This is a genomic window from Limibacter armeniacum (assembly GCF_036880985.1).
Classification (GTDB): Bacteria; Bacteroidota; Bacteroidia; order Cytophagales; family Flammeovirgaceae; genus Limibacter; species Limibacter armeniacum.
The window spans coordinates 288358-346028 of the sequence record NZ_JBAJNO010000008.1; the positions used below are offsets into that span (position 1 = coordinate 288358).

47 protein-coding genes (2 of these 47 only partly in view) are annotated in these 57671 nt (G+C 40.5%); 22 read left to right on the forward strand and 25 right to left on the reverse strand.

The features are described from left to right. The 3 genes from V6R21_RS07100 to V6R21_RS07110 all read right to left on the reverse strand — a co-directional run. Positions 1–1983 carry the 5' portion of a 7TM diverse intracellular signaling domain-containing protein gene (locus tag V6R21_RS07100; RefSeq protein ID WP_334242153.1) on the reverse strand. Its footprint begins 186 nt before the window's first position, so the window shows 1983 of its 2169 coding nt (coding positions 1–1983); it begins with the start codon at positions 1981–1983; its stop codon lies off the left edge, out of view. Positions 1984–2158: 175 nt separating this feature from the next. Further along, positions 2159–2983, reverse strand: coding sequence for a hypothetical protein (locus tag V6R21_RS07105; protein ID WP_334242155.1), 825 nt, complete (start codon positions 2981–2983; stop codon positions 2159–2161). A gap of 136 nt (positions 2984–3119) precedes the next feature. Next, the gene (locus V6R21_RS07110) at positions 3120–7304 is read right to left on the reverse strand and encodes an AAA family ATPase (protein WP_334242157.1); all 4185 of its coding nucleotides are present in this window, start codon (positions 7302–7304) and stop codon (positions 3120–3122) included. A 180-nt stretch (positions 7305–7484) separates the two neighbouring features. Here V6R21_RS07110 and V6R21_RS07115 point away from each other — a divergent pair, with 180 nt between their 5' ends. Then, the gene (locus tag V6R21_RS07115) at positions 7485–8624 is read left to right on the forward strand and encodes a site-2 protease family protein (RefSeq protein ID WP_334242159.1); all 1140 of its coding nucleotides are present in this window, start codon (positions 7485–7487) and stop codon (positions 8622–8624) included. 188 nt (positions 8625–8812) lie between these two features. On the opposite strand, the gene cas6 is transcribed toward V6R21_RS07115, so the two are convergent. The 3 genes from cas6 to ispF all read right to left on the reverse strand — a co-directional run bounded on the left by cas6 (position 8813) and on the right by ispF (position 12880). After that, positions 8813–9616, reverse strand: a complete 804-nt coding sequence (cas6, locus tag V6R21_RS07120; protein ID WP_334242161.1) for a CRISPR-associated endoribonuclease Cas6 — start codon at positions 9614–9616, stop codon at positions 8813–8815. A gap of 371 nt (positions 9617–9987) precedes the next feature. Further along, positions 9988–11880 (reverse strand): asparagine synthase (glutamine-hydrolyzing), encoded by a 1893-nt coding sequence (gene asnB, locus V6R21_RS07125; RefSeq protein WP_334242163.1) that lies wholly within the window; start codon positions 11878–11880, stop codon positions 9988–9990. Positions 11881–12394: 514 nt separating this feature from the next. Then, positions 12395–12880, reverse strand: a complete 486-nt coding sequence (ispF, locus tag V6R21_RS07130; RefSeq protein ID WP_334242165.1) for a 2-C-methyl-D-erythritol 2,4-cyclodiphosphate synthase — start codon at positions 12878–12880, stop codon at positions 12395–12397. Between the two features lie 404 nt (positions 12881–13284). Here ispF and V6R21_RS07135 point away from each other — a divergent pair, with 404 nt between their 5' ends. Both V6R21_RS07135 and V6R21_RS07140 read left to right on the forward strand, forming a co-directional pair. After that, positions 13285–15975, forward strand: a complete 2691-nt coding sequence (locus tag V6R21_RS07135) for a D-alanine--D-alanine ligase family protein (RefSeq protein ID WP_334242167.1) — start codon at positions 13285–13287, stop codon at positions 15973–15975. A gap of 65 nt (positions 15976–16040) precedes the next feature. After that, complete coding sequence (locus V6R21_RS07140) at positions 16041–16874, forward strand: PASTA domain-containing protein (protein WP_334242169.1); 834 nt, start codon at positions 16041–16043, stop codon at positions 16872–16874. A gap of 67 nt (positions 16875–16941) precedes the next feature. On the opposite strand, the gene V6R21_RS07145 is transcribed toward V6R21_RS07140, so the two are convergent. Beyond that, positions 16942–19233 carry a choice-of-anchor Q domain-containing protein gene (locus V6R21_RS07145; protein ID WP_334242171.1) on the reverse strand — a complete coding sequence of 764 codons (2292 nt, stop codon included), beginning with the start codon at positions 19231–19233 and terminating at the stop codon, positions 16942–16944. Positions 19234–19560: 327 nt separating this feature from the next. On the opposite strand from V6R21_RS07145, the gene V6R21_RS07150 reads away from it, so the two are divergent. Together V6R21_RS07150 and V6R21_RS07155 are read left to right on the forward strand one after the other, a co-directional pair. Continuing rightward, positions 19561–21615 carry a transketolase family protein gene (locus V6R21_RS07150; protein ID WP_334242173.1) on the forward strand — a complete coding sequence of 685 codons (2055 nt, stop codon included), beginning with the start codon at positions 19561–19563 and terminating at the stop codon, positions 21613–21615. Positions 21616–22045: 430 nt separating this feature from the next. Beyond that, complete coding sequence (locus tag V6R21_RS07155; RefSeq protein ID WP_334242176.1) at positions 22046–22348, forward strand: hypothetical protein; 303 nt, start codon at positions 22046–22048, stop codon at positions 22346–22348. 99 nt (positions 22349–22447) lie between these two features. On the opposite strand, the gene V6R21_RS07160 is transcribed toward V6R21_RS07155, so the two are convergent. Beyond that, positions 22448–23029 carry a hypothetical protein gene (locus V6R21_RS07160; RefSeq protein WP_334242178.1) on the reverse strand — a complete coding sequence of 194 codons (582 nt, stop codon included), beginning with the start codon at positions 23027–23029 and terminating at the stop codon, positions 22448–22450. 190 nt (positions 23030–23219) lie between these two features. Here V6R21_RS07160 and V6R21_RS07165 point away from each other — a divergent pair, with 190 nt between their 5' ends. Both V6R21_RS07165 and V6R21_RS07170 read left to right on the forward strand, forming a co-directional pair. Then, complete coding sequence (locus V6R21_RS07165) at positions 23220–23603, forward strand: c-type cytochrome (protein WP_334242180.1); 384 nt, start codon at positions 23220–23222, stop codon at positions 23601–23603. Positions 23604–23609: 6 nt separating this feature from the next. Next, entirely contained in the window at positions 23610–24647 is a 1038-nt protein-coding gene (locus tag V6R21_RS07170) for a PQQ-dependent sugar dehydrogenase (protein WP_334242181.1), read from the forward strand. 40 nt (positions 24648–24687) lie between these two features. Here V6R21_RS07170 and V6R21_RS07175 read toward each other — a convergent pair whose 3' ends face one another. Then, entirely contained in the window at positions 24688–25173 is a 486-nt protein-coding gene (locus V6R21_RS07175) for an NUDIX hydrolase (protein WP_334242183.1), read from the reverse strand. A gap of 130 nt (positions 25174–25303) precedes the next feature. Here V6R21_RS07175 and V6R21_RS07180 point away from each other — a divergent pair, with 130 nt between their 5' ends. Then, positions 25304–26062 carry a DUF1223 domain-containing protein gene (locus V6R21_RS07180; protein WP_334242185.1) on the forward strand — a complete coding sequence of 253 codons (759 nt, stop codon included), beginning with the start codon at positions 25304–25306 and terminating at the stop codon, positions 26060–26062. Between the two features lie 47 nt (positions 26063–26109). On the opposite strand, the gene V6R21_RS07185 is transcribed toward V6R21_RS07180, so the two are convergent. Beyond that, positions 26110–26442, reverse strand: coding sequence for a hypothetical protein (locus V6R21_RS07185; protein WP_334242187.1), 333 nt, complete (start codon positions 26440–26442; stop codon positions 26110–26112). A gap of 552 nt (positions 26443–26994) precedes the next feature. Beyond that, a complete protein-coding gene (locus tag V6R21_RS07190) occupies positions 26995–27408 on the reverse strand; it encodes a hypothetical protein (protein ID WP_334242189.1) in 414 nt (137 codons plus the stop codon). A gap of 244 nt (positions 27409–27652) precedes the next feature. Between V6R21_RS07190 and V6R21_RS07195 the strand changes: the two genes are divergently transcribed. From V6R21_RS07195 to V6R21_RS07205, 3 genes are all read left to right on the forward strand, one after another. Next, a complete protein-coding gene (locus V6R21_RS07195) occupies positions 27653–27955 on the forward strand; it encodes a hypothetical protein (protein WP_334242191.1) in 303 nt (100 codons plus the stop codon). Between the two features lie 149 nt (positions 27956–28104). Further along, the gene (locus V6R21_RS07200) at positions 28105–28818 is read left to right on the forward strand and encodes a dioxygenase family protein (RefSeq protein WP_334242193.1); all 714 of its coding nucleotides are present in this window, start codon (positions 28105–28107) and stop codon (positions 28816–28818) included. Next, the gene (locus V6R21_RS07205) at positions 28811–29446 is read left to right on the forward strand and encodes a pirin family protein (RefSeq protein ID WP_334242194.1); all 636 of its coding nucleotides are present in this window, start codon (positions 28811–28813) and stop codon (positions 29444–29446) included. Before V6R21_RS07200 ends, V6R21_RS07205 begins: the two co-directional genes overlap by 8 nt. A gap of 2 nt (positions 29447–29448) precedes the next feature. Here V6R21_RS07205 and V6R21_RS07210 read toward each other — a convergent pair whose 3' ends face one another. The 5 genes from V6R21_RS07210 to V6R21_RS07230 form a co-directional block, all read right to left on the reverse strand. Further along, positions 29449–30135 carry a LytR/AlgR family response regulator transcription factor gene (locus tag V6R21_RS07210; RefSeq protein WP_334242196.1) on the reverse strand — a complete coding sequence of 229 codons (687 nt, stop codon included), beginning with the start codon at positions 30133–30135 and terminating at the stop codon, positions 29449–29451. Next, positions 30132–31190: a sensor histidine kinase gene (locus V6R21_RS07215; protein WP_334242198.1), complete on the reverse strand. Its 1059-nt coding sequence runs from the start codon at positions 31188–31190 to the stop codon at positions 30132–30134. The genes V6R21_RS07210 and V6R21_RS07215 overlap by 4 nt, the downstream gene beginning before the upstream one ends. Positions 31191–31457: 267 nt before the next feature. Continuing rightward, the gene (locus V6R21_RS07220) at positions 31458–31949 is read right to left on the reverse strand and encodes a hypothetical protein (RefSeq protein WP_334242200.1); all 492 of its coding nucleotides are present in this window, start codon (positions 31947–31949) and stop codon (positions 31458–31460) included. A gap of 90 nt (positions 31950–32039) precedes the next feature. After that, positions 32040–32621, reverse strand: coding sequence for a DUF3885 domain-containing protein (locus V6R21_RS07225; protein WP_334242202.1), 582 nt, complete (start codon positions 32619–32621; stop codon positions 32040–32042). Positions 32622–33136: 515 nt separating this feature from the next. Then, a complete protein-coding gene (locus tag V6R21_RS07230; RefSeq protein WP_334242203.1) occupies positions 33137–33637 on the reverse strand; it encodes a hypothetical protein in 501 nt (166 codons plus the stop codon). A gap of 781 nt (positions 33638–34418) precedes the next feature. On the opposite strand from V6R21_RS07230, the gene V6R21_RS07235 reads away from it, so the two are divergent. The 3 genes from V6R21_RS07235 to V6R21_RS07245 all read left to right on the forward strand — a co-directional run bounded on the left by V6R21_RS07235 (position 34419) and on the right by V6R21_RS07245 (position 38770). Further along, a complete protein-coding gene (locus V6R21_RS07235; RefSeq protein WP_334242206.1) occupies positions 34419–35201 on the forward strand; it encodes a helix-turn-helix domain-containing protein in 783 nt (260 codons plus the stop codon). Between the two features lie 450 nt (positions 35202–35651). Next, entirely contained in the window at positions 35652–36092 is a 441-nt protein-coding gene (locus tag V6R21_RS07240) for a GNAT family N-acetyltransferase (RefSeq protein WP_334242208.1), read from the forward strand. A gap of 809 nt (positions 36093–36901) precedes the next feature. Then, positions 36902–38770: a M1 family metallopeptidase gene (locus tag V6R21_RS07245; RefSeq protein WP_334242210.1), complete on the forward strand. Its 1869-nt coding sequence runs from the start codon at positions 36902–36904 to the stop codon at positions 38768–38770. A gap of 183 nt (positions 38771–38953) precedes the next feature. Here the strand turns inward: V6R21_RS07245 and V6R21_RS07250 are convergent, their stop codons facing one another. From V6R21_RS07250 to V6R21_RS07265, 4 genes are all read right to left on the reverse strand, one after another. Then, positions 38954–39409 carry a DinB family protein gene (locus V6R21_RS07250; protein WP_334242211.1) on the reverse strand — a complete coding sequence of 152 codons (456 nt, stop codon included), beginning with the start codon at positions 39407–39409 and terminating at the stop codon, positions 38954–38956. A gap of 45 nt (positions 39410–39454) precedes the next feature. Then, positions 39455–39991: a dCTP deaminase gene (gene dcd, locus V6R21_RS07255; RefSeq protein WP_334242213.1), complete on the reverse strand. Its 537-nt coding sequence runs from the start codon at positions 39989–39991 to the stop codon at positions 39455–39457. A gap of 88 nt (positions 39992–40079) precedes the next feature. Beyond that, the gene (gene ribD / locus V6R21_RS07260) at positions 40080–41111 is read right to left on the reverse strand and encodes a bifunctional diaminohydroxyphosphoribosylaminopyrimidine deaminase/5-amino-6-(5-phosphoribosylamino)uracil reductase RibD (RefSeq protein ID WP_334242216.1); all 1032 of its coding nucleotides are present in this window, start codon (positions 41109–41111) and stop codon (positions 40080–40082) included. 187 nt (positions 41112–41298) lie between these two features. Continuing rightward, the gene (locus V6R21_RS07265; protein WP_334242217.1) at positions 41299–41730 is read right to left on the reverse strand and encodes an FKBP-type peptidyl-prolyl cis-trans isomerase; all 432 of its coding nucleotides are present in this window, start codon (positions 41728–41730) and stop codon (positions 41299–41301) included. 350 nt (positions 41731–42080) lie between these two features. On the opposite strand from V6R21_RS07265, the gene V6R21_RS07270 reads away from it, so the two are divergent. Together V6R21_RS07270 and xerD are read left to right on the forward strand one after the other, a co-directional pair. After that, positions 42081–43301, forward strand: coding sequence for an MFS transporter (locus V6R21_RS07270; protein WP_334242219.1), 1221 nt, complete (start codon positions 42081–42083; stop codon positions 43299–43301). Positions 43302–43340: 39 nt separating this feature from the next. Then, positions 43341–44264: a site-specific tyrosine recombinase XerD gene (xerD, locus tag V6R21_RS07275; protein ID WP_334242221.1), complete on the forward strand. Its 924-nt coding sequence runs from the start codon at positions 43341–43343 to the stop codon at positions 44262–44264. Positions 44265–44336: 72 nt separating this feature from the next. Here the strand turns inward: xerD and V6R21_RS07280 are convergent, their stop codons facing one another. Both V6R21_RS07280 and V6R21_RS07285 read right to left on the reverse strand, forming a co-directional pair. After that, positions 44337–44714, reverse strand: a complete 378-nt coding sequence (locus V6R21_RS07280; RefSeq protein WP_334242222.1) for a DUF1987 domain-containing protein — start codon at positions 44712–44714, stop codon at positions 44337–44339. Positions 44715–44717: 3 nt separating this feature from the next. Beyond that, a complete protein-coding gene (locus V6R21_RS07285; protein WP_334242224.1) occupies positions 44718–45314 on the reverse strand; it encodes a SiaB family protein kinase in 597 nt (198 codons plus the stop codon). A 588-nt stretch (positions 45315–45902) separates the two neighbouring features. On the opposite strand from V6R21_RS07285, the gene V6R21_RS07290 reads away from it, so the two are divergent. The 3 genes from V6R21_RS07290 (at position 45903) to V6R21_RS07300 (ending at position 48096) form a co-directional block, all read left to right on the forward strand. Next, on the forward strand, positions 45903–47006 hold the full coding sequence (locus V6R21_RS07290; protein ID WP_334242227.1) for a DUF1573 domain-containing protein: 1104 nt from the start codon (positions 45903–45905) through the stop codon (positions 47004–47006). An 86-nt stretch (positions 47007–47092) separates the two neighbouring features. Next, the gene (locus tag V6R21_RS07295; RefSeq protein WP_334242229.1) at positions 47093–47386 is read left to right on the forward strand and encodes a helix-turn-helix domain-containing protein; all 294 of its coding nucleotides are present in this window, start codon (positions 47093–47095) and stop codon (positions 47384–47386) included. Between the two features lie 17 nt (positions 47387–47403). Then, entirely contained in the window at positions 47404–48096 is a 693-nt protein-coding gene (locus tag V6R21_RS07300) for an IS630 family transposase (protein ID WP_334242230.1), read from the forward strand. Between the two features lie 50 nt (positions 48097–48146). Here the strand turns inward: V6R21_RS07300 and uvrC are convergent, their stop codons facing one another. The 3 genes from uvrC to V6R21_RS07315 form a co-directional block, all read right to left on the reverse strand. Next, on the reverse strand, positions 48147–49943 hold the full coding sequence (gene uvrC / locus V6R21_RS07305) for an excinuclease ABC subunit UvrC (RefSeq protein ID WP_334242232.1): 1797 nt from the start codon (positions 49941–49943) through the stop codon (positions 48147–48149). Between the two features lie 49 nt (positions 49944–49992). Beyond that, a complete protein-coding gene (gene dnaG / locus V6R21_RS07310; protein WP_334242234.1) occupies positions 49993–52047 on the reverse strand; it encodes a DNA primase in 2055 nt (684 codons plus the stop codon). A gap of 151 nt (positions 52048–52198) precedes the next feature. Continuing rightward, complete coding sequence (locus V6R21_RS07315) at positions 52199–53542, reverse strand: C69 family dipeptidase (RefSeq protein WP_334242236.1); 1344 nt, start codon at positions 53540–53542, stop codon at positions 52199–52201. Positions 53543–53953: 411 nt separating this feature from the next. On the opposite strand from V6R21_RS07315, the gene V6R21_RS07320 reads away from it, so the two are divergent. The 3 genes in view from V6R21_RS07320 to V6R21_RS07330 are tightly spaced (at most 43 nt apart) and all read left to right on the forward strand, a layout consistent with a single transcriptional unit that may run on beyond the window. Next, positions 53954–55477, forward strand: coding sequence for a DUF5723 family protein (locus tag V6R21_RS07320; protein ID WP_334242238.1), 1524 nt, complete (start codon positions 53954–53956; stop codon positions 55475–55477). A 43-nt stretch (positions 55478–55520) separates the two neighbouring features. Then, complete coding sequence (locus V6R21_RS07325; protein WP_334242240.1) at positions 55521–56135, forward strand: NUDIX hydrolase; 615 nt, start codon at positions 55521–55523, stop codon at positions 56133–56135. Further along, on the forward strand, positions 56113–57671 hold the 5' portion of the coding sequence (locus V6R21_RS07330) for a WG repeat-containing protein (protein ID WP_334242242.1). It continues 838 nt past the right edge of the window; only the first 1559 of its 2397 coding nucleotides appear in the window; it begins with the start codon at positions 56113–56115; the stop codon falls past the right edge of the window. Before V6R21_RS07325 ends, V6R21_RS07330 begins: the two co-directional genes overlap by 23 nt.

The following is a 57671-nucleotide window of genomic DNA, read 5'->3' on the forward strand; positions in this document are numbered from 1 at the left end:
ACCATCCGAGAAAATATAGAATGTGGTTGGTGTATCAAGGTCTATTGTGTGCAGGGTAAACTGTGACTGCTGCTTACCATGCATGCGCCCGATTGAAAGCCTGTCTCCTTTGATTTGGTGCAATTCATTGTACTGAATATAAATCAATGGACATTTGGCTCCTGCATAATGTAACTTATTTTCTTTAAGGTCTATGACACAAACAGCAGCATCCAAACCGGCATGGTATGTTGCACTATGCAAAAACTGTTCATTGACACTTTGCTGCAACTGGTACAGGATTTTGTCAGGTGTGTAAGTATGGCGTTCCAATACAATATCATTCAGCATATTGGAGGCACTCATACTCATCAAAGCACCAGAAAGTCCGTGTCCAGTACAGTCAACTGCCGCAATTATCAGCTTGTCTTCTGTCTTTCGGAACCAGTAAAAGTCTCCACTGACAATGTTTCGTGGTTGCCACAGTACAAACGCGTCTTTTACCTCTTCACGGATAACGTCCTCTCTTACCAGCATTGATTGCTGAATATGACTAGCAGCATTGATGCCGGCCGTAATATTGTTGTTCTTGATTTCCATTTCCATCTTCTGCTCATTGAGCAGGGTATTGGTAATGTTCAACTCCTCGGCTTGTTGCTTCAGCTCCTCTGCCAGTGTAGTCATTCCTTCTGCTTGTTTCTGGTTCTCTAGCTTGAGTTTTTCCTCTTCCTTAAATGAGGATGCAAACTGATGTGCCAGAATAAAAGACTGGGACAGTATAAACCCAACCATACTTAACTCAAAGAAATAACTGATAGCCGGAATCACATGGTAATGCACCAGTAAAATATAGAAAGCGGCAGAAAACAGTAATATCATTCCAATGAAAGCATAGAGTGCATTTTGACTCTTTCTGACTATGGCATATATCAGTATAGAAATGATGTACAGGATACTGACTACAGAAATGATATTATGAGCAGTTGTAAAATGTGTATAGGTATTATTATCCGTAAAAGTGGTCACTATTACAAACAGTAACGTGATGGTGCCTAATACACGAATGATAAATGGTGAAAACTTTGTAGGGAAAGCCTCACTGTAAAAGCAGACTGCAAAAAAGACTGCCAAATACATGGCGTTGTATTCCAGTGCAGAGGTCAGTTCAAAGGGTAAGTTCGGAAATACTCCCTTGATCAGGTAGAAGTTACTACCTATCACCCAATAACACTGAACCAAGCAGAACAGCGCAAAGTACAGTACGGATTTATTGTCTTTCCAGAATAAGAACATTCCCAAAAAGAAGAATCCCAACACCATTAGAGAGCCTGCAACAAAGATCTGTACAGCGATCACCTTGTTACGTTGGCCATGCAAATCCTCTGATTTACCGAAGTAGATCTTATCAGAGCCTCCTCCTAGTATATGGTGGAAATTGGAAACATAAATGACGATATCAGAAACTTCTCCTTCGAGATTTACTGAAGTGGTCAAAGGCTGATAAGACGGAATGGTCTGTTTTTTTGACTTGCCAGGTTTTCCGTTATGGCAAATTAGTTTGCCATTGATGTATAAGGCATAGGAAGACAGAAATGAATCAATGGTGAGTCCCATTACGGGAAGGTCATCATTGTGTTTGACACGCAGGTGATAAGTGGCATACCCATGTCCACTCATTAGCTTACCATCGATAAGCAGTTTGTGCCATTTTTTGTCAATAGATGCATAAGTATCAGGTTCTGGTTTTAGATCAGTATCCTGAAACTGTTCATGGGTTATAAACTCATTGGCATAGAATTCCCATTCACCATTCAGTGCAATGGGACCATCTTGGTGGAAATTCCATGAGGTTACATCAACCTCTCCTTTTTTAGCGAGGAGAGATGTCCTTTTGCTTGATGTACTCAAAGAAATCATTGCATAGACAAGAAAGCCAATCAGCAAAAAGAGTACTCCGCCAAAAAGGTAGCCACTGAGTTGTTTCTTACTAAGTGGATTTAACATGATATTTTGTTAGTAGTAGTTTTTAGCTAAAGCTGTACACTTGAAACAGCTATAAAACTTGCTCAGATAAGAATAATGATAAACACCAATTACTTAAAGCAAGTATTGCAATGTTAGTAAATATTATTAAAAGTCAAGGACAAAACTATGAACATTTTAAGATAATTACTGGAACTTACATTTGTCTTATATACTTTCTGGTGGTATTAACATATTCAAAAATGCCTTTCCTTATCTCTCCAATCAGCATTTCAGAGCCTCCAAGCAACTCAGGGGGCAGGTTATGAATATAGTTTAGCGTGTAGTTAACTTGTAATGTCTGGTTGTTGCCATAATCATAAATATTAGTGACAGACACAGACATCTTGTTTGTCTTGTGCATCATGACACGGCTAAAGTCATAGTTGTGCTGTACAACTGATATTTTTGGAGTGCCCAGTTCAGTATCTTGCCCTGCTGTATAGGCGATTAGCTCTTGGATCTGGGGGGATATATCTTGATCAGGACTGCTAAAGGTAAGGTCATAGGTGAAGTCGGGAGCCATAAAGCCACATGCTATTTTAAATGTTTTACCATTGTCAGACTGTACTTTATAATCAGGAAGGGTTTCTTGAATGTAGTTGACATCACTCAGGCGCTTTTCTGTAAAGAAACTCACAGGTGTGTTGACGATATAAGCCGCTTTAGTCAGCAAGACATAATATCTTTCGTCTTGTTTTTTGTCCCAGTAGTTAAGGTAATCCAACGGACGAATATCCTTTTGAAAAGATATTTGCTTGTCCTTACTGTAAACGGGCTTGAGGCTTTTATCAAGTAGCAGCATATAGAGTTGAACATGCTGTTCGGCTAGCTCGGAGCGGCTAATGGAAAAATCAAATGATGATTCTGTAATTACCTTGGCTGGTACAGGTTTGCCGTTATGGGCTAGTAACTGATATTTTGTTACAGGAAAAAGTATAAGTGAAAGCACTGTTGCTAGCAAGGTCAGTGTCTTGAGCATATTGTTCGTTTAGTTACATGAAAGTTGAATTAGAATAATTGCTTATATCCAAGATTCAACCAAATATCTCCATCTTACTACAAATTTTTTAACCAAAAGAGTCATTGCTAACATAGTTGTTAACTATTTGATTGACCTATAACGGGATATCTACTATGACAGAAGTTCCAGATCCTATTTGAGAATCAATACTGTAGTCACCTTTTAGGTAGTCAACTCTGGACGCAAGATTTTCAAGTCCAATACCATGCCTTTGCACTGTAGGGTCAAAGCCTTTTCCATCATCCTCAACAATGATATTTAAGCTGTCTTCATGGCGAATCAACTGCATGTTTAATTGGGACGCTTGAGCGTGCTTGATGACATTCTGAACTAACTCAAGACATATTCTGTAAACTGCAACCTCAATATTTTGTGAAAGACGCTCGTCCAAGCCATAGACACTGAAATCAATTTGTAGGGTAGAAGATGCTTCTACCTGCTGAAGAAAACTTCCCAGTGTCGCTACTAGCCCGAATTTAATGAGTGAGCTTGGTAACATATTATGTGAAATACGTCTGACTTCCTGACATGCATTATCCAATAGGGCAAGTGCTTTCTCATACTCCTGTTGCTTTTCAGGAATCTTTTCCTCAAAGTTTTCCTGAAAATGCGTGAAGTGCAGTTTTACACTTCCCAATAAGGCGCCAAGGCTGTCATGTAAGTCTTCTGCAATACGCTTTCGTTCGCTTTCCTGTGTCTCGACAATGGTATTGATATGGGTGTTTTTTTGCTCTTCAATCAGTTTATGCAACCTTTCTTTTTCAATCATTTCCTGTTTCAGTTCCTTGTTCAAGGCAACCGATTGTTGGTGAATACGTGCTTTTTCAAGATTGATACCACCCTGTCTGGCAATTAGTCCTGTCCAGAATTGTCTACCATGCGTGAATATATCTGTAGCGTAGTTATTCTCCAGATAGACCAGTCCCGTTAGTTCATCATGAATAATGATTGGAATACAAAGCAGGGACTGGATACCTTGCTGTAAGATATAGTCTCTTTCCCTGATGATATCATGATCGGAAGGATGAGAACTCATCAGCGTTTGCTGGCTTCGGATACAGTAACGGAGAACAGAGTGTGAAACCCGTTGAGTATCCTTGATAGGTGTAGGCTTTGAGATTGCTTTCAGGTAATGGTCTGTAGATCGGGCTTCACCCACCAGCATAATATCTTCGCCTTTTCGGAAAAAAAGTAAACACCTAGATGCGGCAGCGGCAGTCAGTAAAAGTGAAAGCATTTTCTTGATCGTACTTTGTTCATCAAGTTCAGCCCCAACTTCCTGTTGTACATGTTCAATTTCCTCCATACGATGCTGAGGTGGCTCAGGCTGGTTTTTCAAGAGGTAGGCATACTTTTCCTGTAACTGAGTAACCTTTGCTTTGGCTCCCCAACTATTGAAGCAGCGAATACTTTTGGTAAGCTTTTGACGGACCTGTTCGATAGGGTACTTCTCCGTTAGCATAAAAGTACTCATCCGCAGGTTTGCAATAGCTTCATGCTGAATATAATTGTATTGAAAAGCTTCTTTGGCTGCGAGCTTGTAGCTATGCAAAGCTTTCGATTTCTCACCTGATATTCTGAAAAGTTCAGCAGAGAGTATATGGTATTTGTGGCTGAAGTTTTCTGGCGCGTTTTCACTCCATCTCCACAACATACTTTTGTAGAAGTACAACTTTTCGAGTGCTTCCTCCCTTTTCTCACTTTCAATATTGATATAGTTGATAGCGGTGGAAAGCCCCATCATAAAAATATTTTCGGCATATCGTGGAGAGCCACGGAGCAAGGCACTGTTGGTATGGGCCGCTTCAAATTCCAGCATGGCTTGTTCATGCATATCAAAGAACAAGTAATAGAGTCCTCTGACATGGTAATAGAAAAACAGTTGCTCCTGAAATGTAAACCTTCCTCCTAATGGTTTGGGAGATACTTTTCTCAGGTTGAAAGAGGTACTTACTCCTGATAGCTTTCTGATCAGTTTACGTTCTGCTTCAATGATGTATGCATTCTTTTCCTGAAATACACTAGGAGATTCAGGGTTTGTATCCAACAGTTCAAAAAGTGGGTACCCAAACTGAAACTTGGTATCAAAGGCTAATTGCGTAAGCATATCTGCCCCAAAACCATCTCCTTGCTGCAAGCTTTTTTGAATACTGTTTTCGAGGTTTGGAATGGTTTTACGCAATGGCGCTTTCCAGCTTTGAACAAAGTAGGCATAGTGTCCCAAAATCTGACTGTATAGCGAACTGTCCTTTACCTGTTTTCCTAGCTTGAAACCAAGTTCGCCAAACGCCAAGGCAATGTCCATGCTTTGCTCTGTGCCAATCAGTGTCTTGCTGAGCGTTACGCATGCCATGGCGGTAATTCCTGTAGGACGTGTTCGGATGGCTAAGTTCAGGATAAACATTGCCTGCCATTTCAACAGGTTGGAAGAGTAATGGTGAATGGCTGTAGTACCTGCATGAAGCAGGTTTAAGATGGCAGACTCTTCCGCATTATTTTCTCTATTGGAACATGCTGCAATAGCATCAACACCATTTTCATCTGTAAAGCGATTCAGTTGTAGTTCTTCAGTTTGAAGTTGGCTAACGATATCCTTTTCACTCAAAGGCAGGGATATATCGAAATCACTTAAAGACTTCTGAAGAATCTCTATGGCATTACGGTAACGGCGTGTGTGAATGTTGATAGTAATCTTCTGTTGGTAAGCCCTTGCTCGAAGCAGTACATTGGTATTTTGCTGAAGAACCCTATCCAAGTGAATTTCAGCAAGGTCAAAGTTTCCATGTCGGTATTCACAGCGGGCTTTTTCGAGCTGAATTTGGGCTTTTAGTTCACTATGTTCTTCAGGCTTGGTAGTCTCTTTCAGCAAGTCAGCAGCCGTATTGTAGTACTTGATTGCAATCTCAAGAGCCTGGTTTCGGCGGGAAGCATTTCCTGCTTTCAGGTTCAGTCGTGCTATGGCTACCGATTCATTTCGCTGCTTGACAACCGGTAAGGCTTCATTGTAATGATTTGTAATGAAAATCAATTCTGAAGGCACAAGTTTATCCGCATGGCGCTTATAATGAAAGTCTGCAATATTGTAGTGAATTTTCACCCGTTGTTCGACCGAAATGGTATTGTAGATAATTTCAGCGTAATAACCTTCAGCAAAAGCAATTTCGCGGTTTCTATAAGCCAATAAACCCTTACTCATGGCTTCCCCTACAAGTTGAGTGACTAGTTTTTCCTTTTTGTCGAGTAGATGACACAACGTGGCTAAGTTGAACTGTCCCATGCATGACATGTACTTCAGCATCATCTTGGTTGGGTGAGCTACACTGACAAGTCGTTCCTGAACAGAACCGAATATATTCATGTCCTTGAAGCGAGATTGGATCGCTTCAGCATTGGTTTGCCAATAACCGTTTTCTACCCAAATGAAATGAGAGTTTTTCAACTCTTTCAGTAGTGCTTTTACATAGAAAGGGTGTCCTTGGGTCAGTTTGAATACAGTTTGTGCAAAGTCTTTCGTACACTTTCCTTCAGGAAAGGCAGACTCAATCAGGTAAATAATGTCTGCGGCATTCAGCGTCTTGACCTCTACCTCAGTGATGTCCATCTTTTCCTCCTTTAAGTCTTTGAGGATAAGCATCACGGGATGACCTTTACTCACTTCGTTTTTTCGGTATGCGCCAATTACAAGCACCTTATGTTCAAGTGAATTAAATGCCAAGTATTTCAGTAGGTTGGTACTGGATGGATCCATCCACTGGAGGTCATCAAATAGAAATACGCAAGGTCGTTCACTGAAATCAAAAAAGACGTCAAGCAATGACTTGATCAGTGGGTAGAGCTGGTTTTCTACACCTGCCATTGTAGAGGGTACTGCAGCGGGTGTATGCTTGATAAGCATAGAAAGTTCAGGAATGTAATCGGTCAATACCTGAAGACTGGAACCAAGCTTTTCCGTAAGTTTGCCTTCTAGCTTTTCCAAGGAGAGATTGTCCTGATGGGTAATCAGTTGATGAATATGGTTAGCCAAAGCTTCCTTGAATCCATAATAGGGAATCCCCTGATGGAGGGTGCTGAATTTCCCTTCAATGATCAAGGCTTCATGAGCAACTTCTTCCTTGAATGTTTTCAGAAGCGTACTTTTACCCATGCCAAGGTATCCTGACACAAATGCCATATGCATATGTCGGGTTTCGGACTTGTTAAGTTGCTGATAGGCTTGTAACAATTCCTGAAGTGCTTGGTCTTTTCCTGTCAGGTTTGTTTGTGTTGTTTCCTGATTCATGCTTATGAAAGGCGTACCTTGGTTCTTTTATTTGATTCTGAATAAATACAAATTTACATTAGGAAAGGATAGTTTTAAAAACGAATAACTGATACCTGAGATGAATTCGGGTTTCAGGCATAAAAACCTTACTATCGGGCTTCACCTGTTTATAATATTTCAACCAATACAGAGATCATTTTGAAAAAACTGAATAACCTTAACCGTTTCCAAACCAACCTGCTTCACCTCTCTTTGTTTATCATAACCATGGTAGGGACTACTTTTGCTGGAGCCGAGTGGATGTTTGGAAAGTCATTCGCTATCACAGGGATTACGACTGATGAGTTTTTGGCAGGATTGTCCTTTTCCATTCCATTTCTAGGAATACTGACGGTTCATGAGTTTGGACATTACTTTACTGCCAAATACTATAAACTGAAAGTCAGCTTACCTTACTTTATTCCTATGTGGTTTTTTGGGTTAGGTCCCAGCATAGGTACAATGGGCGCATTTATCAGTATAAAAAGTAGGTTAAGAACAAGGAAAGAGTTTTTTGATGTAGGTATTTCAGGACCAATGGCGGGCTTTTTGGTGGCATTGGGTGTTTTGTATTACGGGTTTACCCACTTGCCTCCGGCAGCGTATATCTTTAATGTCCACCCAGAGTATGAACAATGGGGCTTGGATTACGCTAAATATGCTTATGAAAATATTCCCGAAGGACAGAACTTTATGATGGGAACAAACCTGTTATTTGAGTTTTTCAAGGCTTTTGTCGTGACGGACCCTTCTTTGATTCCAAACCCGCATGAAATGATTCACTATCCGTTTCTGTTGGCGGGTTATCTGGCCTGTTTCTTTACAGCGTTGAACCTGATTCCTATCGGTCAGTTGGATGGAGGGCATATTCTTTATTCAATGCTAGGCTATAAAACACATAAGAAGATTGTACCAGTGCTGTTTCTGATTTTTCTTTTTTATGCAGGGCTAGGTATGTTTTCGATGCATGATGAGGTTGGTGATTTGTTGATATATGCTCCAGTCTATATATTTTTCCTGTATTGGGTACTGATCAGAACTTATCAGAACCGTATGCAGACATTGGTAATGGCAGTAGGGGTGTTTACAGCTCAGTTTGTCGTGAAATCATTTTTTCCAGAAGTTGAGGGGTATCAGGGATGGTTATTATTTGCATTACTGATAGGTCGGGTGATTGGAGTTTATCATCCACCAGCGATTTATGCAGAGCCGATCGGATGGAAAAGGCAAGTATTGGGCGTAATGGCGTTGGTAGTGTTTATATTATGCTTTTCTCCTATGCCTTTTATCGTTAAATAGGTAACAACAGAAAAAGAACAAAGCCAGTAGCAATAATCCCTTATCGCTGCTGGCTTATATATAGGTATGTGATGGTATGAGTTTCATGCTGCTGATAATGTAAGTAATAGTATAGAAGGTTTGTTAGTTAGGTTGCTTCCCTCTGTAATACAGTTATGGAGAAGCATTTTGAAGCAGCTAGTTCGCAATTACGCATCCGGCTCTTCCTCTCCAGATACAGAGTAAATCACTCTGCGCTCAGGTGGAGTGTCTTGTGGTACGTCCAGCATACCGAATCCATGGTTGGTCAACTCACCAAAGCCATTTTCAAAAATAAAGCGCTGTACTGTCGGGTCTGCATAGAACTCAAAAGGGAAAGTATATCCTCTGATTTCTTTGATGCTGCCATCAATGATCAACGTGTAGATACGCGCAAATTTTTTCTCGCTTTTGGTAATGCGTTCCAAGTATTTGCTGTCTGGAATAATCTGGAAACGGAAGAAAGATGAAATCTCTTCTGCTGAAAACTTCCCGGACTTTTCCATTCTGAACATGGTTGACTCATAGAGCAGGTCAGAAAACTCGTCAGTTGTAGGGAAGATAAACTCCTTGTTTCTCGTATTACTCCTTTCGTTACGGATTACCAATGGCGAAATGCAGAGGAACTTCATGTGCTCCTGATATTCAGGTGCCACTTCTTCTTCCACTTTTTCAGGAATCAACACCAGATTGCCAAGCGTCAGGTGTGGTTGTTCAAAAGTTTTTTGAATTAGAAGGTTGATAAAAACCTTGTCGGCACTACTGAATACAATGGTTACTCGTTTTGAAAAATAGTGTAAGCCCTCACGGCCTACCTTCGTTTGTCCTTTCAGTCCCGAATAACAAAAGCTTTGATCTTCTAGAGGGAAACCAGGGCCTAAAATTTCTTTGGCCAAGTTCCAGATCAGCTTTTGGTGATGGAAGGGGAGGACAGCTCCCTTGTTCTTCAGACTAAAAATTACTCGAATCCTCAAAGCAAAAAATGTTTTTAGATGAAAATTACCGATGAACCTAGCAATGATAAAAAAGCAATTTCCTTATAGAAGGAATTACTTACCAAAATCAATCAAAGTCAAGTAGTATTCTTGTTTAATTGCAAAAGCTGTAACATAAAATTAAGCTACATTTTCAGCTTAATGTAAATATTATAACATTATTCAGAATAGCGCAATAATTATTGCTATAATCTTTGTTCAGTCCAATTTCTCCTTTCATTAAGAATATTCACTAACTTGCTAATATCTCAAAATTAGTTCTAAAAATAATATTCATTTTCCGTGCTAAATGATACGTTTTGTAACCAATTACGGGTAATTGGTTGGGACACAATCTCGAAGTGTACCCATTAGGACGAAAACTTTTTCCACCAATGCTGGAATGCAAGTATTGCCCAAACCTGATTTTGGTCAAAATTGTTAGTATGAAATACCTGTTTCCTCACTTGTTCAATATAGTCAGGTGAGAAAATTTCTTGCTCACGTACAAAATCCAAATCGAGCATTTCTTCGACCCAAGGCTTTAGCTCATTTTTAAATCCTTTAGCCAAAGGCACCTCAAATCCATGCTTAGGACGGTTGTAAATCTCGTCCGGCAAAAGAGGTCTCACAGCATCTTGCAACAGGCGTTTTTTCATATTGCCATTGATCTTGTAAGACGCCGGAAGTGAGAATGCAAACTCTGCAATTCGGTGATCCAAGAATGGAACTCGCACTTCCAAAGCATGTGCCATTGACATTGAGTCCACTTTATGTAACATGTCGTTTGGCAAGAGCATTTTCATATCAGCAAAAAGCATGTCATTGATGCCATTTCCAGTAATATGCTGCGTGAAATATTCTTTTCGAGCTTCATACTCACTGTCTATAATCAGGGATCTGGTTTTACCAGTGAACATGCTGTAAGCTTCCATTTCACTTCTCCAGCTGCTCAGGTACCAGTACCTTTCCTGATCGCTCATGCCCATTCCCTCCGCAAAGCGATGTAGCTGTCTTACTTTATTCCCTAAGTATGAGTTACGGCTTTTGGGAAGTATTTCCAGTACAGGTAATGCAGCACCTAGCATTCTGGCTGCGGTTCCTTTTTCTCTTGCTTTGAATTCCCCTTGGTACTTGTTGTAACCTGCAAAAATTTCATCACCTCCATCTCCAGAGAGTGCCACTGTAACATGCTTTTTGGTCAGTTCACATAACATATAGACAGGGATGGCTGAAGAGTCAGCAAAAGGCTCTCCATAAAAGTCCAGTAACTTGAACAAGTGTTCGTAAAAGTCCTGAGTGGTCAGCTGGAATGCAGTATGGTTGGTCTTGTACTTATTGGCAACCATTTCTGCATACTTGGTTTCATCAAAAAGCGGCTCATTTTTATAGCCTATTGAGAAAGTATTCAGCTGGCTGGTGTATTTGGATGCCAAGGCAACCACTGTAGAGGAGTCGATACCTCCACTGAGGAATGCGCCTAAAGGGACATCTGCGATCATACGTTCCTGAACAGACTCATCCAGCAACTCTAATAACCTTTTTTGTGCTTCCTCATAGCTGCAAGGTGCTTTAGTTGGCTCATCAGGACCTTGCAACTGATAATATTTCTGAATTTGAACTTCCTTGTTTCGGACGGTCATATAGTGTCCTGGCTCCAGCTTGAAAATATTTTTGAAGATGGTATTGGGAGCAGGAATATAACTTAATTGAAAGTATTGAAGTACGGATGTCCAGTCAGTTTCCTGTGGAATATTGTAAGCAAAAAGCGACTTGATTTCAGAGGCAAAGATCAGCTTGTCTTCATCTTTATAATAAACCAAGGGTTTGATGCCAAAGCGGTCTCTGGCAACGAACAGGCTGTCATCTGATTTGTCAAACACGGCAAATGCAAAGAAACCATGCAGTTTGTTGAGACACTTTTCACCTTCATGTATATATAGCTGTAGAAGCACTTCTGTGTCAGACTGTGTCTGAAAAGTGACCCCTTTGGCTTCCAATTGTTGCCTGAGCTCTCTATAGTTGTATATTTCTCCATTGAAAACAATGGTAAACCTTTCGGAAGGGTCAGACATAGGTTGGTTGGCCTCTGTAGACAAGTCAATGATGGAAAGGCGACGATGTCCTAAACCGACATAGTAATCCGTGAAAACATTATCGGCATCAGGGCCTCTGTGTTGAAGCTCCTTGTTGCCTCTGGCGAGGTGAATGGAAAAAAGTCTGCCAATTTCATTGAATGCATAAATGCCTGTGATACCACACATCTGTCTTTCTAATTTGGTGTTGAATTTAGCTTTTGAGCAAGTTTGATGCCTTTCTAGGGTTTGTACAAGTTATGCTAGGGCATTTTTGTTGCTCATTCTTTGTACTTCCTTAATATTGAATATAATAAATAAATGGTTATAACACAGCTTTCAGTATAGTGGGCTGTCTCTTTTTTGGGGATTGACTTTTAATTCGATACCTAAATATGTATTGGTTTATTTAAATGTCGAATTGGATTTTATAAAGGTAAGGTTCTTTTTGACTAAAAGACAATATCATATAAAAACAAAACAGACGCAGGGCAAAGGTCCTGCGTCTGTCAAAGAACTGACATGAAGAACTGTATTTCTGTGCGTAAACAGTTCTCGAAAGATTGTTTTCAATACCCGTACAATCAGCCAATGGGTACCTGTCAGTTTCTCGCTATTATCTCATCTCATAACTTAGTTACAAAGGTATAGGGATAGGTCTTACCAACTTGTGATGGCTATTACCCTAATTTGGAGACTATTATCACTTTTGAGATTTGTAGATCAAGGCAACACTATGTACTGCCATGCCTTCTTCTCTGCCCACAAATCCCATTTTTTCGGAAGTAGTGGCTTTAATAGAAATCTGATCCTCATCTACATTCATCACTTCTGACAAACATTGTTTCATGGCAGGAATGTGAGGATTGATTTTAGGACGTTGGGCTACGATAGTATTGTCTACATTGGATAATTCATACCCATTGTCCCTTAATAGTTTCATCACTTCTTTAAGCAATATCTTGCTATCAATTCCCTTGAACTGTGGGTCTGTATCAGCAAAGTGGTAACCAATGTCACGAAGGTTTGCAGCGCCTAGTATTGCATCACAGATACCGTGGATCAGTACGTCAGCATCCGAATGTCCTACCAGCCCATGTGTATGTTCAATGCGGATTCCTCCAAGCCAGAGCTCTTCATTTTCAGCCAGCTTGTGTACATCATATCCTTGTCCGACTCTTATATTCATTGATATGGTATTTTATTTCTGTAAAAATTTTGTTCAGCAAAAATAATTGTCACAATAAAAGATACCAGCTACTTATTGAAAAAGAAGAATTGTGATAGAATTCAGCGTGATAAAACCTTCATGCTGATAGATGGTTTAAGCAGGATAATGACTTGGGTTGAATAGATTTACTCAAGAAATTTGAATAAACACCATAAAGGAATATGGATGGCAGGGCTTTTGTTTTTTGAAATGAAAATATTAAAAATTAGATAAGTACATTATCTTGCCTGTTTGCGCTAAACTTATGCGTGATTGAGAATCACTGTTTTTAAGGATAGCAGACAGAAAAAAATGACATAACTTGCTGTCAGTAAAGGCACAAAGCAAAATCCAATAACATTTTTTCCTAAATTTGTCCCGTTATGAAAATAGGCATCTTTTTCGGAGGTCAGTCAAGAGAGAGGGAGATATCTTTCGCTGGCGGTAGAACAGTATATGATAACTTGAATAAGGGGCTGTTTGAGCCTGTTCCCATTTTTGTGGACAGTCTGGGCAACTTTATTCATTTGAATTGGGAGTATATATATAAGGGGACAATCAGGGACTTCTATCCACCGATGTCAAAAATTCCTGCAACACTGCATGAATTCCAATTATATATCGAGTCGTTAGGTGCATTAAGCACAGAGGAACAGGAAGCAATCATTGCTGAGGTCGGGACTAAGGTGCAACCGGAGTCATTTGCTTCATTGATGGACTTCGCTTTTTTAACCCTGCATGGACCCTATGGAGAAGATGGGAGCCTTCAGGGTATTTTGGAGTGGTATGGAATTCCATATGCAGGTGCAGGAATCTTATCGGCTTCAATAGGTATTGACAAATCTGTACAGAAGCAGTTGTTCGAGAATTTTGGTATTCCAACACCAAAAAGTACAGTGTTGACTGCTGATGCTTGGCAACAGTCTGATAAAGCAGCACTGTTTGCTGATACCAAAAAATCATTGGACTTTCCGTTTGTAGTGAAAGCACCTCATCAGGGTTCATCTCTTGGTGTGGCAGTAGTGCAGGAAGATACAGTTGAAGCATTTGTAGATGCGGTAGAAAACGCCTTCTTCATAGAGAAAGTGACCCGTACACAGTGGGAACAGTATACTGCTGAAGACAAAAAGAAATTTGTAACTGGTCTGATCGATATCAGACAAGGAATCGGTTTGCCGCTGATTCTTAACAATATACCATCACCGGTTCATAACCCTAAACAGCTGGTCTCAAAACTGGACGAGTTCTTTGCTGTGTCTGATGCTGAAGTAGCTGAGCTGAAAGCGGTGGATTCAGAAGAAATGGTGCTGATCGAACAGTTTGTGGAAGGACGTGAGTTCTCTTGTATCGTCGTACAGGACGAACAAGGTAAACCACTTTCACTGCCTCCTACAGAAATTGTAAAAGGTAAAGACCTGTTTGATTACCGCTCTAAATACCTGCCTGGTATGAGCCGTAAGCTAACACCGATCAATATTGAAACAGAGAAAATCAGACAAATACAGAAGGCTTGTGCCGATTTGTATGCGAAACTGCAATTCAATGTTTATGCACGTATTGATGGTTTTATCATAGCATCAGGTGAGATTTTCCTGAATGACCCGAATACAACATCCGGCATGTTGCCTTCGTCATTCTTTTTCCATCAGGCAGCAGAGATTGGACTGACTCCTTCACAGTTCCTGACGTATATCATTCGTACGTCTTTGGCAGAAAGAGCCAAGAGCGGTAAGAAGTCCTATGCGATCAAAGAGCTGATGCATCAGCTGGATGAGCAGATTGCGTCACAACAGCAGCAGGAAAGTGACAAGACAAGGGTAGCGGTCATTATGGGTGGTTACTCTTCAGAAAGACATATCTCTGTAGAGTCAGGTAGGAACATTTTTGAAAAGCTTTCTTCTTCAGAGAAGTATGAGCCTATTCCGGTATTCCTGACAGGCAGTGGAGAGCATCATGAGCTTTATCAGTTGCCAATCAATATTATGCTGAAAGACAATGCGGACGATATCAAAACCAAGATTCGTGAGGCTTTGGAGCAGCCAAAACATGAGGTGATAGCGGAAACCATTGAAAATGCTTCAGCTATTACCAATAAATATGCGGGAGAAGTGAGTTTTGTTCCGGTTCCACTGACGTACGAGCAGTTGGCAGAGAAAGTCGATGCCGTGTTTATAGCACTTCACGGAAGACCAGGAGAAGACGGTGCTGTTCAGCAAAACCTAGACAAGTTGAGACTGCCTTACAATGGCTCAGGTGTGCAAAGTTCACAGACCACCATTGATAAGTACATGACTAAGGAAATCCTGAAAGAGCATGGCTTTATCGTGGCAGATCATAGAATGGTTTACAAGAATGAATGGCAGGAAAAAGGAGACGCATTGCTGGATGAAATTGAAAGCAAGTTTGAATATCCTTTGATTGCAAAACCATCGGATGATGGCTGTAGCTCAGCGGTGATGAAAATCAAAAGCCGCCAGCAGTTGGCAGATTTTACCCGTACGATGTTCCGAGAGACAGAATTGCCTACGGAAGAGCAACGTAATGCTTTGGGATTGCAAAAGAATGAGGAATTCCCTCAAAAAACATATTACCTGATAGAAGAACTTATTGACCGCAAAGGAGCAGATCATTTCCTGGAAATTACAGGAGGAATGCTTACCAAGTGGGAAAATGGGGAGAAAACCTATGAGGTATTTGAACCTTCAGAAGCTTTGGCTACCAATGAAATTTTATCTTTGGAAGAGAAGTTTTTGGCTGGTGAAGGACAGAATATTACACCTTCTAGGTTTGCACCAAATAAGGAAAGACAAGCAGAAATCTCTGCCATTGTAAGAGAAGACCTTAAAAGGGCTGCCAAAGCGCTGAATGTGGAAGGATATTGCCGTATAGATGCCTTTGTCCGAATTTGGGAAGACAAGGTAGAAACAATTGTTATTGAAGTGAACTCATTGCCAGGAATGACACCTGCAACGTGTATTTTCCATCAAGCAGCGATTAATCACTATAAACCGTATGATTTTATTGATAAGATATTAGATTACGGAATGAGAAAGGCACAATATTTAAGTGTATAAATAAAACTGAAAAGATAGCGATATAGTAAAGCCAAAATGAATGGCGATATGATTATCAAGTAGAAATGGATAAAGTAAAAGAAATAATTGCAGGAAATAACTCCCGCTCATTGCTGATCAACATTGCTTTGATGGTATTGCTGGGAGGACTTTTAGTAATCGGATTTTTTGTACTGTACCTGCCAATGGCTACACAGCATGGAGAAACTATTACAGTGCCTAATGTGACCGGTATGACTTATCAGGAAGCAGGAAAGGTTTTGGCAAAGAAAGGTTTACGCTTTGCTGTATATGATTCAGGTGCAGTAAACTACCGTAGTGATCTGCCTCCGAATACTGTACTTTCGCATACACCAGTTGCTGATGAGAAAGTGAAGGAAAATAGGAAAATCTATTTCCGTATCAACCCTTCAAGACCACCGGCAGTCAATATGCCTGATATTATTGACAGTTCATTGAAGAATGCCTACATCCGCTTGAAGAATATTGGCGTGAAGATAGGAGAGGTTGAGCGAGTACCAGATCCTAAATTCTCACAAGTAGTGAACTCAGTACTTCAAGTGAAGTACAATAACCGTGAAGTAACACGTGAGATGATAGAGCAAGGGTTCAAGATTTTGAAAGGTACAGAGGTGGACCTTGTGGTAAGTGATGGACTGGGTAATGCAACAACAGAAGTTCCTGACCTTGTAGGAATGCCTTTTGATGAGGCTGAATTTACATTGGTTGGTATGGGACTAGGTGTTGGTAGTATTCGTTACGTTAAGTCTGATACGATACCGGGAGTTGTCTTGAGACAGACACCGGATGTTCGTGAAGAAGAAACAGGTAGAAAGTCTATTATTCGTTTGGGTAGAGTCGTTAACCTTTGGGTTTCGGAGCACTCAATTGAAAATTGATTTCCTATATACGATATTGAAAAAGGGGAGCTGAAAAGCTCCCCTTTTTTGTTGATGGCTAATGTTATCATTCTTTGAGCACCTTTTTGTAGATGATCTCATTTCCATAATAGATTTTCATCAGTAACATTCCCTTGCTTAGGTTGTGAACAGGGATTGTTAGTGCTGGTTTTACAGCTTTTCCAACAGCCTCATATACTTTTTGTCCTGCAAGATTGTAGAGTATGACTTGAGTGGGCATTTCGTAGGCATTGAACTTGATTGAAAGTAGGTTGTTGACAGGGTTGGTATAAAGCTCATACCTAGAAGCATCCATTGATTCAGCTATTTCCCCTGTTGCAATTCGTGCATTTTGCCCATAAGTAGAGGACGTAGTGAAAGAATAAGTAGGACCAAATGGACTTCTGAAGCCATTGACGTAATACCTTATTGTTACCTGATAGGTTCTGTTCGGTCTTAGTCTGCCTGGTAGCTCATAAAGCCCAAAAGAGGTTCCCCTTTTCATAAGAGCCCCATAATAACGGAATCCTGATACCCTTATTTCATACATTTCAGCCATGTCTACCTCCTCATAAGTCAGCTCAGTGGAGAGCTGTGCATTTTGGATATTCTGACTTTCGGATGACAGAAATGACATCGGTTCAGAAGCAGTTCTGATGCGACATGCCGTACCATACCTGTTGGCCAATTCATCAGCAATTATCAAACGTACCCTAATCCTGTAAGACCTTCTATACGATAAAGGAAGTCCCTGTACTTCATTAAGCTTGAAGAATGGGTCTGCTGTTTCATGATAGTACCTTACTCGACGGTAAGTCACTTCTACTAAGTAGCGTACATCGCCTTCTAGTGGTTCTATGGCAATGTCCTCTGTAAATGAAATATCAGTGGCGTCACAGTACGCTTCTGTGAGTTGGGTACGAGCAGAAAGCGGTGGATTCTCAACAGGTGGGTCTTCATCTCCTGGATCTGTAGGGGAGTCACTTGCTATATACTCCATAGCTCCGATATCATATGCCTCTCCTTGTGGACGTAAAGTGCCAGTATAGTCATCAGTAATTCCATAGCTGCTGGAGTTGAATCCATTGTCTATGGCAGGAGAACTTTCTAATAAGCTGTAATCACCTGATAAAGGTGCATTGAATCCACCATCTGCTATTTCAGTACCAACATGATTATTGAAATTATCAATTGGTGTTGATACAGCAGAGTTGGTACTGATTCTGATTTGTGGGTCAGCATCTGTATCGCAGACAAGGTTGTTGATCATGGCGTCATTGCCGTTGGTTGAGCTATGGAACCGCAAGATGTAAATACCGTGTCTGCCAGTGTTGACCACTGTATTGTTTATAAACTGGTAAGGTGGTCGATCTGTACTAATGTTCTGGTCATTGCAGTAAATCCCATCACTACCTGTATTGACAATGATATTATTGAATACTTTGAGTCCTCCAATTCCTTTGATTTCCAATCCCAATCCGGAGGTTCCATTTATATAGTTATGATGAATATTTCCACTTGTTTCCAATCCTATATGGATACCAACATTTTGGGGAGAAATATTGGCAGTACCAGCGTTGAATACCTTATTGTGATGGACATCCAAGTTTTGATCAGCCCTGTTGATTTGAATGCCACACCAGCCTGAGTTTCGAATTTCATTGTTGAAAACCTTTAAGTTTTCAAATAAGTGAGGATAAGCAACCTCTTCTCCGCAGTTGATTTGAAAGCCAGTATAGCCTATGTACAGTCCTTCCCCTTCACTTTCGGTTACTTCACAATCATGGATAGAAACATTACGCATATTGAAATTGCGCCGCCACTCATCCGGATAATCGCACTGTGGTGGAGACTGGATCAGCATCCCAGCAAATAAGGAATTGTCAATTTTCAGTCTTTCAATTTCATAGTCAGATGAAAGCCCTGAAATCACTAAGCCACTTGGAGCATTGCTGATGGGGCGGTTGTAAGTGCCTAGTGGCATGACAATGCCGAACCTGTCAGATGAACCACTGCCTGAGAGCGTAAAGTACCGACTATCCAGAATGGTAAAGGCATGGAACCAAGGATCAACGCCAATTCTTACAATACCACCACAATTGATGATACGTATTGGGTTGCTGCTGCTGCCTTCAATGTTGCGGATATTGAATTCAGGATAGTCACCTGCTTCTAGACAAATTACATCACCTGGTTGAGCATTGATGTATACCTCATCTTGTCGGACATCATTGGGGTCGCCACTGATGCCAAGAGTTCCAGAAGTAATGAAATGATCACAGTTGCAGTCTTGTGCTTTGGCTATGGATAGGCAAAACAGCACTGCAACTATGGACATCATAGTAGTTTTCAGTGTCATGATAAAACGGATTATGGGAGTGTGTGAAATTTAATGGTAACCAGTTGTATCACTTAGTAGGTGTAGGGTGCCTTTAAGATGGGATTGTAGTGTGAGTAGCGTGAATACTGGTTGGAAATAATTTGGGTGTGGTAATTAGTTGAGGGTGTGATGATTATCTTATTTATTTTTAAATTATTGTTGTTTCAATGTGTTTATGCATTGTTATTGAGTTTTGCTTTTGCTTGAACACGATAAAATGGAAAAAAATTCTGCACACTCTTGTTATTAGGATAAGTGTCCAAGTCTCTCAATAAATAATAAAAACCAACTTAAAATCCTGTCGCTATGAGTAACAATGCTGCTATAACCAAAACGGCTGATAATATTAGGGTCCTTTCTGCTGCTATGGTGGAGAAAGCCAAGTCAGGTCATCCCGGAGGACCAATGGGAGGTGCTGATTTTATGGCTTTGCTTTATACGGAGTTCTTACGTTATGACCCTGATAATCCAGCGTGGTTTTTTAGGGACCGATTCTTTTTGGATGCAGGACATATGTCTGCCATGATGTATTCAACCCTTCACTTGGTTGGTTGGTACAAAAAAGATGACCTAAAGCATTTTAGGCAGTGGGGAAGTGTCACACCAGGACACCCTGAGGTAGATTTCAACAGGGGTATTGAGAATACTTCCGGACCGTTAGGGCAGGGACATACCAATGCCGTGGGAGCTGCCATAGCAGGGAAGTTCTTTGCAAACAGGTTTGGAGATTGGTGTGACCATATCATCTATGCCTATATCTCTGATGGAGGGGTTCAGGAAGAAGTTTCACAGGGAGCAGGTAGGTTGGCAGGACATCTAGGGTTGGATAATCTGGTTATGTTCTATGATGCTAATGACATTCAGCTTTCAACAGAGACAGCTGTTGTATCTTCAGAAGACACGGCCAAAAAGTATGAGGCATGGGGCTGGAAAACCTTTACGGTAGATGGACACGATATAGATGAAATAAGGAATGCTTTGTTGATGGCAAAGCAGGAAAAAGATAAGCCCACACTGATTATTGGCAAGACAGTAATAGGCAAAGGAGCTATAGATGAAGATGGCAAGCCTGTAGAGCGAACACACAAGGTACATGGTCAGCCACTATCAAAGGCTGGTGCTTCTTTGGAAAAAACCATTACCCAGCTAGGTGGTGACCCGAATGACCCTTTTAAGATATTTGATGAAGTGGAGGCATTTTTTAAGAAGGTAAAGGATCAAAAGAAGAAAGAGGTGGAACAGTTCAGAACTGTGCAGGAGAATTGGGAACGAGCCAATACATCTGGAGCAGCGAAACTGAAAATGTTTGTCAGTAACAAGTTGCCGGAAATAGATTACGAAGCCATAGCACATAAAGTAGATATAGCAACGCGGGATGCTTCAGGGGAGGTGTTAGCTTATTTTGCTGGAAAAATCGAAAACATGATTGTCTGTTCGGCAGACTTGGCAGACAGTGATAAGACCGAAAGGTTTTTGGCGAAGACATCAGCCTTTAAGAAAGGAGACTTCAGCGGTTCATTTTTACAAGTGGGGGTAGCTGAGTTAACGATGGCTGCGGTAGCTAGCGGCATGGCTTTACATGGAGGTGTAATCCCTGTTTGTGCAACTTTCTTTGCCTTTTCTGACTTTATGAAACCAGCCATTCGTTTGGCGGCATTGATGGAGTTACCTGTGAAATATATATGGACACACGATGCCTTTAGGGTAGGTGAGGATGGTCCAACACACCAACCTATTGAACATGAAGCTCAGATACGGCTTTTGGAAAAGCTGAAGAACCATAGTAAAAAGAATAGCATGTTGGTTCTTCGACCTGCCGATGCAGATGAAACAACGGTAGCATGGAAGATGGCATTGGAAAACAAGAATTCTCCTACTGGGTTGATCCTATCAAGACAAAAAGTGAAATCATTGCCTGACCAGAAAGGGAAGTCCCGATATAAGGCTGCTTTAGGAGCTCAGCATGGTGCCTATGAAGTAATCCATGAGAGTAAGCCGGATGTTATTCTGGTAGGGAATGGGTCAGAGGTTTCTACCCTTTATGGTGCTGCAGAAATACTGATGGCGGAGTATAATATCAAGAGTACGTTAATATCGGCAATTTCAGAAGGACTTTTTAGGAGTCAGCTATCAGAGAATCAGCATAAGATTATTCCTAAAGGAGTGCCTGTGTTTGCACTGACAGCAGGATTGCCAGAGACCATGCATGGATTTGTCGGTCCTGAAGATATGGTAGTAGGGATGGAAAGCTTTGGCTTTTCAGCTCCAGCAGAAGTATTGGATGAGCAGTTAGGATTTACAGCCGAAGCTATAGCTGAAAAGATATTAGCATTCTTGGAATTAAGAGGTAATAAGTTTTAGCCCCATCCAAGAAGTTATATTTGAATATTTAATCACATAACATTGAGGTGTTGCTATTAAGGTAAGATAGCAATGCCTTATTTTTTTGTGAAAATGCAGTTTCGTGAAATAGTTATACACAATGTTGAGAGATTGGTTAATTTTATTTCGGTTCAGCTATTTTTATTGGATAAAAATTCTGTATCTATTTGATGTTCAGGGGTGAGTGATTTTGATTAAGGTGATTTTTTTCTAAAAAAAGTTATAAAACGTTAATGAGGTGAACTAAATATTAATATTTTTGTGACAGATAGCTCTCTGAGCAAATAATCCACAATAGCTTTCATATAACTAACAAACTGAAATAGTGCTTTTCAGAGGAGATGCTATGTCTTTACCTGAAAAGAACTATCACGATTACTTATTCAAACAAACTAAAAGCAAATTTTGTATGAACGCATTGATGGGGTTGATACTGGCAATTCCTTCTATCATTTTGCCAGGAACAAGCAATGAGATCGGGAAAGAAGTACTGACAGATGATGGTCAGGTACTTTGCTATTACACGACAGAAGCGCCAAAGCTACTGAAGGTAGACAACGGTAGAATCATTTGGCTGTATACTGAGGAGGAAGCTGTGCTGTATAAGCTGGATGCTTCAGGTGACTACGAACTTTTGGAGACATATAGAAGGAGCGAGGAAGGTTACCAAAAGGCAGAGATGGAAATGGTAGAAGCCAAATGGAAAAAATAATCAATAAAAAAACCGGACTGATCAGCTCCGGTTTTTTTATGCCTACAAGTGTCCCGTCCTAATTTTGGGGTACACTTAGTGGTAACTTCAAGTATCGCGTTAGATCTTTTCTATCTTACCGTTACCGTTGATATAGAAGTTCTCATTGATTTTTTCAACTGAAGCGTTTCCTTCTTCATCTACCACATTTCGTTCTACCTCTTTGATAATACGGTTACGAACAATCTTACAAGCTTCGACATTATGGATGTCTGCTACAGATTCATACTTGGCAAGCCTGCAAAGGTCAACAGGTTTACCCTCCTTATTATAGGTTGCAAAAAACAACAGTTTCAAATCACCATCTACAGCTACTTCTTTTGGAAACTGAGCAAATAAGATTTTTCCTTGCAGTTGCTCTGAAAGTGGCATGGTTTCTACTTCATAAAACTTCAGCTTGGGTTTTACGAGACTGTAAACATCTTCATTTTCTGAAATCTGAAAAGAAAAAGGTTGTGGTACTTCAGCAAATTTTCTGTTTTTGAATCTCTTGATCTGTCTCGCACTGATTTCATATGCTAAATTGACATCAGGAGTTTCTGTGACAACAGCCTGTTCATTTCCTTCTGTTGAGGAAGTGTTTTCAGAAGAGCAGGAAAATGATATGATAGTTACTGATAGTAAGAGTATAAGCTTTTTCATTTGTTAGTGATAATTATTTGAAATGATCTTATTTATAGACAAGACTGTGCGCAAATTTCACTCCAATATACTTAGTGTATGCTAGATGTTTTTTAATTAAATTGTTGAATGATTATACAGTCTGTAAAAGCTTAAAATTAAAGGGATTCTTTTAGGATAAGCAATTCTTTAAACTATAAAATAAAGTGAAATGAGATACAAGGCTTTTATGAATAACCCAAAGGGAGAAATAGTTAGTAGAGCAAGTAGGTTTTTTATGGGATTGTCGCTGCTGGTGGTGGCTAGTTGTACTTCTATGCCGTCACAGAATCAGACGCAATCAACAGAGCAAGTGGCCAACGCAAGGGAGATTTATAATACGAATTGTCGTAGTTGTCATGGAGAAGAAGCAGTGCGTTTAAGAAGTGAGCCTTTGAAGCATGGAACCTCTTTGGAAGAAATTAAAAATAGTATTGTCAATGGTTACCCGGATAAAGGAATGCCAAGCTGGGGGAATGTATTGGAGAATGAAGAAGTTGACCTGTTGGCAACTTACTTGAAGGACTTGTATGATAAACCATTGGAAAAAGAGTAAGAACTGGTGACTTCTGAAATTATTACAGAAACTGTGGTTGATGGTTTGGGCATTATCTGGGGGATGACATTTCTGCCAAATGGAGATATGCTGCTGACGGAGAAAACAGGTAAACTTTATCGACTTTCAGGGGATAATCTCCAAGAAGTTAAAGGCGTTCCTGAGGTGTATGTGAGAGGTCAAGGAGGGCTGTTGGATGTAGCTCTACATCCTGACTATGAAAATAATGGATGGATCTATATCTCTTATGCAAAACCAGCTCTCGAAGGAGAAGGAGGTAATACTGCGATTGTAAGAGCAAAACTTCAGAATGATGAGCTGGTAGAACAAGAAGAGTTGTTTAAAGCCATGCCTAACAGTACAGAAGGGAGACACTTCGGCTCCCGTATAACCTTTGATGAGGATGGTTACCTATACTTTTCAGTGGGAGAGAGAGGTAAGATGGAAAATGCCCAGAACCTGAAGAATGATTGTGGCAAGATTCACCGTTTGCATGATGATGGACGAGTTCCTGATGATAACCCATTTACGCAAGAAGATGGAGAGAAGTCATCTATTTTTGCGTACGGAAACAGGAATCCACAAGGACTGATTTGGCACCCTGAGTTGAAAGAAATTTGGGCACATGAACATGGACCTAAAGGAGGTGATGAGTTGAATGTAATAAAAGCGGGAGCCAATTATGGCTGGCCTGTCATTTCATATGGTATAGACTATGATGGCAGTATTATTACTGAAGACACAACAAAAGTTGGGATGGAGCAACCATTGCACTATTGGACACCATCCATAGCTCCATGCGGTATGGCACTTGTAACATCCGATATCTACCCGGGATGGAAGAATTCACTTTTGGTAGGATCACTGAGCTTTAGATATCTGGAAAGGTTACAGACTGATGGAAGGGCAGTGGTAGGACAAGAAAAATTGCTGGAAGGTATTGGCAGGGTCAGAAATGTGAAACAGGGACCTGACGGATATATTTATATTTCAGTTGAGAGTCCGGGAAGAATTTTAAAGTTGGTTCCAAAAAGCGAAAACTGAAATAGAAGGCAGTAGTTTATGAACTACTGCCTTTTTTATTTTAGTGAATCTTTTTGTTTTCAATTTCTTCTACCATAGTCTGCAGGTTGAGTGCTTCATCATATTTAGCACTAAAAGCAAATACCTTCCCCTCCATAATATATTCATAAATATGCCAGTCTGTAATAGGGGTGGGAACATCCAAGACTGATTCAAAATTAATCCAACTCAAGGAGCCTTCATTGCAGTAAGGAGGTTCTAGCCAGTCTATCTCAGCTAAATAAACATAACTGCACCAATTGTAGCCTGTAGGAGCACTTTCCGTCAACATACCACAAAACTTCATTTCTTCTACCGTAATACCTGTTTCTTCCTTTGTCTCACGGATGGCTGCTTCAAGTGGCGTTTCAAAAGGGTCGAGTTTTCCCCCAACAGGAGTGAACATATCTTTATTGGGTTCTTTAAGCCTTTTAAGAAGTAAGAATTTGGATTGGTGTTTTAGCACACAAAGCACTGCTGTTTTCTTTAGTCCATGTGGTATTTTCATCTCAGGTATAAGTCTGATTTAACAATTTAGCAGGTAGCAATATAAGAGGAGCAAAGTATTTATAAAAAGCATTATTTAAACCGAAAAAGTTTTGGTGATGTTATACAAGCAATCATAAAACTTTATTGTTATGAAAACTTACCTAGTGCTTTTCTTAATACTATCAACTTTTGTAATGAGTGCGTTTATGCACCAAACCTCTACCCCAAAGAAGGACTCCAATACATTTGTTGTGGTAGAGCTATTTACTTCTGAGGGATGTTCAAGTTGCCCTGCAGCTGATAAGCTTTTGTCAAAGCTGGTCAAACAGGCTGAAAATTCAGGTGAGCAGATTTACCCTTTGGCTTTTCATGTAGATTATTGGAATTATTTGGGGTGGAAAGATCCCTTTAGCCAAAAAGAATTTTCAGTTAGGCAGCGAAAGTATGCGAAAGCATTACAATCAAAGGTTTATACACCTCAAATGGTATTCAATGGAAAAGCCGAGACAGTAGGTTCCAATACCTCAAAAGTAAAAACCAAGATGGAAGAGGCCGCAAAACGAATAACAAGCTATACCATTGAGGTGGATCCTGTTCTGGATAAGTCTGAAAGTGAAATAACGGTGGCGTTCAAGGTAAGTGGTGATACTGAAGGGAAAGTAATCAACTTGGCACTTGTAGAAAAAATGCTGAAAGTTGAGGTAAGTAGAGGAGAGAATGGGGGCAAGACATTGGAGCATGATAACGTAGTAAGAGCCTTCAAGACACTGCCACTGTCAGATGGAGATGAGCATAAAGAAACCTTAGCATTGCCCTCAGGTATTAGCCTAGAGAATGCCTCAGTAGTGGCTTATATACAGGATATGGAATCGTTGGAGATCCTTGCAGCCGTTCAGGAAGTATTGTAAATCCAACAGTATTGGTAGGGGAGTACCAATACTGTTGTTGATGGCTACTACAAGTTAGCGACACCCTTGAAGAACTGAACGGCGCCGAAGAGAATAGCTCCCCAGAATATAAAGCCAATATCAGCTACTGTAAGTATCGTACCCCCAATACACCACAAGGCACCGTAGAGCATATCTTTTTGGGCTCGCTCTTTTTTGGCAGCTTCAATTTGTGATTGGAGTTTGTCGACGATAGCACTCGCCAATTCTAGATTGACGCCTTCATCAACTAAAATTTTTTTGACAACAGCAGGTCCTTTGTCTTCTTTTATCAAAAGGTGAGCAGCATAGTCGTATACCTTATTGATAACATTTTGTTGTTCCTGTTGTGTAGCTTCCATGAGAAAAAGGGTTAAAAAGTGAATACAAAAAATTAGGACCTTAAAAAGGTGGAAATCCACATCATAATTATAACTAAAGCACCTTGAATAGTAGATAGTGACAAATTGTAAATAATGGTGTATAAGTTGTTACCTGCCATCTCTGACGTTATTTGTTATTCGTCAGTACTTTACCATTCCAATGAGAAAGAGTAGATGTGGATAGTTATAATTCACTCAGGTGAATTGTTTTTAAATAACAAAAACATGAAGATTATTTCAAATAAAACCTTTGAATAATTCAATAATAAATAAATCCTACGTGTTTGAGCGATCAGCTTTGTTTCTTTAAAAGTAGCCAGCAAGACATAATGTGGGACTGTTTGTAATGTCACAACCTATCCTTTGATTCCTTTTTGCTGTACTGGTGAGCGATGTTCTGCTATATGTAATAATGATACGACTTTTGGGTGAGTGGTTGACATATGGTTAAGTGGGGTTGTGAGAAAATGATAATGGGACTCACAGCTACATCCACATCATGTGCAACGCACTCACTCATTTTGAAAACAGCTAGCCTTTTAGCCATACTTTGGCTTCCTTGATTGTATTGAAAATAGAAAACTTAATCATCGTCCTTTCTGAGGGAGCCACCATTTCAATAAAAAGAGTATTAGCAAAGTCAATTACTGTTTGGTTTTCTTCAATTACATAGGCAACTTTTTTTAACTTAGTGAAATTCAAGGTTGAAAGACCTTGTTTGCTGTCCAGAATTATTTTCTTGGTACTGAATACTGTTTTTAAGTTTAAAAGATTAATCAACCACAACTGTGGGGCGAATTTAAAAAGGCAGTAATTGGTGTACTCAATTTCACGCATCATTTCTATTGAAGAAGGAGGGTAAGTACCTGAAATGTTTTTGCTCACCATCATAGCTGTTTTCTTGTCATACTGGTGAATCGAATAGTCTGTTATTACTTTTTGCATTAGATAGGTGATTGAATTAAAAGTGCTATTTAGATTAAAACATCTTAGGTAAGATATGTAAAAAATGATTAAAAAATACCTTCTGTTTGAGGTGCTAAATTGATGTTGCACGATTGATTTTTTCGTTTTTTTGTCAAATGATAAAAGTGTTTGATTTTTTATTTTGTAAGGATGTGTGAGAGGTGGTTTTAATTATTTAAATTTCAATATATTTCAAACTGTTGCTTTCATATGCTAATTACTTATGAGTTCAGGTAAAACTAATTATAAATGGATGATGAAGGCGGCTTTGAAGCAAGATGCCCAATTGAGCTTTGATGAGATGTTAGAGATCGTAAGAGGCTGTAAGTCTGTGTTTAATTCATATGAAGGGATAGGGAAGATAAAAGGCATGATCGCTTTTTTGGATGAAGGGAATGCAATGACAGTAGTCCGTGGAGAACAAGCGTACTTCATAGACGATAAGTATCAGTTAGCAAGACTTATCATTACAATTGACCCTTATTTGGATATTGTTTCTGATCCCTCTTTTGACGGTTTATATTGAATTGTAAATTTTTATAAAGCGTTTTAATGAGTTGTTAAAATAGTGAAAACGTATGTGAGCTTATCTCATAAATACTTCTGTTCGTCTCAATTAATTTTCTGTGAATAATACTTTCCCTTGTTTTAGACATCACCAAAAAATGTTTTAAAATGGAAAGAAAGGAATTTATCAAAAAAGGTTTCTCTGCATTGGGGCTGGCAGTAGTGTCTCCTATCTTTATAAGATGTGATGATAGTGATGATGATCCGACACAAGAAGTTGTAAGCGGTGGGGATGGTAGCTGTGAGGTAACACCAAGTGAGACAGAAGGTCCTTTCCCTACAAAGAATCCAACCTCGTTGGAGCGTGTAGACATCAGGTCTGACAGGGAAGGTATTGAGATGGCTATTAACATCACAATCCTGAATGGTAACAATGATTGTGCTGTCTTGAAGGAAGCTTATGTAGACATCTGGCATTGTGATAGAGATGGAAACTACTCAGAGTACGGTGGTACAGGAATGCAGATGACGGATTATACCAGTGCCCACTTTTTGAGAGGCAGACAACAGACAGATGTAAGCGGTCTGGTTACCTTTACTTCAATCTTTCCGGGGTGGTATGCTTCTCGAGCCCCCCATATTCACGTTCATATATATGACGCTTCTGGAAAGTCGCTATTGGTTACACAGATAGCCTTTCCTGAGGAACTTTGCAATACCGTATATACAACAGCGACACAGTACTATACCAAAGGAACACAGGACACAAGCAACGAGCGTGACAATGTCTTTGGTGATGGATATGATTTGGAGTTGGCAACAGTAACGGGAAATATTACTGATGGCTTTGTATTAACACATTCAATTGTAGTAAATGCATAAAGTAAGTCAAAATACAGGCTATAGGATATACCCCTCTGCAAGCTGGTGCGTTACGCAGTATCAGAACCAGTATAAGGAGCTATATATGACCTTGCCCGAAGGCACTTTTATAAGTGCCGTTTCCTATCATATACTAAAGTATGGGTATGGAAAGCGGGTAGGTGCCGATAAGCCGGTATTGGTTATGCCAATAGTAGGGGGGCTAGAAGTGAAATCGAGTGCTAAAGGAACCACATTTATTACGGCAGGTAACCTGATCTATCTGGAAGATCCTAGGCACCTGTATAACCCTTATGAGGACAAGTGGGTGAGCTTTTTTCTGTTGGAGCTAGCGTCTCCACTGGAGATGAGATCGGGAAGTGTCGTCGATTTTGATTTGGATAGAAATCTTAACAAGCTTATTACTCCTTTGGAAGGTGTATCCATGGGGCTATTTGAGGGAAGGAAACATGGAAGCTTTGAGAATGAAAAGGAGCAATCAGTTTATGTTTATGTGATAGAGGGCGTATTTGAAGTAGAAGACAGGCTACTCGAAACAGGAGATGGGTTGTTTGTGGAACAAGCAGATTGTCTCACCTTTGAGTCACTGTCTTCTAATGCCATTATTTTATTTACCAGGGGAAGTTAGTGTTATAATTCCCACAATTCATCCAACCTGCTCTTGTAGCCTTTACTGACCGGGATTTCAGTTCCTGAGATTTGAAGGCTACTTTTTTTGACTGATTCTATCTTGTCAATAGAGACAAAGTAACTGCGGTGAACACGCACAAAAGTATCAGAAGGCAGCTTCTCTTCCATATTCTTCATGGTCATACGGGTAACGACAGGCTTGGCATCGGTTAGGTGTATCCGCAGGTAGTCACTCATGGCTTCAATGTAGCAGATATCCTGATACTCTATCTGGTGCAGGCTGTAATCCGCTCTGATGATTAGCTTGTTCCGGGTATTGTTGGTAGCAGGTTGCTGAAGACGCTCTTTGGCTCTAGCAATGGCTTTTTCAAACCTGTCAAACTTGATGGGTTTGAGCAGGTAGTCAATGGCGTTGAGGTCAAAGCCCTCCACTGCATATTCGCTGTAAGCGGTGGTGAAAATAACTGCTGTATATTCGTTGACTGCTTTATAGAAATCAACTCCTGAAATGGCAGGCATGTTGATGTCCAGAAATATCAGGTCAACAGGGTATTTCATCAGGAACTTTTTGGCTTCACTTGATTGGGTGAAGGTTTTTACCAATTCTATATCTTCTACTCTTGAACAGAAGTTTTCAATTACCTGTAAAGCCAATGACTCATCGTCAAGTGCAATTGCTTTAATCATATTTTCAGAAGCGTTAGTGTAATGCTGAAATTGTCTTCGTTTTCGGTGATTCTAAGCTTGTGGGCATCAGGATACAACATGTGTAGCCTTTGTGATGTGTTCTCAATACCAAGTCCGCTATTGCTTTCCAAGCTGTGTTGTACTGCTACCTTTGCATTGGATACTTCCATAACAATTTTATCCTCCTCAATATTGATTAGAATCGTAATGTATGAGTGTTTGCTTTCAGTATTGATTCCATACTTGAAGGCATTCTCAATAAATGGTTGAAGAATCACGGGTGCAATCTGGTGTCCAGCGGCTATTCCCTCAATCCTGAAGTTGATCGGGATGTCCTTTCCCCAACGTAACTTTTGCAAGTAAATGTAGTCTCGGAGATAAGAGAGTTCCTTATCAAGCGGTACAAAGTCCTTGACAGTATCATGTATGGTGTAGCGCATCATATCCGACAGCGTAACGATGGCATTGGCGCTTTCGTCCGCATTTTCACGGATAGCCAAAGAATAGATGCTGTTCAGTGTATTGAACAGGAAGTGAGGGTTGACCTGTGCTTTTAGGTACGAGAGCTCAGTCTTGAGTTTTTCTTTCTCCGTGTTTTTCAGTTTTAAGGTGATCCTGATTGCCATGGAAATAAAGAACACCACAAAAAACAGGAACAGGTTGTGGTTAAATGGACGCAAGAGTGGATTGAAAAATATAAACCTTCTTGGGTTCATCTCCATTGGAGGAGGCCCCATCTTGGAATTGGGAAATGGCATCGGGCCAAACTTAAAGTCATGATGGAATGGTATCAGCCACTCAGGCAGTAGCGTAATGAAAATGTAAGCTGCCAGTACCGTCAAGCCAAAGAGCCAATACTTATTGCTGAAATACAGTTTGGGAATCAGTATATAAAAGTTGAGGTAGAAAAAACCTACCATCAGGATATACCTTATAAAGTTGCGGTAAACTTCATTGGTGAGGTTATCATCAGGAGGACTGAAAATAAAAGGAAAGGAGAGAAACACCGCTATCCCAAGCAGGTGAACCAGTATTTTGATAAATCTACTTTGCATATGAACATAATAAATAATTCTCGCAAAGCACGCCATTATGTATAGGCTAGTCAATATGTTGAGACGAAAATAGACGATTTTGCGGTAAAACAGCCTGTGCTGGTAGGGAGCTGTGGGATTTGATGGAGATGATCTTTGTCGTTATTCTTTTCTTGTAATGTCACGCTCCGTAAAGCAGGTGTAACCCCGAGTGAAAACCCGAGGCTATTCTCACTGAGTGCAGTCGATGTTTTCTAATCCATAACTTGTCGTTCCAACCATTAGAACCTATTGTTTGGTCATTATAGCAACCCAAGTGTTGATTAAATTCTCCCCGTCGTATAAAGCACCATTGGCGTAACACAAATCATGTTCTCTTCTGATGATTTCAAACCCATTTAATTTTGTGTTTTCAATAGTGAATTTTGAGTAGATAATATTTCTATCAATATTGAACTTCCCTTTTTGGATGCCTAATTCTGGATTGAGTGATTCAAAGGTCAGCTCATTTTTTGAAATGACTTTGATAGCGTAATCGTTAACCCTCTTTAACTCTCCAAAAGATGCCCAACTATTGTTTTTGATTTCGTTGGCTTTTACGATGACTGAAGTTTCACCAAAGGCCTTTGAGATTTTACCGTCAGGTGAAATGAATTCTGATGCTGTTTTCCAAATTGCAGATTCTGAAAATAAGTGCATTGTTTCTCTGTTATTATTAGTGCTAAAAAATAAAGATTTAATGGGTTTTAGCTTCCGTGTACCTCCTAGTGCTTCTATCAAAGTTACCTATTACCTTTCCTTTGGTGATTGTATGACCAAGGTATAAAATGATAAGGTAACAGTGAAGTTTCGCTATATTGTAGTGCTTTTTTACATTCCATCTTCTCGGTCAGAAAGCCAGTCCTTATATTTTACTTTGAGTCTATCACGTATTTCAGTTGAGTCGACGATCATATCGACACCGCCATCATAAGGAGCAATGATACATTTCTCTGAAGGACTGATGAACATGGCTCTTATTTCGTCATCAGCTATAGCTTTAAGAAGGTTGTTTCTGCCATCTTTTTTCCATTTTTCGATCCTGACGAAAATATTAAAGTACATTTTATCATCATATTCTTCGGGCCTTTCCTTGTGTAAGTCAATAGTCAAAACTTTTTGAAATTGACCAAAGTCAGGTAGTTCTTTATAGTTGTCATTTGCGATGTCATTCTGATAAAGTCCAAATGATATTGCCACCTCTGCTTCTTTACCAATTAAATCCTCTATCAGTCGGTTTTGACGTGCCATGATCATGTTGTACTCTTCCTCAGAATCAGCATATCTTTTTGCCTCAGGAAGACTATGAATTCGAAACCACCTATCTGGATATACCCATTTCAGTTCGTGGCTGATTGGAAACGTTTCAGGATATGCTGTATTCCAGAAGTCTATAAATTCCTTTTCTGTCATTTTTAATGTGCTATAACATCTAGCTATCGTTTATTCAAGCTTAATCCCTCTCAATATAGTACTAAGCAGAGATATAATTGAAATCGGAAGTTTTAAACTCATCGATGGTTTATAGGTTCAACTCCTTTGGAGTTGGATAAATGTAATTTACTTATACCTCAGGCTTACGCCTAAGGCTACTATTGTTCAATCCCTTCGGGATTATTTTTTCATACAGCAAACACCGTTTCCGAAGGAAACAAACCATATTAGCTCCAGGTGGCAATCTGGATTTTACAGCAATCAATATATCATAACCCTGAAAGGGTTGAACAGGATAACATCATTTAGTAGATCATAATATGTGAAAGGATTAGAGTAGGAAATCTCTATTCCAATTCAATACTTGCTTAAATCCAAGGTTAAATAAACGGATGATGATGGAGGTATGACCCGTGATTTATTGAGCATAAAAAAACATGAGCCATCACCGAATTATGAATTCGAGATGACTCATGCTGCTATGGCGGTAATGGTTAGTTCAAGACCACGGAGCGCTTCAGAAACTTGAAAGTACCTTGAAAGCCAGTACTTCCTGTTTCTAGCCAATCAAGGATGGCATTGCCTCTTTCTTCTGCACTTTCAGCTAAGGCACTGGCAGCAGCAGATGTCAGTTGCTCATGTAGTACCTGCCCTACACTTGCCTTTTCGAGTCTACTTTCCAAAGTCTTGATACGGTCAGTTAGCTTTTTTAGTTCGTCTTTGCGTAACTCAATAACATCAGGGTCTCCATCAGCCTCTGCTTGTGTAACGGCAGACTGGGCACTAGGGAGTTGGCGTAGTTTGAAGTCCAGCTCTTCTGCATCTTTTAGGGCTGTTTGGGAACGACTGAGACGACCTTTTTCATAAGAAGACTCCTTGTCTTGATTTTCATGGTAGAGTATTTCTATGGTGGTTAAACCTTCTGCTACAGCATCCGCATCAGGGAAACGCTGAGCAAACTCTTCATCAGGGAAACTACTTTTGTAGATACTCATGGTTGTTTTAAAGAGATTGAAAATAATTTAACGATATAGGTAAAAGTAGGGGGCAGGAAGTCAATATGTTGTTAGCAGATATATAGGACATTACATGGGTAAGAAATAAGAGGAGGATGAGTGTTGTTGCAGTGCTCCTAAATCAACGTCAGTTAATGGGCATTACCATTTTTTAGCTTCGGGTTTGACTTCGCTCAGGGAACATCAAGCGTATCTTTTAATTTGTTTCAACTATTACAACTCCGTTGCTACCACTTGCTCCATAAATAGCTGTCTGGTTTTATGACTTCGAGCTTAGTAATAACGCTGTTGTTATATTTATTTAAGTCTGAAATATTAGCTGAGGTGTTGTTTGCAAGAATTAATGGGTAATGTTTTTATGAAATCATCGATTGTCTCGCTTTTAGGAATGCTAAGCTGTTTTTTGCCCAAATGAGAAACTGAAAGTATGTACCAGTATTAGGATAGCTATAATTTGTTTCATATGAGTAGTTCGGTTGTGTTGATTATTTTATAAAAAAACTGCTGTGTGAATTCAGTTAAAATATTTGTGTTTTGTTTAGTGATGTCTGTTTAGTGTTTTGTTTATTCGTTTGCTAAGTGGTTAGAAATGGTGCTGTGTTTTAATCTAAATTTGTCATGCTGTTATCAAAAAAATAAAAGCAGCTAGCTTGACCGTGGTTTCAAAATATAGTTAACTGTAAGCTTTGCAGGTCAGAAGCTTCCCATTCTCCCCAATTTTTTGTAAAATCAGTTACCCTATAAGAACACTCTCCAATCTATGCGTCTACATAACGAACACCGCAGACAGATCAGCCTGATGCTAGCTGAGGGTAAATCGCTGGCAGCGATCGCCCGCAAGCTTGGTGTTCACCGTTCTACGGTGAGCCGAGAGGTGGCGCGCAACAGTGAGTCGGATGGTGACTATCTTCCATATCGGGCAAGCCGCAAGGCACACCTACGCAGGGTAAAAGGGGGAGTGAAGTCCTACTGGAACCGTCAGCAACAGTCAATGCCTAAAGGTGGTGTCTCCTACAGGAAGCGGTATTACAGCTTCAGTTCTCGCTACATAGGTTTGGCATGTTGGGGTTGGATGGAGCGTGGCGTACAGCGTCAGCGCAAAAGAATCTGGTGGAGACATGATATACGCACTTATCGGAGTCGTGTCGGGTGGGGCTATAGGCAGCGAAAGGCATGGCTGAATAAGCACCGCAACCGCAATGAGTGGGACATGTATTGCGAAAATTCTTATCGCTACCTGCATGGGCTGCTTAACTTTTCACCTTGTCCTTCTCTTTATGGTGATGGGGCATCTATCAGGCAGAAGCCTTACAGTGAACGTCCTTACGTCAGGTATACCAAGTACTGGTGGTGGTTATATAAGGGTACCAAGGTCGTGGTACAGGAAGTACTTGAACAGGAACCAGACCAGAGGAGGGGTGTACAGGTAAAGCCAGATGGGGGGATGTTGTTAAGTTGGCGTAATACTTTGTCAAGGCAAGCTGTTTCTGATTTATTACCGGTTGGTGTAAGGTGTCGTAGTGGTCCTGATTGGGCTGCCTGATACATTAGCACTGTCTAGTAACTGTGCTTCGACTGCTTCGATAGACTCGGCATAAGTACGCTCAGCATCAGGTTTAGATTTCTGGGCGAAGACAAATGACTTTTTGAGCTGCCTTTTTCATTCACTTCTCTTTTCCAATCCAAAAATCAAGCTGGCTCTCGTTGCTTCCTGTTGGGGGTGTTGCGTTTACTCCTGAATGGGCTAGGGTCTCCGTAGTAAGCTTTGCTGATTTGCTTCTTCTCTAATTAAGGATGACTTTCTTTCCGTAACGTGAATTAGGGTCATGCTAATCCATCACTTGCGTTCCGTAGGTAAATGGTTGAAATAAATCAGCAAATGACGTTGAGTTGTTGTCAAACATTCAGAAATTAACCAACAGCTTTATTTCTTGAGGTAAGCACTAAAGTGGGTGCTTATGAACTTTTGTCGACTTTTTTAAAATAACTAAGTATGGAATGTAGAATTGCCACATTGGAAGATCTTGAACAGATTGCACAACTGTTTGATGCTTATAGGGTATTTTATGAACAAGCGTCTGACATCAAAGCGGCTGAAGCTTTTTTGGCTGAAAGAATAGCGCATAAGGAGTCTGTTATCATAATCGCAGAAAAAGAGGGGAAGTTGATCGGTTTTACGCAGTTGTATCCTACTTTTTCGTCTGTGTCTATGCAGCGTTTTTATATATTGAATGACTTATATGTAGTGCCTGAAGAAAGAAAAAATGGGGTAGGTAAGGCGCTTTTATTAGAGGCGCAGGCATTGGTAAAACAGAAAGGATGGAAGGGGTTGGCATTGGAAACAGCACCTGACAACCCTGCTCAGTTCCTTTACGAAAAGCTAGACTGGGAGAGGGATAGTGAGTTCTACCATTATTTTTGGCGTAACAAGTAACGTGAACTATGATTATGCCGTCCTTTCAGGGGTGAAAATATCATTTGCATGACAATGGACTAAAGTCCATCGCTGATATATTTTGTTCCTTCAGGACTTTTGACATGAAAGGGCCTTATGCAATAGCGATATTTCCATCCATAACTCACGTTAAGTAATAAAAATAGAAGGACAGGTTTGTACCATTTTATCTTTATGGGGTTTTGAGAATGTGTTGGTTAGTTCAATCCTAAAATGGTTGTAACCAATAATTCATTAAGCAAGGGTACTCACGTAGGGTTGTTTCTCTATGTGGGTACCCTTGGTTATTTTATTTAAGTAGCGGTATAATTGAAATCGGAAGTTTTAAGCGCTTGAATGATTTATAGGTTCAACTCCTTTGGAGTTGGATAAATGTGATTTACTTATACCGCAGGCTTTTGCCTACGGCTACTATTGTTCAATCCCTTTGGGATTATTTTCTCTTACAACAAACACCGTTTCCGAAGGAAACAAACCATATTAGCTCCGGATGGTAATCCGGATTTGACAGCATTTATTATCTTATAACCCTGAAAGGGTTGAACAGGGTAACGTCATGATTTAGTACCTCATAATAGGTGAAAGGAGTAGCGTAGAAAATCTCTATTCCAATTTAGTTCTTGCTTATATCCATTTACCTCTATTTTTTAATTCTGAAGAAGTGTTATCCTCCATCATTGACGTTATTATAAAACCTCTTTAGTCGAAAGTATCTATTTTGCTGTGCAGTTTGTAACAACCTTTCTATTTTTGGAACTGCATTTTTTGACTAAAAACATTACCATAAAATGAAGTACCTATATCACGTATTGACGTCTCTGCTGCTGTTGGGACTTGTGGCTTGTGGCACACAAACAAAAGAACAACAGGAAGAGAAAACAGAAGAAACACAGCAGGTAAGGGACCCGCACAGTTTTGCTCGCCCAAATGAGGTAGTGGTCAAGCACCTAGACCTGGATCTTAAGGTAGACTTTGATAATAAAGTACTGAATGGTGTAGCTACACTTGACCTTGAACGCAAGGAAGGCAATAAGCTAATGCTGGACACCCGTTTGTTGACTATTGAGAAAGTAACAGATGGTAAGGATGAGTTGGTTTATACCCTGCATGATGAGTTGCCGTTTGTGGGTAGTGCTTTGGAAATTGACCTGAAAGACAATACTTCGAAAGTAGCGGTTTACTATAAGACTTCTCCGGAGGCACCTGCTATCCAGTGGTTGGCATCTTCGCAGACTGCCGGAAAGAAGCATCCATTCCTGTTTACACAGTCGCAAGCGATCTTGGCGCGTTCTTGGGTGCCAATTCAGGACAGCCCTGGCATTCGTTTCACTTATGATGCAAAAGTGACTGTGCCTACTGAGTTGTTGGCTTTGATGAGTGCGGAGAACCCTCAAGAGAAAAATGTGGAAGGGGTTTACAATTTCAAGCAGGCAAAGCCAATTCCTGCTTACTTGTTGGCTCTGGCTGTTGGTGACATTGAGTTTGCTCCAATCGGTAAGCGTACAGGTGTATATGCAGAGCCTTCTATGCTTAAGAAAACCAAGTATGAATTGGAAGGCATGGGTGAAATGCTGATAGCGGCAGAGAAGTTATACGGCTCGTATAAGTGGGGACGATATGATGTATTGATGTTGCCGCCAAGCTTTCCGTTTGGAGGAATGGAAAACCCAATGCTGACATTTGCTACCCCGACGATTATTGCAGGTGACCGTTCGCTGACATCCCTGATTGCCCATGAGTTGGCACATTCATGGTCAGGCAACTTGGTGACTAATGCAACTTGGAATGACTTCTGGCTGAATGAGGGCTTTACGGTTTACTTCGAGTTGAGAATTATGGAAGAAGTTTACGGAAAGTCGTTCTCAGATATGCTGGCGTTGATCAGTCGCCGTGATTTGGACCTTGATCTGGAAGACTTGAAGTATGGTGATGATACAAAACTGAAGCTGGACCTTGACGGCAGAGACCCTGATGAGGGCATGAACTCAATTGCATACGATAAGGGTTTCCATTTCTTGCTGTTGATTGAGCAGACAGTGGGGAGAGAAAAGTGGGATGCTTTCTTGAAGCAGTACTTCAATGAGTTTGCCTTTAAAACTGTAACAACAGAAGCGTTCTTGGCATACTTGAAAACGAACCTGTTGGATAAGGTAGAAGGAGCGGAAAACACCATCAACCCTGAGGCTTGGGTGTACAATGGTGGCTTGCCTGACAATTGTCCGGTTGTTGCGTCTGAGCGCTACAACAAGGTAGATGAAACAGTGAAGAAGTTTGTAGGTGGTACAAAAGCTGCTGAGTTGGAAACCAAGGATTGGATATTCTATCAGGAGTGGGAGCACTTCTTGTCGGAGTTGCCGGATGACTTGACTACTGAGCAAATGACTAACCTTGACAAGCAGTTCAAGTTTACGGAAAACGGGAACAATGAAATCCTATTCCAATGGCTGATGCATGTGATCCAAAGTGAGTACAAGCCTGCTTATGGTAAGCTGGAGCAGTTCCTGATGACGGTAGGTAGACGTAAGTTTATTGCACCACTGTACCGTGAGATGGCAAAGAAGGAAGTTACCAAAGAAATGGCTAAGAAGATCTACGAAAAGGCTAGAGGAAACTACCATTATGTTTCAGTGGCTACTATTGATGAGATTTTGAAATAGTAGGGGCTATTTTGGTCGAATGAAATATGTTTTGATGACTAATGGTCAATAGCTTGCTCTCAGGCTTTTAATTTAATTCTTCATTTTTTCCTTGATGAAAAAACGAAGCAAAAAAAACAGGAGTCTCCCCGACTGAATTATCGGTGATGACTCCTGTTTTTTTGCGCTTATATAAGCCTTTTCTTAAACGAACTTCCTGATATTCATCATGAGTCCAAGGTGTAAACCTTCGTGATAATTATTGAACTCAAAAGCATCTTCTATAGAGCTTAGGTAAAAACCTGTTCCTGTCATTCGTTCGTTGTAGGTAGTGAATTTTCCTTTGTGAAAGTCTAGCTCTGTTTGCTCTATTACTGAGGTTAAAAGCTCTTTTAACTCATTGACTTCTTCTTGGGTGGTTTGTCCTGTGGGTTTTGTGCCGGGCTTGTACAGGGCGAAGAGCCTGTCTGGAATATATCCTTCCAGCCCTGACCCTTTGTAGATCAATGCCTGTTGTGCCACAATTATGTGCCCGAGGTTCCAAATCAAGTTATTGCTGAAGCCGTCTGGAGTCTTATTCAGTTGAGCTAAAGAGTATTGGTCAAAAAATTCTAGGAGCAGACTTCTACTTGTCTTCCATGTTTTGAATACAGCTTCCATAATGGTCTCCTTGATAAAAGGGTTTGTTTAGTTGATAGCGTTTTATCAGAATTTGCTTTTGAAGAGCATGGACTCTACAGGTTTCATCGTTCGTTCGTTGTAATTGGCAGATTGCCTGATATGATACAGGTCACGAATATCACCTTCTACCTTCATGTAAAAGAGCTGCCCGATAGGCATGCCTGCATAGATGCGTACAGGTTGTACTACAGAGATTTCTAAAGTCCATGTATTGCAGAAGCCCACATTCCCTTTATTGGATGTGGAGTTGATGTGAATGCCAAGACGTGCTACACTTGACTTACCCTCTAAGGAAGGTACATGTGCCAAGGTTTCGGTATACTCACGTGTTACCCCCAGATAAATCCTGTTGGGATGAAGTACAAAACCGTCTCTTGGAATCTCAAATAACTCAATCTTGTTATGGTTCCGAGCATCCAGAATGTCATCCTTATAAACTGCCAGATACCTACCCAGATGTACATCATAGGAATTAGTGCCCAGACAATTCATATCGAATGGCTCTATCAGGATATTACCCTGCTCAATTTCCTGTAAAATCTGTGTATCTGACAGTATCATATATCTTTTATCAAAAGTGGTTGATGCCTTTCAGCCAACGATCAAAATCAAGGTGACATTTTCAGCAAGACTGCAAACTTACTGAGTTTTATCCATTTTTGTAAATTAGTCTTCTATCTCCTGCAACTTGTCTTTCGTCGGCAAGCCTTGCACCTGACAATACCGGAGCCGGAATGCCATCTCCAAAGTATTGTTTACCAATGAATATGCGGGCTTCATCCCACATTTTGTGCTCTACAAATGCCTTTAAGAGCATGGCTCCACCTTCTACAATTAATGATTGCAATTTTTGTTCACGAAGGTCTGCCAGCATTTCTTCCATCCAGTTGTTTGGTGATACTTTCACCAGTTTCAGTTGGTCCTGTTGGCGACTCTCCTTGAAATTGTAACATATTGTGGCTTGGTCTCCATCAAAGAGAGACAGTTTTTCCTGAGGTAACCTTAGGTTGCCATCCAGTACCACACGGGTAGGGTTGGGGCCTGACCAGCTTCTGACATTTAGCTGGGGGTTGTCATAGTAAGCGGTGTTGGTTCCTACAAGGATGGCATCTTCTTCTGCTCGCCATTTGTGGACCTGTTTTCTTGACATGCTGTTGCTGATCCATTTTGAATCATAATTGGCACGAGCAATAAAACCGTCTTCAGTCTGTGCCCATTTCAGGATGATGTAAGGACGTTGTTTGCGCATGTAGACAAAGAAGCGGGCATTGATGTCTTCCCCTTCCTCTTCCAGCATGCCGGTCTCTACAATTATCCCATTTGACTCCAGTCTTTGAATACCCTTACCGGCTACAAGAGGGTTGGGGTCAAGGTTGCAAACATAGACTTTCTTGAGCTTGTGTTTTACGATTAGGTCCGCACATGGAGGTGTTTTGCCATGGTGACTGCATGGTTCCAATGTGACGAACATCTCTGACTCAGGCAGGAGTGACTTATCTTTTACAGAAGCAATGGCATTTACCTCTGCATGAGCCTGACCGCATACCTGATGGTAGCCCTCACCAATGATGGTGTCATTATGAACAATCACGCAACCGACCATAGGGTTGGGGCTTACATTTCCTCTTCCTAGTTGGGCAAGTTCAAGTGCCCTGCGCATATACAATTCCTTTTCGACCATCTACTGTTTAGATTTTGATCTTGGACAAAAAACAAGACTAGTCATGCTGTCTTATTGGTACTTTTGTAACCCCGAAGATACAAATAAAGCCGCTCTTAAAAGCGGCTTTATATAAGATCTTGAAGTATGTAATGCTTAATCTGGTTCGGAGTATAACCTCCTATATCAAATCGTCAGATTTTTTTGATTAAGCAATCTCAACTAGTTCAATCGCAAAGTTCAGGTCTTTTCCTGCCATTGGGTGGTTAGCATCCAGTACGATGTGTGTATCTGTCAGCTCCTTAACAGTAACTTGAACTGGCTGTCCATCAGCAGTAGTCAGTACAAGCTGATCACCTGGTGACGGGTTCATGTCAGCAGGAATTTGCTCTTTAGGGAATTTTACCATCTGCTCTTCACGAACAGGACCGTAAGCTTCCTCTGAAGGTATATGAACATTTTTCTTTTCGCCTACAGACATTCCTTCAACAGCTTTATCGAAGCCTGCGATCATTTGACCTGCGCCAACTTCGAATTCAATCGGCTCACCTCTTTTTACTGATGAATCGAATTCTTCCCCGCTGTCCAATGTACCAACATAATGGACTTTTACCTTATCTCCTTTTTTGGCTACTTGCATGATATTCTTTTTTTGAGAAGCAAAATATAAAAGGCAGGACTTTCCTGCCCATATGCACAAAGGTAATATTTTTATAACGCATGAAAAGTTAGAGGTCTTTTTGTGAACAAAATTCTTCAGATAGTGATATGAAAAAAAGAAGCGTTATGGCCATAATTTGTGATTTCTTCCAATCTGAAAATTGTATTTAACCGTTTGTCCTGCTTAAAAAGCCTGTTGTTTTTCTCATCCATTTCTGATTGTTAGGATTTTATCTTAAGGGTGCTATCTCTATCTTTGAGGCTTGCGATAAAGGTGCGGGATAAAATCCATCTTTTTCTTTTAACTAGCTCTGATCATAACTTAAAATAATGCGCAATCACGCTGATATGACTACTGATACGATAGAACAGCCTTCTATCTATACTTTGCAGTTTTGGCTGCTTTGTTTAAGCTCCTTTCTGTTTTTTACCAGCTTCAATATGATCATTCCGGAGTTGCCGGACTATTTGACCAAGCTTGGAGGAGAAGACTATAAGGGACTTATCATTTCATTGTTTACCCTGACAGCAGGACTATCAAGACCATTTAGTGGAAAGCTGACAGATAAGATAGGACGTATCCCTGTGATGGTAGTAGGGGTACTGGTTACTTGTGTGTGTAGTGTATTGTACCCATTGGTGGCTACGCCTGCTGCATTTTTACTTCTTCGTTTCTTTCATGGTTTTTCGACAGGTTTTAAGCCTACAGGAACGTCAGCATATTTGGCGGATGTAGTGCCGTTTAACCGTCGTGGAGAAGCTATGGGGATATTAGGCTTCTTTGGCAGCTCAGGAATTGGGGCTGGACCTGTGATCGGTAGTTATATAGCTGCCCAAACAAACCTTGACTTTATGTTCTATATGTCAGGTGCTTTGTCTTTACTGTCAATCCTGATTTTGTCAGGAATGAAGGAAACGTTGGAAAACCCACAACGGTTTAAGCTGGAGCATCTGAAAGTTGGACCTCATGAGGTAATAGATAAAAGTGCTTTGGCTCCATCGATTGTGATGGTATTAAGTGTTACTGCTTATGGTGTTATGCTGACAATCATACCAGATTTCAGTAAGTATTTAGGGATTGAAAATAAAGGGATTTTCTTTCTGTTTTTTACCCTAGCTTCTACGGGTGTTAGGATTTTTGCCGGAAGAGCAAGTGATAGGCACGGACGTGTGATTGTACTGAAAATATCGACTGTTATATTGGCTTCAGGGTTAGTGCTTGTTGGTTTTGCATCTAATATGTACCTGTTTATGGCAGCTGCTGTTTTGATGGGGTTGGGAGCTGGAATGAACTCCCCTACAATTTTTGCTTGGACGGTGGACCGTTGTAAGGCTGAATCAAGAGGGAAAGCTTTAGCCACCATGTATATTGCGCTTGAGGTGGGAATTGGCTCAGGAGCATTTGGCGCAGGTTGGATTTATGCTAACGAATCAGCTAGGCTTGCTTACCCGTTTTGGGTTTCAGCAGCTTTGTGTCTGTTGGCTTTTGTTTACCTGATGGTTTGGCACCATAACAAGAAACCTGTAACGAGTTGGGAAATCAGAAAATAAAGGATTGATCATTTTTTTACTTTTTAGAACGACAAAGTTGTGCACTGGAAAGATGCTATATATGAATTTGAGTCTTACCTGAAACTGGAGCGTAATATGTCTCCAAGTACAGTTGAGAACTATTTGAGGGATGTAGATAAGCTGTTACAGTTTTTACGGTTGAATGAGTTGGCCTGGATGCCTGATAATCTGCCACAGACTACAATTGAAATGTTTCTCAGGTACCTGAATGAGCAGTTCTTTTTGGCGCCTAGTTCTCAAGCTCGGATTCTGTCAGGATTGAAGGCATTTTATAGGTTCTTGAATATTACAGAGATAACAGAGCATAACCCTGTTGAACTGATCGATACACCAAGGTTAGGTAGTAAGTTACCTGATACACTGAGTTTGGAAGAAATCGAGGCAATGCTGTCTGTAAATAATATGGCTACTGCGGAAGGTAGAAGGAATAGGGCAATTATTGAGGTGCTCTACAGCTGTGGTGTCAGGGTTTCTGAATTAACTAACCTAACGATCAACAACCTGTTTTTTGATTTAGGCTTTATCAAGGTTACAGGTAAGGGGAATAAGGAGCGTTTTGTTCCGATCGGACAAGATGCGATCAAGTATACCTTACAGTACCTTGACGAAGATCGTAGTGTAATGGTAGCCAAAAAAGGAAGTGAGTCTTATGTATTCCTGAATAGGAGAGGAGGACAACTTTCAAGAGTGATGATCTTCAATATTGTCAAAAAGCTGGCAGTGCTTGGGAACGTAAAGAAGTCAGTCAGTCCACATACATTCCGACATTCATTTGCCACACACTTGGTAGAAGGAGGCGCAGACTTGAGGGCAGTGCAAGAAATGCTCGGGCATGAATCTATTACAACCACTGAAATTTATACCCATTTGAATACGGAGTATTTACAGTCGGTAATTAAGGACTTTCACCCAAGGGATCGTCTAGCAAAAGGAGAACAATAAAAGCCTTGCAGCAATTTTTATAAAGCTGCAAGGCTCTGTTATTTCTAATTGGTTTTGATGTCCTGAGGCTAATTAGTAAGCAATCAGGTTGAATGTCAGTTCAACGTCATCTGCATACTCTTCACCGCTTTCCTGCATATCAACATCATTTTCCTCATAATACCAGTTCACAGTCACATTACCACCTTTGTTGTTCTGATACTCTTCCAACAGGGTAAGGATTTCCAGAAATCTTCTGGATGAACTGGTGTTGAAGTAAGACATCTTGAAGTTCATCGTAATGTTCCTGCCCTCTTCTTTCAAGTATTCGTTGATCCAATCAAAAATAGGCTGGAAGAACTCCATTGTGTATTCGTGATACGATTCTCCCTCGATTTCAAGTACGCCAGTAGATGCGTTAAAGTCTATTCTAGGGATGTAAGTTGATCCTTCTATATGGAAATTTTCCATGTGTTAAAGCTCTTTATTAATTTTTACATTGAGAATAAAGAATGAAATATCATCGTCGACCTCCTCGATTTCGATGAGTACCGGATTGCCAGATTTTCTCACCATATCAATCAGGCCAAGGTTTGCACCGGGCTTGTTGGCACGCTGAGGAGCTTTACGAACTTCTCTATAGAAATCTCTAAGCTCTTCCTTATCAAGCTCATTGATATAGTCAGCTCTTTCCAGCAGTGGAGGAACTTCACTTTTCTTGATATAGTTGCCTGAGCAAATATGGAAATACTGGTCGTCGCTGCCGATGGTAATCACCCCTGTACCAACCTCTTTCTCGTCTTTTTCAGAATAGGCCTTGTGGGCAGAGTAGTGATGAATGTTTTGCGCCATCTCGATAACAATGGCAAAAAGTCTTTTGCTAATCATCTGGCTGTTCGGCGTCGACTGTAAGGTTTTGCCGATCAGGGTCAAGACCTCTTGTGTAAACATTCCGTTAAATGCCAGCAAGATATGGTTAAGCTCCAGCTGATCCTTAAATGTTTTGACGCTGAAATGTTCCAGATATTCCTTTTCCTGTAGCATATTGGCTTTAGTTACTTTTGATATCACCTTGAATAAGGTGTATTAGTAAACTTATATAAAAATCTTCCGATATTAATAAAAAATCAAAACAGATGACAAGATTATCCGTCATTTCTACTTTAAAAAGTGGGAATATGTTAAGAATTATTCCTCTTTCAGTAGCTAAAGCTGCGACGAGATAAATATAGACAAAAGTTTGTTAATGACTTCAACTTCGTTGCTAATCAAATGTACAACGCATGATTATCACTTTTATGATAGGGAAATAGATTTTCCGTGGAAAACTTTATAAAAAAATGTTGATAGTGTCCCTTTTAGCTGAAATAGGCCCTAAAACCTTACGCAATAAAAGTTAAAAAAATATAATATACCTTCAATAGACCTACCATCCTGCAATGAAGCTGGATTAATTACAGTTCATTGCAAACTAGGCGTAATGAATTTTAGTAATATTGTAGCTGAGGATGTTAGTAGCATGAGACTATATCAAAAGAATGAAGGTTTGTATATTATCTCATAACCAATAAGTATGTTTGGTATAGGCGCTCTTTTGAGGGACTTACATTCTGATTAATCAAGAACCATATTAGATCATTGAAAAATAAACCTTTAGCGATGAGAAAGTTTATTTTACCACAACTAGCTGCACTGTTTTCTATCATAACTTTATTGGCAGTTAGCGTACCGGTATTGGCCCAAAGCAGAATCGAGTTTGAGAATGATGCTCACGATTTCGGTAAGATACAAGAAGAAGGAGGACCTGCGGGTGTTGTATTCAAATTCAAGAACACGGGTAATCAGCCTCTCAAACTAGAGAGTGTAAATGCTTCATGCGGTTGTACAACACCTGAGTGGAGTAAAGATGCTGTATTGCCTGGCGAAGAAGGCTATGTAAAGGCATCTTATAATCCTAGAAACAGACCGGGTGTATTTCATAAGTCGATAACAGTTAGAACTAACGGTCAGCCGGAAGTTAAAGTGTTAAAGATTAGCGGAGAGGTGATCCCGAGACCTCAAGGTCCTGAAGACTTCTACCCGATGGAAAGTGGTAATGTCCGCTTTAAGACTTCGCATATTGTCATGGGATCTGTGTTGAATGACCAAAAAGAAACTGGATCAACAATCCTTTACAATCAGGGGAAATCACCTATTGAAATCAACCTGAATGAAACAGAGACTCCTGCTCATATCAAAACATGGGCAAGTAAGACAACGTTGGCACCAGCTGATACAGCAACATTGTTTGTGGAGTATGATGCAAGCCAAAAGAAGGATTGGGGTTATGTGTTTGAGTACTTTATGCTCAAAACCAACGATACTGAACAGCCAGATAAGCGAATCAACTTGAGTGCTCATATCAAAGAAAACTTTGAAGAGGCTCAAACAAGCGGTCAGCTACCAAAGGTTGTGTTTGAAGAAACAGAACATAACTTTGGAGACCTTAAGCCAGGAGAGAAAGTGACTACAGCATTTAAGGTAACGAATAATGGTAATGCTCCTTTACTGATTCGCAAGACGAAGGCTTCATGCGGTTGTACAGCAACTAAGCCTGAGAAAACAGAATTGCAACCAGGCGAAGAAACTTCGATCAATGTAACCTATACAGCAGTAACTTATCAGGGAGAACAACGCAAGTCGATCACAGTGATTTGTAATGATCCTGAAAATGCTGAAACTACATTGTGGATTAAGGCAAACATCACATCAGAAGGTAAATAACAACCTTACAGGTCATATAAATAAGAAATCCCTAAGGAGTAATTAAGCAGAGGAACAATTGAAAACGGAAGTTTTGTTGTGATATCATGAAACCACAACTGACTCTGACACCAGAAGATCGCAGCAAGCTCGAAAAGCTGTATAAGTACGATACCTCCTCACGGGTACGCCTCCGTTCTCATGCAGTCCTGCTTTACGCCCAAGGCTTTAACTTTACACAGTTAACTGAGATCTTGCAAGTGAATAAAATCGAAACGGTTAGCCGTTGGATTCAGCATTGGCAACAGCACGGCTTTTCAGGTCTGTATGATAGCAAGCCACAGCAGCATCCCCGCAAAAGTTTCAAGGCGTCAGAGGAAAAAAAATCATTGATTTCCTAAAGGATGGCGTACAGCGCTTGTCAAGAGTTCAAACCTACATCAAGGAGCATTGTCAAAAGTGGGTGAAAGTCTCAACGCTACGACGTTGGATGAAGAAATGGGGTTACCGATGGAAAAGAAGCCGCAAAAGCTTGCTGCATAAACGGAATCAGGAAGACTTTGAAAAAGCCCACCAATGGCTGAATACACTTAAGAAAAAGGAGGAGCAGGGAAGAATCGATCTTTATTTCTTTGATGAAATGGGCGTCAACCTTATCCCAAGTGTGCCTTATGCATGGCAACTAAAAGGTAAAAGGATATTGCTTCCTTCCGTGCCAAGTGCAAATCTGACCGTACTCGGGTTTATGAGTAGAACACAATCATTCAAGTCTTTTCTCTTTCAAGGGGCTGCCAACTCTGAAATAGTTATTGAGTGCTTTGATCGCTTTGCCAGTGACATAATTCGTCCAACCATTGTCGTGTTAGACAATGCACCTACACATCGAAGTCATAGATTCAAGGAACAAATCGAAAAATGGAGGGATAAAGGACTTATACTCTTCTTTATCCCTCCTTATTCTCCTGAGCTTAATTTGATTGAAAGACTCTGGAAAGAAATAAAATATACATGGTTGCCTAAGTATGCTTATACCTCTAAACAAGACCTAGAAAAACAGATAATCTATATCCTTGAAAACATAGGAGAGAAATTCTCCATTTCATTTCAATAGTTGCTTATTAACTCCTTAGGGATTTTTTGATGGAAAGTGTTTTCCTGAATTTATTGAGAAAGCTGTTCCAGTAGCGATAGTGCTTTCTTTTGTCCGATCAGTTGTGAAAGCTCTTCTACGGAAGCCTTTTTGATATTGCTGACAGATTTATAGGTGGTCAGTAACTTCTGTATGGTCTTTGGTCCAATACCTTCAATGTCTTCCAGTTGTGAGTGGATACTGCTATTGCTTCGCTTTTGTCTGTGAAACGTAATGCCGAAACGGTGCGCCTCGTCACGCAAGCGTTGAATCAGTTGCAGTGACCGAGATTTTTTGCTGATATGAAGCGGTAGTTGATCACCCGGAAAGTAGATTTCTTCCAGCCTTTTGGCAATACCAATGATAGGAATCTGTCCATACAGGTCCAAGTCTTTGAGCGCGATACATGCTGAGCTGAGCTGCCCTTTACCACCATCAATGATAATCAGTTGAGGAAGTGATTGTTCTTCTTCCAAAATGCGCCTGTATCGGCGGTATACCACTTCTTGCATGGATGCAAAGTCGTTGGGACCTTCTACTGTCTTGATATTGAAATGGCGGTAATCCTTTTTGGAAGGTTTTCCATCCTTGAAAACGACACAGGCAGCTACAGGATTTGTCCCTTGAATATTGGAGTTGTCAAAGCACTCAATATGTCTTGGCAGTTCCTTCAAGTTAAGGTCAGCCTTGAGTTGAAGGAGTGTTTGGTTCTGACTTTTCTTTTCAGAAAGCTCTCCACGGGCAGTTTCTCTTTCCTTTTTGAAGTAGAGGACATTCTTGACAGATAGCTGTAGCAGCTTTTTCATGTCACCGATTTTCGGAACACTGAACTCTATGTCTGATTGTTCGATGGTCGGAACTTCAATATTGGTAATTACCCTGCGAGAAGAAGAATTATATTTTTTCCTGAAATCCATGATGGCAAACAGTAGAATCTCACTGTCATTTTCCTCCATGTTTTTCTTGATTTGCACAGACTCCGTATGGGTAATGCAACCGTCAGTAATTTTGATAAAATTGACGTAGGCAAATCGTTCATCAGAGATAATTCCATATACTTCAAGTTCTTTGACCGAAGGAGTAGTGACCAAAGATTTCGCCTGAAATTTGTCAATCAGGTCGTACTTGGCTTTCAGGACTGCGGCTTCTTCAAATGCCAGTTCTGCTGCTGCCTTTTCCATTTTGTCCCTAAGGTAATTTTTCACCGTAGTTACGGATCCTTTCAGGATATTTACAATCTGGTCTACATCTTCCTGATAGTCAGCTTCACTTTGAAGTCCTTCACATGGACCAAGACAATTTTTGATATGGTATTCAAGGCAGACTTTGTACTTGCCTTGGTTGATATTTTCTTCTGATAGATTGTAAGTGCAAGTTCGAATTTTATAGAGGTTTCGGAATAGTCCTAACAGGGTATTCATTGTCCGTAAACTTGCATATGGCCCATAGTAGCGGTGGTGTTTGTCTGTAGTGTTGCGGGTTGGGAACACTCTCGGAAACCGCTCATTGGTTACACATATGTAAGGGTATGTTTTATCGTCCTTGAGCAGGATGTTGTACTTGGGTTGGTTTTCCTTGATCAGGTTGTTTTCCAACAGCAGTGCATCATACTCAGAATCAACTACTACATACTCTATGTTCGCAATTTCGGAAACCAGTTTACGTGTCTTGCGGTTATGCTGTGCTTTATTTACAAAGTAACTGCTGACACGTTTGCGAAGTGCTTTAGCCTTGCCTATATATATGATTTCACCTTCCGCATTGAAGTATTTATAGACCCCCGGTTCCAGCGGTAGGTTACGGACGATGCCAGTTAGTTTCTCCTCCATTGATATATGGTTGTCGGTTTTAGAGTCCTATTCAACAGGAATGAGAACATTAAAAAACTCTTCCTAATTCTTTTCCAAGCATTGACTTTTGGTTGTTTAACTCCATAAACAATAAAGTCAAGTCGTTTCTTTCGTTGTCATCCTCTGTTTTGGATAGCCTTTCGAAACACTCACTCAATAACTTCTCTGTCTTTGTCAGTTTCAATCTAAGAATGTTTTCTCGGATCATTTTAGGTAAGTTTTCATCCTTGTCAGGTACGTAGATCTGAAACCTTTCATCCCAGTTTTTGCTGACATTCCCCTCTCTTTTCAACAATTCCTGTACTTGTAGTCTAACGCTTTCATTGTCGGAATTCAGGAAATAATTAACGTCAGGAATATTCCCTAATGCTGCTTGGTTCTTATAGTTGATCACAATTTCATGAAGGACGGGAGCATCGAAGCTGATATCCCCAATTTCATCAAACATAAAGTGATACAGCTTTGTCGGTAATTTATCTATTTCAACATCTGTATTTCCATGAGAAATCAGCAAGCGGACAAACTCCATTTCTTGTCTTTGAATGCTGTCTACATGCTTTTTCTCAGCACTATAACCCAGTGGACTTTCTTTTGGCTTTGAAGGAGCTTCTTTATCCCCGATAATATAATCCTCCATTGGAGCTTCCTCTTCAGGATATCCAGTTGGGATATCTTCTGGAGGTGGAGGTGTCTGTTCCCAAGGTCTTCTTCCACGAGTGATTTCTTTTTCACGGCGCTCGATTTCCTTACTTTTCAGTTTGCGCCCTTCGTCTACCAGAATCTCTTCCTCAATACCCAACAATCGGCTACACTCTTTGTAGAATACAGATTGTTTGATTGGGTCAGGAATTTTAGAGATGCTCTGTACAATATCCCGTGTAACATTGGCTCGCTTGATTGGATCGTTTTCGGCACCTTTCAGTAGCGATTCAGTCTTGAAAAGGATAAAGTCTTTGGCGTTGGCTTCCAAGTATTCGCCAAACCTTTGGCTACCAACCTCTCTACAATAACTGTCAGGGTCGTGTCCTTCAGGGAAAAGAACCACCCTAACGTCCAAGCCTTGTTCCAGAATCAGGTCAGTACCTCGAAGAGATGCATTGATACCAGCTTCGTCTCCATCATACAGAACTGTAATGTTGTTGGTAAAGCGTTTGATCAGTTTGATTTGCCCCTCTGTAAGGGCTGTACCAGATGAGGCAACCACATTTTCTATGCCTGCCTGATGCATAGCCAAGACATCCGTATAGCCTTCTACAAGGAAGCAGTTGTCTTTGAGCCTGATCGGGTTTTTACCTTGGAAGATACCGTAGAGAACATCACTTTTGTGATAGACCTCTGTTTCAGGAGAGTTAAGGTATTTGGGCTTATCGTCCTTTTTGAGAGTTCGGGCTCCAAAAGCAATGACACGTCCTGAAAGGTCATGTATCGGGAACATTACCCTTCCTCTGAAGCGGTCATACTGTCGGTCATTTTTTTGCATGATCAGACCGGCAGCAGCAAGGATATCTGCCTGATATCCTTTTTTGAGCGCATTTTGCTCCAACGCATTCCACTCATTCAGGCTATAACCCAAGTCAAATTTGGAAATGATTTGGTTGTTGAAACCACGTTCCCTGAAATAGCCCAACCCTACAGCATTTCCTTCCTCATTTTTCTGCATGGTCTCCACAAAGAAGTCCTTAGCATAATTGAGGGCAATCATCATACTTTCCTTGCGTTCCTGCTTTGCCTTTTCCTCATTGGTAAGTGGCTTTTCCTCTACCTTGATGCCATATTTCTGTCCCAGCCACTTGAGTGCTTCGATATAACCGACGCCTTGTGTTTCTTCTACAAACTTGATGGTGTCACCTGCTGCACCACACGAAAAGCACTTGTAGATGCCTTTGTTTGGCGTTACAGCAAATGAAGGAGACTTATCGTCATGGAAAGGACAAAGTCCCCACCAATATTGTCCCTTCTTTTTAAGTGACACAACACCCTCCACAATCTCCACAAGATCGGCGGTGTCTTTAATCTTTTGTATGGTTTCCTGACTGATTGACATGTAAATGATATTAGAGACAAGAAGTAAGATGATCAACATCCTGTCAGCAGCGTTGTGACGCCAGACTGAATCAGAAAGCAAATTTAGCGAATAGAAGTTCGGTTAACAATTTCTCAGGAGTGCAAACAAGAAAGGCATCCCACAAAATACCTTTGCGGAATGCCTTGAATTTGAAAGTAAAATAAAGTGGTTAATCCAATACAGGTATGACCTCTTCAGTTAGCTTCTCAATATAGTTTTTGTAGGAAGGTGTAAATTGTCCCATTCCCTTCTTATTCTTTTTGATATAATATTCCCACTCCATAATACGCTTACGGTGGATTTTGATGCATTCATCTGAAAAAGCACTCAGTTTTTCAGCGGTTGGATATTGTCCTAGGATCTCTTCATTCTTGGAGATAAACTGCTCCTGTAGCTCCAGTCTTTCCTTATCAACATACTCTTTGTTTTTCTGATAATTGATAGAAAGAACACGATGGAACACCTCAGCTTTCCACCATAGTGAGTCATTTTTAAGGAGTGCAGGTTCCTGAATAATTCCTTGGTAAATGTTATTGCCCGGAATATAGAACGGTTTAAATAGCGATACACAAGGAAGCGATGTGCCAGTCAACCAGCAAGTGAAAAGTTCATCACCTGTCCTGAGTTCAGCAATCATGGAACCGTTTGTCTGAACAGGGAACTGCTTGTTGGCATGTTGGCATATATCAGTGTCTTTTCCTTTTGCAGGGTTGAAGTTCTTGTCCTTCTGATGGAGTCCTAGCAAGTCAATGGCATGCTGTAGCGTAAAGCTTCCAGACTTGTCACTGACAAAGGTATCAACCAGTTTTCTTCTTTTGCTACCTTTATCAGTTCTGAAGAATGACTTCTTGCTATAGGCATCTTTGAAGCTGAAGCCTTCCTTGCTTTTGATCCACTTATTGTTGTAGGCGTAGTCAATCAGTCCATCACTGAACAAGTCAAAGTTCTTGTCAATTTGTGGCGTTCCTGTCAGTGCACAGAATCCTGAGGTTAGTTTTACCGCAGCCCATTCCCTGTCAATGGTTTCAAGCAAGTAGCTGTCTGTTGCATCTGTGATAAGGAAGCTGTTACAACCCCATTTTTCTTCTGAAAGGTATCCACTGTTAGCTTGTTGACCATATTCCTGAAGCAGTGATGTAATGACTTCCAAAGCTTCTAGCGCATTGCCACCTCTTTCCAATCCAAGTCTCACCAAGTCGCCACCTGTCAGTCCGTTATTTTGTTGCTTGACCTTGAGTTTTGTTTCCGTAATGGTATGACCAATACAAACACCGTTGGAATTCATGCCCATTTCAGCCCCAAAAGCATGGTAGGGTTTGGTGAGTAAAACCTCATATGTATGCTTTACCTGTGGAATTTCAATGTGAGTGCATTCAGCAATTTGCCATTCATGGTCAATTGCCGGAATTCGTACAATGGAAAGTCCTTCATTGGGTGCATTATCGGCGTTTTTGCCAAAAATGGTATGACCTTGTGCGGTGAAATCGGGTTTAGCTATAAAAATATCACTCATCTTAGAAAAATGTGGTTGCTTAGTATCTCAACTTGGCTTTGTTTAATCTCACCTTTACCATACAAAAAACTAACCATCATCTGCCGCATTGCTATTATTCGATATAATTATGAGGTAATATTGAATTAACAATGCATACTTTTTCAGTTGAGGTTTTTAAAATATGAGATTGTACATTTTCTTTAACTCTTTAACTTTCGGAAAATTATATTTTTAGGAATATGTTGAAGATTTTTAAGAAAAAAATTCAATAAGGAGAGGTGATTTTTTTGATTCAAACACTTTTCGGGTAATTTTTTAAATAAGAATTCATTGTAGTTATAATGATTTAGTAAAGAAAATATAACTTTGAATCTTATACCCTACGAATAACAATATACTTAATTAGATATAGCTAAGAACCACCTTAATATGAGAAGATTGCTACTGCTTTCCCAGTTGCTTTTGGGTGCACTTGTGTCGCACGCCCAAATGGCAGGGAGTGTGTTTTCTGCCGAAGGACGCGGAGGAGTAGGTACTACGATGGTAACCGATTATCATTCAATTGGTATCAACCCCGCTAATTTGGGCGTGAAAAAAGACTTTAGAGACCCTGACTATGTAGTAGGGTTAATGGAGTTTTCAGCATCCCTATCCTCCAAAGGATTGACAAGAGGAGACTTGTGGAGTGCAATTGTAGGAGGAAATAAACTGTCAAGCTCAGACAAGGAAGCAGCTTTGCTGAAGTTGTCCAATGCATCGATTGCTTTGAATTTGGATGTGACCTTATTGGGTGCTAGCATGGTACTGCCTAAAAATTATGGTGGTGTAGCTTTCAGTATCAAAGACAATGTCAAAGCCCGTTTTCAGATGAACCCTTATATGGCAGAATTTGCACTGTTTGGGGCTGAGTCGTCATACTTTTCTCACCTGATGCTAAATACAGGTGAGATCATTGACAACCCAAGGTATCATGGTGAACCCGGAGTGGATGAAGAGACCCGACAGCTTATCAACAAAGGGATGTTGCCGGAGTCAGAGGCAAAAACTTTCAACGAGTTATTAGATGGAATGGTAATGACCATGACTTGGTACAGGGAGTATAATGTGGCTTATGGAGCTAAGCTCTTGGATCGCTATAACTTCTCACTGTATTCAGGAGTCGGGTTCCGTTACATTCAAGGGTTGATGGTGATGGATATGCGAGTGAACCAACAAGGTAATTTTGATCCTGTATTCTCTTCAGCATTTGTGGATAGTGATCAGATACAGGTAGGGACGGAAGTTTCGGCTGATGCAGGCTTAGACAATCGTTCTCTCACAAATAAATGGGCTTTCCCTGATCCAGTTGGTAGAGGCTTTGGAGTAGATGTAGGGTTGACAATGTTGATAGGCAAAAACCTAAGGGTAGGGGCTTCGGTCAATAACTGGGGGTCGTTCAAGTGGACAGGTGATGTCTTCAGAACCAACTTGGATGCGCCTATGACAGAGCTTTACGGTCAAGGTTTTGACAATTACAATATGAGTGACAGTGAAGGTGGAATCTACTTGGCAGGGGAACGTTCGCTATTGGAGTGGACTATTGAGGAGCAGGAAAAGAATGTAGAACTGCCTTGGACTGTGAGATTTGGAGCAAGTTATGAGTTGTATAAATTGTTTCATGTTGGATTTGATGTAATTTTGCCGCAAAACGAAGTGCCTGGTAGTCTTGCAGATCCATTGTACGGACTAGGAGGAGATTTCCAACTGAATAAGATCATAAAGTTGTCATCTGGTGTAAGTTGGGGTGGCAATGGCGGAACATTGGTACATATTCCGGCAGGTATTACACTGACCAATCGTAAGAACTGGTTTGAGGTAGGGGTAAGTACAAGGGATATCCGTACATGGTTGTTTAGCCTTGACCAAGGAAACACGATATCCCTTTCGGGAGGGTTCCTAAGGGTGAAACTATAAGGCGACAATGCTTTGTTGATTTCAAGCTAACTAAAAGCACATCATGAGATTTCATGTAAACGATATACTTTTCGAGATAAGAAGCAGCAATGATAAACACCCAAAAGAATCTGGTTATGTGGTGTTTGGAAATATAGGGGCTTCAGGGATATGGCAACATTATTGCTCTGCAAGAGATGGTCAAATACAGGGGAAACCTAAATTTATTTTCTATGTAAATGACTATCAAAAAACGGTGTCAGAACTTGAAGGAAAGTTCAAGGTTGTACATGCAGCAGGAGGTGTTGTAAGCAAAGGAGATGACGTTCTTTTCATTTACCGGTTAGACAAGTGGGATCTTCCAAAAGGACATGTAGAAAAAGGTGAAAAGCTGGAAGAAACAGCTGTTCGTGAGGTAGAGGAAGAATGTGGTATCAGTGTGGAACTTGGTGAAAAGCTAGGTGAAACATGGCATACTTATGTACTGAAAGGACGTGATGTCCTGAAGTGCACGCATTGGTACAGCATGGAATGCAATGACGATACCGGTATAAAACCTCAGGAAGAAGAGGGAATTGCAGAAGTGAAGTGGGTTAAGAAAACGGAGGTTGCAGCATCAGTGATGCGCAACACTTATGCGTCGATCAAGGAGATTTATGAAGTTTTTGAAGGAAATTAGCAATAAGGCTAAAGTGGCATGCCTGCTGTTGGTTGGAGGAGCAATTCAGCCAGTAATCGGACAGGATAATCTAGTACCACTTTTTTCAGAAGATAAACAACAGTACGGATACGTTTACGAGCACGATAGCTTGTCATATATCATTGATGCCAAGTACGAAAAAGCATCAGGTTTTGATAATGGGAAAGCAGTCGTAAAGACGGACGAAGGTTATCTGATTATTGATGAGCGGGGGCGTAAACTGACCCGTAAACCTTATGATTATATAGGTTGGAGCAATGACCTGGAAGGTACTTTACCTACTTTTTATCATGGGGAATTGATGGCCTTCCAACAGGATGGCTATTGGGGACTGCTCAATAGCAAAGGCAAAGAAGTAATAAAACCTCTCTATCATTCATTCAAAAAATTTGTTGGCGGCATAGCAGTAGTTGGGATTGATAATCCTAATCTAGGCAGAAAGCAATATGGCGCAGTCAGTACGGACGGTAACGAGGTGTTTCCATTGGTTTATGACTTTATAGAGCCCTTGCTGATTAACCCGAAGCTTTACAAAGTGGGGCATTACGGTGTTGGAGGTAAGCGTGTTGAAAGGTTATTTAGTGCTGACGGCAAAGAACTGATCGAGAGTGACTATGATAAGATTACCGCATTTTCTAATGGCTTGCTTTGTGTCGTAGATAAGAGTGGCTTTAAAGCAGTATTTGATCAGAAGGGAAAACAAGTTACACCGTTCAAGTTTACGGATGTTTCAGAGGTGAGAATGCCTCGATACTTGGTGACGAACCGCCATGGGCGTAAAGGTATGTTGGATGTGTTGAGCGGTAAGGAAGTTTACCAACCAATACATAAGCATATCTCGTTTTCAGATAGTAGCTATACAGTTGAATCATTTCCAGAAGTAACTGTCGCAAACCAAACTGGTAAGGCTCTTTATACTTTGCGTTATGATAGCTTGAGAAACGTGGGAGAAAACCTTTTCCTGTATGAAATAGAAGGGAATCAAGGAGTAGTAAATGCAAAGGGAGAAGTCATATTTTATGATGAGTATGAACATGTAAGTGACTTTGTAGGAGGAAGAAGCATTGTTCAGAAAAGAGGAAGGTATGGTGTGATCGATACGGAGGGGAATGTGGTTATTCCAATCGTCTATAACCGTATCGAACGAGAGCAAGAAAACTACTTTCGAGTGACCAACGGCCATATTGATATTTTTGATAAAAACGGTAATAACATAACAAAAGATCGTTACCCGTTTATTGGTAAAATTTCATCTGACATGTACTTGGTACAGCGGGACAGAAAGTACGGATACTTGGATCGTAATTTCAATGAGATTGTCCCTTTGAAGTTCCCTGATGCAGAACCATTTTTAGGGGATTACGCAGTTGTCAATACAGGTGATTATTACGGAGTTATCAATAAACAAGGTAAGTGGGTTATCACACCAATATTGGATAAACTTCAAAGCGTGTCAGAAGGGTTGTTCCTATTCCACGATAATGAAGCTTGGGGTACGCTTACAGCAGATGGAAT

Coding starts and splice junctions, on each gene's coding strand:
- V6R21_RS07105 (WP_334242155.1), bottom strand. CDS start 2,983: ATGCTCAAGACACTGACCTTGCTAGCAACAGTGCTTTCACTTATACTT.
- V6R21_RS07110 (WP_334242157.1), bottom strand. CDS start 7,304: ATGAATCAGGAAACAACACAAACAAACCTGACAGGAAAAGACCAAGCA.
- asnB (WP_334242163.1), bottom strand. CDS start 11,880: ATGTGTGGTATCACAGGCATTTATGCATTCAATGAAATTGGCAGACTT.
- ispF (WP_334242165.1), bottom strand. CDS start 12,880: ATGAATATAAGAGTCGGACAAGGATATGATGTACACAAGCTGGCTGAA.
- V6R21_RS07135 (WP_334242167.1), top strand. CDS start 13,285: ATGAAAATAGGCATCTTTTTCGGAGGTCAGTCAAGAGAGAGGGAGATA.
- V6R21_RS07140 (WP_334242169.1), top strand. CDS start 16,041: ATGGATAAAGTAAAAGAAATAATTGCAGGAAATAACTCCCGCTCATTG.
- V6R21_RS07145 (WP_334242171.1), bottom strand. CDS start 19,233: ATGACACTGAAAACTACTATGATGTCCATAGTTGCAGTGCTGTTTTGC.
- V6R21_RS07150 (WP_334242173.1), top strand. CDS start 19,561: ATGAGTAACAATGCTGCTATAACCAAAACGGCTGATAATATTAGGGTC.
- V6R21_RS07155 (WP_334242176.1), top strand. CDS start 22,046: ATGAACGCATTGATGGGGTTGATACTGGCAATTCCTTCTATCATTTTG.
- V6R21_RS07160 (WP_334242178.1), bottom strand. CDS start 23,029: ATGAAAAAGCTTATACTCTTACTATCAGTAACTATCATATCATTTTCC.
- V6R21_RS07165 (WP_334242180.1), top strand. CDS start 23,220: ATGAGATACAAGGCTTTTATGAATAACCCAAAGGGAGAAATAGTTAGT.
- V6R21_RS07175 (WP_334242183.1), bottom strand. CDS start 25,173: ATGAAAATACCACATGGACTAAAGAAAACAGCAGTGCTTTGTGTGCTA.
- V6R21_RS07180 (WP_334242185.1), top strand. CDS start 25,304: ATGAAAACTTACCTAGTGCTTTTCTTAATACTATCAACTTTTGTAATG.
- V6R21_RS07185 (WP_334242187.1), bottom strand. CDS start 26,442: ATGGAAGCTACACAACAGGAACAACAAAATGTTATCAATAAGGTATAC.
- V6R21_RS07190 (WP_334242189.1), bottom strand. CDS start 27,408: ATGCAAAAAGTAATAACAGACTATTCGATTCACCAGTATGACAAGAAA.
- V6R21_RS07195 (WP_334242191.1), top strand. CDS start 27,653: ATGAGTTCAGGTAAAACTAATTATAAATGGATGATGAAGGCGGCTTTG.
- V6R21_RS07200 (WP_334242193.1), top strand. CDS start 28,105: ATGGAAAGAAAGGAATTTATCAAAAAAGGTTTCTCTGCATTGGGGCTG.
- V6R21_RS07205 (WP_334242194.1), top strand. CDS start 28,811: ATGCATAAAGTAAGTCAAAATACAGGCTATAGGATATACCCCTCTGCA.
- V6R21_RS07210 (WP_334242196.1), bottom strand. CDS start 30,135: ATGATTAAAGCAATTGCACTTGACGATGAGTCATTGGCTTTACAGGTA.
- V6R21_RS07215 (WP_334242198.1), bottom strand. CDS start 31,190: ATGCAAAGTAGATTTATCAAAATACTGGTTCACCTGCTTGGGATAGCG.
- V6R21_RS07225 (WP_334242202.1), bottom strand. CDS start 32,621: ATGACAGAAAAGGAATTTATAGACTTCTGGAATACAGCATATCCTGAA.
- V6R21_RS07230 (WP_334242203.1), bottom strand. CDS start 33,637: ATGAGTATCTACAAAAGTAGTTTCCCTGATGAAGAGTTTGCTCAGCGT.
- V6R21_RS07235 (WP_334242206.1), top strand. CDS start 34,419: ATGCGTCTACATAACGAACACCGCAGACAGATCAGCCTGATGCTAGCT.
- V6R21_RS07240 (WP_334242208.1), top strand. CDS start 35,652: ATGGAATGTAGAATTGCCACATTGGAAGATCTTGAACAGATTGCACAA.
- V6R21_RS07245 (WP_334242210.1), top strand. CDS start 36,902: ATGAAGTACCTATATCACGTATTGACGTCTCTGCTGCTGTTGGGACTT.
- V6R21_RS07250 (WP_334242211.1), bottom strand. CDS start 39,409: ATGGAAGCTGTATTCAAAACATGGAAGACAAGTAGAAGTCTGCTCCTA.
- dcd (WP_334242213.1), bottom strand. CDS start 39,991: ATGATACTGTCAGATACACAGATTTTACAGGAAATTGAGCAGGGTAAT.
- ribD (WP_334242216.1), bottom strand. CDS start 41,111: ATGGTCGAAAAGGAATTGTATATGCGCAGGGCACTTGAACTTGCCCAA.
- V6R21_RS07265 (WP_334242217.1), bottom strand. CDS start 41,730: ATGCAAGTAGCCAAAAAAGGAGATAAGGTAAAAGTCCATTATGTTGGT.
- V6R21_RS07270 (WP_334242219.1), top strand. CDS start 42,081: ATGCGCAATCACGCTGATATGACTACTGATACGATAGAACAGCCTTCT.
- V6R21_RS07280 (WP_334242222.1), bottom strand. CDS start 44,714: ATGGAAAATTTCCATATAGAAGGATCAACTTACATCCCTAGAATAGAC.
- V6R21_RS07290 (WP_334242227.1), top strand. CDS start 45,903: ATGAGAAAGTTTATTTTACCACAACTAGCTGCACTGTTTTCTATCATA.
- V6R21_RS07295 (WP_334242229.1), top strand. CDS start 47,093: ATGAAACCACAACTGACTCTGACACCAGAAGATCGCAGCAAGCTCGAA.
- uvrC (WP_334242232.1), bottom strand. CDS start 49,943: ATGGAGGAGAAACTAACTGGCATCGTCCGTAACCTACCGCTGGAACCG.
- dnaG (WP_334242234.1), bottom strand. CDS start 52,047: ATGTTGATCATCTTACTTCTTGTCTCTAATATCATTTACATGTCAATC.
- V6R21_RS07315 (WP_334242236.1), bottom strand. CDS start 53,542: ATGAGTGATATTTTTATAGCTAAACCCGATTTCACCGCACAAGGTCAT.
- V6R21_RS07320 (WP_334242238.1), top strand. CDS start 53,954: ATGAGAAGATTGCTACTGCTTTCCCAGTTGCTTTTGGGTGCACTTGTG.
- V6R21_RS07325 (WP_334242240.1), top strand. CDS start 55,521: ATGAGATTTCATGTAAACGATATACTTTTCGAGATAAGAAGCAGCAAT.